This window comes from Rhodobacter aestuarii (assembly GCF_900156655.1).
Lineage (GTDB): Bacteria > Pseudomonadota > Alphaproteobacteria > Rhodobacterales > Rhodobacteraceae > Rhodobacter > Rhodobacter aestuarii.
Window position 1 is genome coordinate 55,589 of the sequence record NZ_FTOG01000007.1, and the last position, 54,348, is coordinate 109,936.

General features: G+C 60.8%; 59 protein-coding genes and 2 pseudogenes (2 of these 61 only partly in view). 26 read left to right on the forward strand and 35 right to left on the reverse strand.

The annotated features are described in order from the left end of the window. From BW967_RS10885 to BW967_RS10910, 6 genes are all read right to left on the reverse strand, one after another. A protein-coding gene (locus BW967_RS10885; protein WP_076485108.1) for a type II and III secretion system protein family protein crosses the window boundary here: on the reverse strand, nt 1-621 show its 5' portion. It extends 801 nt beyond the left edge of the window; the window shows 621 of its 1,422 coding nt (coding positions 1-621); the start codon lies at nt 619-621; the stop codon falls past the left edge of the window. Between the two features lie 194 nt (nt 622-815). Continuing rightward, on the reverse strand, nt 816-1,685 hold the full coding sequence (gene cpaB / locus BW967_RS10890; protein WP_076485109.1) for a Flp pilus assembly protein CpaB: 870 nt from the start codon (nt 1,683-1,685) through the stop codon (nt 816-818). A gap of 103 nt (nt 1,686-1,788) precedes the next feature. Continuing rightward, a complete protein-coding gene (locus BW967_RS10895) occupies nt 1,789-1,992 on the reverse strand; it encodes a hypothetical protein (protein ID WP_245826534.1) in 204 nt (67 codons plus the stop codon). Nucleotides 1,993-2,165: 173 nt separating this feature from the next. After that, complete coding sequence (locus tag BW967_RS10900) at nt 2,166-2,360, reverse strand: hypothetical protein (RefSeq protein WP_076485110.1); 195 nt, start codon at nt 2,358-2,360, stop codon at nt 2,166-2,168. A 262-nt stretch (nt 2,361-2,622) separates the two neighbouring features. Beyond that, nucleotides 2,623-2,817 carry a hypothetical protein gene (locus tag BW967_RS10905; protein WP_076485111.1) on the reverse strand — a complete coding sequence of 65 codons (195 nt, stop codon included), beginning with the start codon at nt 2,815-2,817 and terminating at the stop codon, nt 2,623-2,625. A 261-nt stretch (nt 2,818-3,078) separates the two neighbouring features. After that, nucleotides 3,079-3,273, reverse strand: coding sequence for a hypothetical protein (locus BW967_RS10910; RefSeq protein ID WP_076485111.1), 195 nt, complete (start codon nt 3,271-3,273; stop codon nt 3,079-3,081). A gap of 358 nt (nt 3,274-3,631) precedes the next feature. On the opposite strand from BW967_RS10910, the gene BW967_RS10915 reads away from it, so the two are divergent. After that, on the forward strand, nt 3,632-4,516 hold the full coding sequence (locus BW967_RS10915) for a lytic transglycosylase domain-containing protein (protein ID WP_076485112.1): 885 nt from the start codon (nt 3,632-3,634) through the stop codon (nt 4,514-4,516). A 2-nt stretch (nt 4,517-4,518) separates the two neighbouring features. Continuing rightward, the gene (locus tag BW967_RS10920; protein WP_076485113.1) at nt 4,519-5,952 is read left to right on the forward strand and encodes a UbiA family prenyltransferase; all 1,434 of its coding nucleotides are present in this window, start codon (nt 4,519-4,521) and stop codon (nt 5,950-5,952) included. Between the two features lie 113 nt (nt 5,953-6,065). Here BW967_RS10920 and BW967_RS10925 read toward each other — a convergent pair whose 3' ends face one another. The 4 genes and pseudogenes from BW967_RS10925 to BW967_RS10935 form a co-directional block, all read right to left on the reverse strand. Beyond that, on the reverse strand, nt 6,066-8,942 hold the full coding sequence (locus BW967_RS10925; RefSeq protein ID WP_076485114.1) for a valine--tRNA ligase: 2,877 nt from the start codon (nt 8,940-8,942) through the stop codon (nt 6,066-6,068). A gap of 90 nt (nt 8,943-9,032) precedes the next feature. Beyond that, nucleotides 9,033-9,578, reverse strand: a complete 546-nt coding sequence (locus BW967_RS10930) for a VOC family protein (protein ID WP_245826535.1) — start codon at nt 9,576-9,578, stop codon at nt 9,033-9,035. A gap of 169 nt (nt 9,579-9,747) precedes the next feature. Next, a pseudogene (locus BW967_RS19100) lies at nt 9,748-9,810 on the reverse strand (hypothetical protein); the annotation flags it as partial. A gap of 67 nt (nt 9,811-9,877) precedes the next feature. Further along, complete coding sequence (locus tag BW967_RS10935) at nt 9,878-10,309, reverse strand: Lrp/AsnC family transcriptional regulator (RefSeq protein ID WP_076485115.1); 432 nt, start codon at nt 10,307-10,309, stop codon at nt 9,878-9,880. 227 nt (nt 10,310-10,536) lie between these two features. Here BW967_RS10935 and BW967_RS10940 point away from each other — a divergent pair, with 227 nt between their 5' ends. Further along, nucleotides 10,537-11,682: a type III PLP-dependent enzyme gene (locus BW967_RS10940; RefSeq protein ID WP_076485116.1), complete on the forward strand. Its 1,146-nt coding sequence runs from the start codon at nt 10,537-10,539 to the stop codon at nt 11,680-11,682. A gap of 215 nt (nt 11,683-11,897) precedes the next feature. Further along, nucleotides 11,898-12,908, forward strand: a complete 1,011-nt coding sequence (locus BW967_RS10945) for a DUF2235 domain-containing protein (RefSeq protein ID WP_245826536.1) — start codon at nt 11,898-11,900, stop codon at nt 12,906-12,908. Here the strand turns inward: BW967_RS10945 and BW967_RS10950 are convergent. Further along, nucleotides 12,860-13,351: a PaaI family thioesterase gene (locus tag BW967_RS10950; RefSeq protein WP_076485117.1), complete on the reverse strand. Its 492-nt coding sequence runs from the start codon at nt 13,349-13,351 to the stop codon at nt 12,860-12,862. The two genes, BW967_RS10945 and BW967_RS10950, sit on opposite strands and share 49 nt — an antisense overlap. A 92-nt stretch (nt 13,352-13,443) precedes the next feature. Continuing rightward, nucleotides 13,444-14,310: a methylenetetrahydrofolate reductase [NAD(P)H] gene (gene metF / locus BW967_RS10955; protein WP_076485118.1), complete on the reverse strand. Its 867-nt coding sequence runs from the start codon at nt 14,308-14,310 to the stop codon at nt 13,444-13,446. An 89-nt stretch (nt 14,311-14,399) separates the two neighbouring features. On the opposite strand from metF, the gene BW967_RS10960 reads away from it, so the two are divergent. The 4 genes from BW967_RS10960 to BW967_RS10975 all read left to right on the forward strand — a co-directional run bounded on the left by BW967_RS10960 (nt 14,400) and on the right by BW967_RS10975 (nt 18,183). Beyond that, nucleotides 14,400-15,305, forward strand: a complete 906-nt coding sequence (locus BW967_RS10960; protein WP_076485119.1) for a LysR family transcriptional regulator — start codon at nt 14,400-14,402, stop codon at nt 15,303-15,305. 78 nt (nt 15,306-15,383) lie between these two features. Next, nucleotides 15,384-16,580 (forward strand): MFS transporter, encoded by a 1,197-nt coding sequence (locus BW967_RS10965; RefSeq protein ID WP_076485120.1) that lies wholly within the window; start codon nt 15,384-15,386, stop codon nt 16,578-16,580. A gap of 61 nt (nt 16,581-16,641) precedes the next feature. Continuing rightward, nucleotides 16,642-17,433: an inositol monophosphatase family protein gene (locus tag BW967_RS10970; protein WP_076485121.1), complete on the forward strand. Its 792-nt coding sequence runs from the start codon at nt 16,642-16,644 to the stop codon at nt 17,431-17,433. Nucleotides 17,434-17,541: 108 nt separating this feature from the next. Further along, on the forward strand, nt 17,542-18,183 hold the full coding sequence (locus tag BW967_RS10975; RefSeq protein ID WP_076485122.1) for a hypothetical protein: 642 nt from the start codon (nt 17,542-17,544) through the stop codon (nt 18,181-18,183). Here BW967_RS10975 and BW967_RS10980 read toward each other — a convergent pair. Both BW967_RS10980 and ald read right to left on the reverse strand, forming a co-directional pair. Continuing rightward, nucleotides 18,180-18,875, reverse strand: a complete 696-nt coding sequence (locus BW967_RS10980) for a glutathione S-transferase N-terminal domain-containing protein (protein ID WP_076485123.1) — start codon at nt 18,873-18,875, stop codon at nt 18,180-18,182. The genes BW967_RS10975 and BW967_RS10980 overlap by 4 nt on opposite strands. A 93-nt stretch (nt 18,876-18,968) precedes the next feature. After that, nucleotides 18,969-20,087, reverse strand: coding sequence for an alanine dehydrogenase (ald, locus tag BW967_RS10985; RefSeq protein ID WP_076485124.1), 1,119 nt, complete (start codon nt 20,085-20,087; stop codon nt 18,969-18,971). Between the two features lie 140 nt (nt 20,088-20,227). Here ald and BW967_RS10990 point away from each other — a divergent pair, with 140 nt between their 5' ends. Further along, a complete protein-coding gene (locus BW967_RS10990) occupies nt 20,228-20,686 on the forward strand; it encodes an Lrp/AsnC family transcriptional regulator (RefSeq protein ID WP_076485125.1) in 459 nt (152 codons plus the stop codon). Between the two features lie 2 nt (nt 20,687-20,688). On the opposite strand, the gene BW967_RS10995 is transcribed toward BW967_RS10990, so the two are convergent. Beyond that, nucleotides 20,689-22,137 carry a TrkH family potassium uptake protein gene (locus tag BW967_RS10995; RefSeq protein ID WP_076485289.1) on the reverse strand — a complete coding sequence of 483 codons (1,449 nt, stop codon included), beginning with the start codon at nt 22,135-22,137 and terminating at the stop codon, nt 20,689-20,691. Between the two features lie 122 nt (nt 22,138-22,259). Between BW967_RS10995 and BW967_RS11000 the strand changes: the two genes are divergently transcribed. Beyond that, the gene (locus BW967_RS11000; protein ID WP_076485126.1) at nt 22,260-22,565 is read left to right on the forward strand and encodes a hypothetical protein; all 306 of its coding nucleotides are present in this window, start codon (nt 22,260-22,262) and stop codon (nt 22,563-22,565) included. 1 nt (nt 22,566) lies between these two features. Further along, nucleotides 22,567-24,270: a methyl-accepting chemotaxis protein gene (locus tag BW967_RS11005; RefSeq protein ID WP_076485127.1), complete on the forward strand. Its 1,704-nt coding sequence runs from the start codon at nt 22,567-22,569 to the stop codon at nt 24,268-24,270. 97 nt (nt 24,271-24,367) lie between these two features. On the opposite strand, the gene rpsU is transcribed toward BW967_RS11005, so the two are convergent. Beyond that, nucleotides 24,368-24,574, reverse strand: a complete 207-nt coding sequence (gene rpsU / locus BW967_RS11010; RefSeq protein WP_010398727.1) for a 30S ribosomal protein S21 — start codon at nt 24,572-24,574, stop codon at nt 24,368-24,370. Nucleotides 24,575-24,679: 105 nt separating this feature from the next. Here rpsU and BW967_RS11015 point away from each other — a divergent pair, with 105 nt between their 5' ends. From BW967_RS11015 to BW967_RS11025, 3 genes are read left to right on the forward strand one after another with little or no spacing between them, the layout of a single operon-like run. Continuing rightward, nucleotides 24,680-25,357, forward strand: a complete 678-nt coding sequence (locus BW967_RS11015) for a COQ9 family protein (protein WP_076485128.1) — start codon at nt 24,680-24,682, stop codon at nt 25,355-25,357. Then, entirely contained in the window at nt 25,354-26,340 is a 987-nt protein-coding gene (locus tag BW967_RS11020) for an NAD(P)H-quinone oxidoreductase (protein ID WP_076485129.1), read from the forward strand. The genes BW967_RS11015 and BW967_RS11020 overlap by 4 nt, the downstream gene beginning before the upstream one ends. 27 nt (nt 26,341-26,367) lie before the next feature. Beyond that, nucleotides 26,368-26,823, forward strand: coding sequence for a SpoIIAA family protein (locus tag BW967_RS11025; RefSeq protein ID WP_076485130.1), 456 nt, complete (start codon nt 26,368-26,370; stop codon nt 26,821-26,823). Between the two features lie 3 nt (nt 26,824-26,826). Here the strand turns inward: BW967_RS11025 and BW967_RS11030 are convergent, their stop codons facing one another. Continuing rightward, a complete protein-coding gene (locus BW967_RS11030; protein ID WP_076485131.1) occupies nt 26,827-27,462 on the reverse strand; it encodes a ribonuclease T2 family protein in 636 nt (211 codons plus the stop codon). 133 nt (nt 27,463-27,595) lie between these two features. Here BW967_RS11030 and BW967_RS11035 point away from each other — a divergent pair, with 133 nt between their 5' ends. Then, a complete protein-coding gene (locus BW967_RS11035) occupies nt 27,596-28,378 on the forward strand; it encodes a DUF1013 domain-containing protein (protein ID WP_076485132.1) in 783 nt (260 codons plus the stop codon). A 126-nt stretch (nt 28,379-28,504) separates the two neighbouring features. Here BW967_RS11035 and efp read toward each other — a convergent pair whose 3' ends face one another. Further along, complete coding sequence (gene efp / locus BW967_RS11040; protein ID WP_076485133.1) at nt 28,505-29,074, reverse strand: elongation factor P; 570 nt, start codon at nt 29,072-29,074, stop codon at nt 28,505-28,507. Nucleotides 29,075-29,169: 95 nt separating this feature from the next. On the opposite strand from efp, the gene epmA reads away from it, so the two are divergent. Beyond that, nucleotides 29,170-30,219: an EF-P lysine aminoacylase EpmA gene (epmA, locus tag BW967_RS11045; RefSeq protein ID WP_076485134.1), complete on the forward strand. Its 1,050-nt coding sequence runs from the start codon at nt 29,170-29,172 to the stop codon at nt 30,217-30,219. On the opposite strand, the gene BW967_RS11050 is transcribed toward epmA, so the two are convergent. From BW967_RS11050 to BW967_RS11065, 4 genes are all read right to left on the reverse strand, one after another. Beyond that, entirely contained in the window at nt 30,207-30,575 is a 369-nt protein-coding gene (locus tag BW967_RS11050; RefSeq protein ID WP_076485135.1) for a DUF2237 family protein, read from the reverse strand. The genes epmA and BW967_RS11050 overlap by 13 nt on opposite strands. A gap of 10 nt (nt 30,576-30,585) precedes the next feature. Beyond that, on the reverse strand, nt 30,586-31,749 hold the full coding sequence (locus tag BW967_RS11055) for a serine hydrolase domain-containing protein (protein ID WP_076485136.1): 1,164 nt from the start codon (nt 31,747-31,749) through the stop codon (nt 30,586-30,588). 106 nt (nt 31,750-31,855) lie between these two features. Continuing rightward, entirely contained in the window at nt 31,856-32,350 is a 495-nt protein-coding gene (locus BW967_RS11060; protein ID WP_097081109.1) for a MarR family winged helix-turn-helix transcriptional regulator, read from the reverse strand. Nucleotides 32,351-32,484: 134 nt separating this feature from the next. Then, nucleotides 32,485-32,757, reverse strand: a complete 273-nt coding sequence (locus BW967_RS11065) for an FAD assembly factor SdhE (protein ID WP_076485138.1) — start codon at nt 32,755-32,757, stop codon at nt 32,485-32,487. Nucleotides 32,758-32,899: 142 nt separating this feature from the next. Between BW967_RS11065 and BW967_RS11070 the strand changes: the two genes are divergently transcribed. Next, the gene (locus BW967_RS11070; protein WP_076485139.1) at nt 32,900-34,102 is read left to right on the forward strand and encodes a pyridoxal phosphate-dependent aminotransferase; all 1,203 of its coding nucleotides are present in this window, start codon (nt 32,900-32,902) and stop codon (nt 34,100-34,102) included. A 27-nt stretch (nt 34,103-34,129) separates the two neighbouring features. Continuing rightward, on the forward strand, nt 34,130-34,549 hold the full coding sequence (locus BW967_RS11075) for a hypothetical protein (protein ID WP_076485140.1): 420 nt from the start codon (nt 34,130-34,132) through the stop codon (nt 34,547-34,549). A gap of 9 nt (nt 34,550-34,558) precedes the next feature. Here BW967_RS11075 and BW967_RS11080 read toward each other — a convergent pair whose 3' ends face one another. From BW967_RS11080 to ppk2, 5 genes are all read right to left on the reverse strand, one after another. After that, nucleotides 34,559-35,944 (reverse strand): MATE family efflux transporter, encoded by a 1,386-nt coding sequence (locus BW967_RS11080; RefSeq protein ID WP_076485141.1) that lies wholly within the window; start codon nt 35,942-35,944, stop codon nt 34,559-34,561. Nucleotides 35,945-35,985: 41 nt separating this feature from the next. Continuing rightward, a complete protein-coding gene (locus tag BW967_RS11085; protein ID WP_076485142.1) occupies nt 35,986-36,576 on the reverse strand; it encodes a cytochrome b/b6 domain-containing protein in 591 nt (196 codons plus the stop codon). A gap of 64 nt (nt 36,577-36,640) precedes the next feature. Next, a complete protein-coding gene (locus tag BW967_RS11090) occupies nt 36,641-37,090 on the reverse strand; it encodes a c-type cytochrome (protein WP_076485143.1) in 450 nt (149 codons plus the stop codon). A 148-nt stretch (nt 37,091-37,238) separates the two neighbouring features. Then, on the reverse strand, nt 37,239-37,841 hold the full coding sequence (locus BW967_RS11095; protein WP_076485144.1) for a class I SAM-dependent methyltransferase: 603 nt from the start codon (nt 37,839-37,841) through the stop codon (nt 37,239-37,241). A 62-nt stretch (nt 37,842-37,903) separates the two neighbouring features. Next, complete coding sequence (gene ppk2 / locus BW967_RS11100) at nt 37,904-38,995, reverse strand: polyphosphate kinase 2 (protein WP_373455184.1); 1,092 nt, start codon at nt 38,993-38,995, stop codon at nt 37,904-37,906. Nucleotides 38,996-39,146: 151 nt separating this feature from the next. Between ppk2 and BW967_RS11105 the strand changes: the two genes are divergently transcribed. Beyond that, nucleotides 39,147-39,818 carry a glutathione S-transferase family protein gene (locus BW967_RS11105; RefSeq protein ID WP_076485291.1) on the forward strand — a complete coding sequence of 224 codons (672 nt, stop codon included), beginning with the start codon at nt 39,147-39,149 and terminating at the stop codon, nt 39,816-39,818. A 21-nt stretch (nt 39,819-39,839) separates the two neighbouring features. Here BW967_RS11105 and BW967_RS11110 read toward each other — a convergent pair whose 3' ends face one another. Both BW967_RS11110 and BW967_RS11115 read right to left on the reverse strand, forming a co-directional pair. Beyond that, a complete protein-coding gene (locus tag BW967_RS11110; protein WP_076485145.1) occupies nt 39,840-40,514 on the reverse strand; it encodes an anti-sigma factor in 675 nt (224 codons plus the stop codon). After that, entirely contained in the window at nt 40,507-41,055 is a 549-nt protein-coding gene (locus tag BW967_RS11115; RefSeq protein WP_076485146.1) for a sigma-70 family RNA polymerase sigma factor, read from the reverse strand. The genes BW967_RS11110 and BW967_RS11115 overlap by 8 nt, the downstream gene beginning before the upstream one ends. A gap of 137 nt (nt 41,056-41,192) precedes the next feature. Here BW967_RS11115 and BW967_RS11120 point away from each other — a divergent pair, with 137 nt between their 5' ends. From BW967_RS11120 to BW967_RS11140, 5 genes are read left to right on the forward strand one after another with little or no spacing between them, the layout of a single operon-like run. After that, complete coding sequence (locus BW967_RS11120; RefSeq protein ID WP_245826537.1) at nt 41,193-42,488, forward strand: NAD(P)/FAD-dependent oxidoreductase; 1,296 nt, start codon at nt 41,193-41,195, stop codon at nt 42,486-42,488. Continuing rightward, nucleotides 42,485-43,189: a hypothetical protein gene (locus tag BW967_RS11125; protein WP_076485147.1), complete on the forward strand. Its 705-nt coding sequence runs from the start codon at nt 42,485-42,487 to the stop codon at nt 43,187-43,189. The genes BW967_RS11120 and BW967_RS11125 overlap by 4 nt, the downstream gene beginning before the upstream one ends. Continuing rightward, nucleotides 43,186-43,737 (forward strand): glutathione peroxidase, encoded by a 552-nt coding sequence (locus tag BW967_RS11130; protein WP_076485148.1) that lies wholly within the window; start codon nt 43,186-43,188, stop codon nt 43,735-43,737. Before BW967_RS11125 ends, BW967_RS11130 begins: the two co-directional genes overlap by 4 nt. Before the next feature lie 4 nt (nt 43,738-43,741). Then, entirely contained in the window at nt 43,742-43,891 is a 150-nt protein-coding gene (locus BW967_RS11135) for a DUF2256 domain-containing protein (RefSeq protein WP_175610450.1), read from the forward strand. After that, nucleotides 43,888-45,459, forward strand: coding sequence for a cryptochrome/photolyase family protein (locus BW967_RS11140; RefSeq protein WP_076485150.1), 1,572 nt, complete (start codon nt 43,888-43,890; stop codon nt 45,457-45,459). Before BW967_RS11135 ends, BW967_RS11140 begins: the two co-directional genes overlap by 4 nt. Nucleotides 45,460-45,462: 3 nt before the next feature. On the opposite strand, the gene BW967_RS11145 is transcribed toward BW967_RS11140, so the two are convergent. The 5 genes from BW967_RS11145 to BW967_RS11165 all read right to left on the reverse strand — a co-directional run bounded on the left by BW967_RS11145 (nt 45,463) and on the right by BW967_RS11165 (nt 51,301). Continuing rightward, nucleotides 45,463-46,368, reverse strand: coding sequence for an ABC transporter permease (locus BW967_RS11145; protein ID WP_083952166.1), 906 nt, complete (start codon nt 46,366-46,368; stop codon nt 45,463-45,465). Continuing rightward, nucleotides 46,361-47,368: an ABC transporter permease gene (locus tag BW967_RS11150; RefSeq protein WP_076485152.1), complete on the reverse strand. Its 1,008-nt coding sequence runs from the start codon at nt 47,366-47,368 to the stop codon at nt 46,361-46,363. The genes BW967_RS11145 and BW967_RS11150 overlap by 8 nt, the downstream gene beginning before the upstream one ends. A 124-nt stretch (nt 47,369-47,492) precedes the next feature. Beyond that, nucleotides 47,493-49,196, reverse strand: coding sequence for a peptide ABC transporter substrate-binding protein (locus tag BW967_RS11155; RefSeq protein ID WP_076485153.1), 1,704 nt, complete (start codon nt 49,194-49,196; stop codon nt 47,493-47,495). Between the two features lies 1 nt (nt 49,197). Beyond that, nucleotides 49,198-50,277, reverse strand: a complete 1,080-nt coding sequence (locus BW967_RS11160; RefSeq protein WP_076485154.1) for an ABC transporter ATP-binding protein — start codon at nt 50,275-50,277, stop codon at nt 49,198-49,200. Further along, on the reverse strand, nt 50,270-51,301 hold the full coding sequence (locus tag BW967_RS11165) for an ABC transporter ATP-binding protein (RefSeq protein ID WP_076485155.1): 1,032 nt from the start codon (nt 51,299-51,301) through the stop codon (nt 50,270-50,272). The genes BW967_RS11160 and BW967_RS11165 overlap by 8 nt, the downstream gene beginning before the upstream one ends. Before the next feature lie 247 nt (nt 51,302-51,548). Here BW967_RS11165 and BW967_RS11170 point away from each other — a divergent pair. Next, a pseudogene (locus BW967_RS11170) lies at nt 51,549-52,887 on the forward strand (NAD(P)/FAD-dependent oxidoreductase). An 84-nt stretch (nt 52,888-52,971) separates the two neighbouring features. Then, a complete protein-coding gene (locus BW967_RS11175; protein WP_076485156.1) occupies nt 52,972-54,138 on the forward strand; it encodes a M20 aminoacylase family protein in 1,167 nt (388 codons plus the stop codon). A 50-nt stretch (nt 54,139-54,188) separates the two neighbouring features. Here the strand turns inward: BW967_RS11175 and BW967_RS11180 are convergent, their stop codons facing one another. After that, nucleotides 54,189-54,348, reverse strand: partial view of a universal stress protein gene (locus BW967_RS11180; RefSeq protein WP_076485157.1) — the end only. 248 nt of this gene lie beyond the right edge of the window; 160 of the gene's 408 nt are visible here — the last part of the coding sequence; its start codon lies beyond the right edge, outside the window; it ends in the stop codon at nt 54,189-54,191.

Genomic DNA, 54,348 nt, shown 5'->3' on the forward strand with positions numbered 1-54,348 from the left:
CGCGGCGGAGCCCCCGCCAACGGTGCCGCGCATCGCGAGCGAGGAAGAGAGGTTCTTGGAAACCGAACGCTGCATTTCTGCAAAGCGGACTTTCAGCATCACCTGCTGCGTGCCGCCCACCGTCATCAGATTGGAAACCCGATCCGGAGCGTAGCGATGAGCGAGATCGAGAGCACGGTCGAGTTTCGCGCTCGAGGAAACCGTGCCCGACAAAACGATGCCATCATTGGCGGTCCGCACTTCGATGTTTTCGCCCGGCAAAATCTGGCGCAGTCGCTCTTTGAATTCGCCAATGTCGGGGGTGACTTGCACCTCCACGTTTGACAAAAGCGCGCCATCGGCCCCAAGGATCGTCATCGTCGTGCGGCCAGGCACCTTGCCCAGCACATAAATCGTCTGATCCGAAAGCGTTGTCACATCGGCAATGCCGGGGTTCGCAATCGACAGTTCAGAGAAGGGCTCGTCGCTTTCAACCACGACGGCCCGGTTCATCGGAACGTTCAATGGCGTGCTTGATGTGCCCGAAACAACACGCAGGGTCTCCGCCTGAAGCGGCATGAAAGCCGAGGAGCCAAGCGCGACGCCAAGCGCGCAAGCCCAAAGAAAACGCTTCATTTTCATTGTGATCCTGCCTCTCCGATCACGTTCTGCCACCCGGATCTTACGCCCGGTCAAGGGGCTGTTTCGCCCCAGTTCGCATCAATCTGCCTGAATGTTCAAAATTTTGCAAGAATCAACCGCTTGGACGGACTTTTTCATGCAAAGGCCGTGTGGGCATGCCACACGGCCATAGAGGGTTTCGCTTTCGGACACCGTCAATCCTTGCAAGGAATTTCGGTTTCGATCACCTCGGTGCCGCGCCGCGTTTTGATGGTGCAGACCCGGGCTGCCTCCACTTGAACCGCTTCTTGGACCTGAATGCCGAGAAGTTTGTTGCGGTCAATTTCGATGGTTCCGAGATCAGCGGTGTTCTGCATCCCAACAAGCGAAAGCGTCAGGCGACCCGTCGATTTCGCAAGTGTCAGCGCGGCGACTTGCTCGGGCGTAACCTCTGCGGTGACCGTGCGCGCCACTTGCGTTTCTTCACTGCGGTCCGCATCGGCGCTTTGGTCAATCGCGATCAGTTTAAGGTTGGTGTCGATCAGCTTGGTCACAGGCTGGTCGTTCACCGAGCCAGACCAATAAACATCGACCCGGTCGCCCGGACGCAGGAAGCCGGAGACGCCCGAAGAGACGTCCACCTCAATGGTGAAGGCGCGCATGTTGGGGGCGAGGTTGGCGGTGATCCCGGCATCGACACCCGGAGGTGTGATTTTCTGTGCGAGAATGGGCTCATACATTTCATAGGAGCGTAGTGCCGCACGCGGCCGAGTTTCGCCGTCAAAGAAGGCAGCGATCTGTGCTTCGGGCGAATCTTGCGGGGCGCTCACCTTATGGAAGACACCTTGGGGCAAACGGTCCGCCTGCATTTTCACAACGCCCAAATCCGCCATTGTGAAGCGTTCCCCATATTTCAGCGGGCGCCGCAAGACGACGACATCTGCCAGCTGCGGCGCATTGGCCTGCGCGGCAGCCAGATAGTCACGCTCCGCTTGAAACCGGGACATCTGTTGCTGGGCCATGTAGATCGCAACCCCACCAAGGGCCACGCCAAGCGCCAGAAACAGAGCAAAAACCATCCGCATCGTGTCACCTGATCCTTTCTGTGCCAAATATCGGCCTTGTACGCGCGCCATACTCTACCCGAAATCGGGCAATTTCGTGGCTGGCGCGCGCGGGTCTCTTTGATCAGAACGTGGTCACGACCTCTTGGGAACCAATGTAGGAAGCGATCATCTGTGCGATCGAGCCTGAATTGTTCCAGATCACCAGGCCAACAATCATGCCCAGGGACACGACCGCGGCGGTCAGTACGACCCAATCTACGGTGACGGCGCCGTCTTCGGCGTGAATACTCTTCAAAAGTCTTGTTTTACAAATACACGGTTTCACGGCTGTTTCCCTGTATGCATCGGCTACTTCAACCGGGATACCCAAACAACACGGCGCAAATTGGGCGCTTGTTGGTAAATTTAACGACTCAGCGCAGGGCGAAGGTGCTGAGCGTGCAAATGCAAAAGGCCGCCCAGTTGGGGCGGCCTTCGTAAATCTTTATCCGATTAGGATCAGAACGTGGTCTTCACCGAGGCGGTCGACAGGTAGCTGCCGATGGCCGAGCTCAGGGTGCCGGTTTGTTGACGCACGAGGGTGAGGGCAGCGGCGCCGAGGCCCACAACGGCGGCGGTCAGCACGACCCAGTCAACGGTCACGGCGCCATCTTCTTCGGTGCGGATTTTGCGGGCGAATTTGAAGAATTTCATCGGATCTATCCTTGGGTTCGGTTTGGCTCTGGTTGGCCGCGGTGCCGCTTGGGCACCTCGTTTGGCCCTGCATCGCGGTATGAGACTGTTTTGCCGGCGAAACGTGACGTGATTTGGGCAGCTTCGGTATTTCTTCGCGGCAGAGCCAAAAAAATGAAAATTGGGTAAATAGCCGTTTTGAGCCGTTTCGGTGCGCAAGATCGGCGGTAAAGCGAAAGGCCGCCCCGAAGGGCGGCCTTAGCAAATCTCTGTCTGATTAGGATCAGAACGTGGTTTGCACCGAGGCGGTCGACAGGTAGCTGCCGATGGCCGAGCTCAGCGTGCCGGTTTGTTGACGCACGAGGGTGAGGGCGGCAGCGCCGAGGCCCACAACGGCGGCGGTCAGCACGACCCAGTCAACGGTCACGGCGCCATCTTCTTCGGTGCGGATTTTGCGGGCAAATTTGAAGAATTTCATCGGATTTTCCTTGGGTTCGGTTTCGCTCTGGTTGGCCGCGGTGCCACTTGGGCACCTTGCTTGGCCCTGCATCGCGGTATGGGAGTGTTTTGCCTGCGAAACGTGACGTGATTTGGGCAGCTTCGGTATTTCTTCGGGGCAGAGCCAACAAAGTCAAAGGCCCGAAAATCGCGGCTTCTGGGGCGCACGATGCGCAAGATCGGCGGCAAAGCGAAAGGCCGCCCCGAAGGGCGGCCTCAGCAAATCTCTGTCTGATTATGATCAGAACGTGGTTTGCACCGAGGCGGTCGACAGGTAGCTGCCGATGGCCGAGCTCAGGGTGCCGGTTTGTTGACGCACGAGGGTGAGGGCGGCAGCGCCAAGGCCCACAACGGCGGCGGTCAGCACGACCCAGTCAACGGTCACGGCGCCATCTTCTTCGGTGCGGATTTTGCGGGCAAATTTGAAGAATTTCATTGGATCTCTCCTTGGGGTCTGGTTGCTCCGCGGTGCTGCCACCTCTGACCTTGGCCGTCTGCCTCGCGGGATGCCCCTGTTTTCGGGGGCAAACGTGGCGCGATTGGGGCGTGTGCGGGGAATATTTGCGGAAAAATTAACTTTCAGCCAAAAGTGCTCTGGTGTTTGAAAACCCACGATTTTTTAGCGCTTACAAGCCAATTCACGCGTGCTTGTGGGCAACACTATTCTTGGAAGCACATCAGCCTTGGGCGCAAGCCGCGGCTTTTTCTTGGAAAAAATGCAGATTTCGCGGATAACCGAGGCAACGGGCGCAGACCCGACGAGCAGAAACCAGATAACAGAAGTGAGGGCGCAGATGCGCCGGATATGGGCAATCAGTCTTGCGGCTGGCGTGAGTCTTGGGCTCGCGCCGTCATTGGGGCCGGTATGGGCAGAGACCGGGCCGACCGTGCATCACTTCACGCCCAAACGTGTATTGCCGCCGAAAAAGGGGCAGACGCGCTTCCTGACGATTCAAATCGACCCAGAGGAACAGCGCCGTCAGCTGGCCGCGCAGGCCGCTAAGCCGTTTGAGCCGCTCACCGCGACGCCACCGCCCGAAACATCTGTTGCGCCCAGCAGCGGGGGGGGGCGCGCGAAGGATGGCGCCTCGGCCCGCTATGCCTGGTATTGGGATCAGGTGTCCCCCACGCTTGGGGACCGCGCCGGGCGGTTCACAAAAGCGATTTCTGCACTTGGTATGGGGCCGGGGGGGCAAAACGTCTCTGCGCCGCGGCTTGATCACTTGCAGACCATTGCGCTGAACCATGGCCGCGAGATTTTGGCGGCGACGATCGGCACCGAGGTTTCGCCCGCTTTGGTGCTGGCCGTCATTTCCACGGAATCGGGGGGCCGGGCGGATGCCGTCTCCCATTCCGGTGCGGTGGGGCTGATGCAATTGATCCCCGCCACGGCGGATCGGTTTTCTGTCACCGACAGCACCGACCCGGCGCAAAACATTAAAGGCGGGGTCGCCTATTTGAACTGGCTGATGAAGGAATTCGACCGCGATCCGCTGATGGTGATTGCGGCCTATAATGCGGGTGAAAACGCTGTCAAAGGGGCAGGGGGCGTGCCGCCCTATGCCGAGACGCGCGATTATGTGCCCAAGGTTCTGGCGGCTTGGCAGGTGGCGCGTGGCCTGTGCCTGAGCCCGCCCGAACTTGTGACCGATGGCTGCGTCTTCGCACTGAAAGGGTAGAGATGACGGAACTGAAACCGCTGGTGCTGGATGTCGATGGCACCTTCCTGAACACGGACCTTTTGTACGAAGGCTTTTGGGCGGGGCTGGGGCGCGACCCGTTCACCACCTTGCGCATTGCGGCGACAAACCTCTCGAACCCGGCGCAGCTTAAGGCCGAACTCGCCGCTGCTGTGCTCTTGCGCTCCGATCTCATGCCGGTGAACCCGGCCGTGCTAGAGGTTGCGAAAGCCGCGCAGGCCGAGGGGCGGGAGGTCTGCTTGGCCTCCGCCTCGCATCGCACCCTTGTGGAGCCCTTGGCCGCGCAGCATGGTCTCTCAGAACGCGTCTTCGCGACCGAGGGGCGGGTGAACCTGAAAGGGGCCGCTAAGGCGGGGGCCTTGACCCATGCCTTTGGCGAGAAGGGCTTCCTTTATGCCGGTAATGAAGCCACCGATATGGCGGTTTGGGAGCACGCGGAAACGGCGATTGTTGTCGGCAAAGTCCCCGAAGCCGAAGCCCTGAGCACGCGCGGCGTGGGCGTGGTCAATATCGCCGGGGGCTGGGCGCCAAAGGCGCTCTGGAAAGCGATCCGCCCGCATCAATGGGTCAAGAACGTGCTGCTTTTGCTGCCGCTCATTGCATCGCACCGGTTTGACCTTGTGACCTTGGTGCCAATTCTGTTCGGGATGCTGGCCTTTTCCTTTGCGGCCTCGTCGATCTACATCATCAACGACCTGCTCGACCTAGAGGCCGACCGGCTGCACCCCACGAAATGCCGCCGCCCGTTTGCAAGCGGGGCTGTCCCCATCAGGGTGGGGATGCTCGCTTTCGTCGGCTTGGCGCTGGGCGCGCTTGGCATCGCGGCGGCGCTCAACCCCGGTTTCCTCGGCATCGTCGCGCTTTATATGCTCACCTCGCTTGCCTATTCGCTCAAACTCAAGCGGATGCGTTGGGTTGATATTGCGACGCTGGCCAGCCTTTACACGATCCGCGTGGTGGCGGGCGCGGCGGCGGGGCAGGTGGATGTCTCGGTCTATATGCTGATCTTCATCTTCCCGGTCTTCGTCGCCTTGGGCTGCGTGAAGCGGCTCACCGAACTCACCTTGGCCAAGAATGACGAGCGCCTGCCGGGGCGCGGCTATGGAAGGCCCGACCGGGGCGATTTGCTCAATGTCGCGGGGCTTGGCGTCTTTGGGGCGCTGTTGATCTTCTTTCTCTATTCGATCTCTGACCAAGGGCAGATGCTCTATCCCGACACATGGCTGATGTGGGTGGCCATGCTGCCGATGGGTTGGTGGCTTATTCGCATGGTGGCGCTCGGCTGGTTTGGCAAACAAGATTACGACCCGATTGTCTTCGCACTGAAAGACAAATTCGGGCTTGGCATCTTGATGATGACGCTGAGCCTCATGTTCTGGGCTGCGGGCCTTTGGGCCGAATGGTTCGGCGCATAGCCGCCAGCAAAAAGGGCGCGCTTTCAGACAACTGAAAACGCGCCCTTCGACGTGCTTCAAATATCCCGAGCGGGAATTGCCGTAGGCAAGGGGGGCAGCGCCCCCCTTTTCCTTTAGCCAAGCTCGGCCAGGCGCGCGATGGCGGCGCTGATCTTCGCCGCCTCTTCTTCGCGCGCGGCCAGATTGGCGCGGGCTTCCTCGATCACCTCTTCCGCCGCATTCGCGATGAATTTCGGGTTCGCGAAGCGGCCTTTCAGGCCAGCGGCCTCTTTTTCGACCTTGGCGAGCGATTTTTGCAGCCGCGCTTTTTCCGCCGCCACATCAATCACCCCTTCGAGCGGCAGGCCAAACAACGCCCCCGGTGCCGGGATCGAGATCGAGCCTTTCGCCACCACGCCTTCGGTGATGCTTTCAAGCCGCGCAAGGCGCAACACCAGCGCCTCGTTGCGCTCCAGCGCCTCGCGGGCGGCGACATCGGCTTCGGCCAAGGTCATCGGCAGTTTCATCGCCACCGGCACGCCCAGTTGCGCACGCGAAGACCGGATTTCCTCGATCAGGCCGATCACCCAGTTCATCTCCCGGTCGGCGGCGTCATCAACCAGTTCCGCGCCATAGCTCGGCCAGTCGCCATGAACGAGCATTTTTGCCCGCTCGCCGGTCAGGCCCCACAGCTCTTCGGTGATAAACGGCATGATCGGGTGCAGCAGCGTGTAGCACTGATCGAGCACCCAACGCATGGTGGCGCGGGTTTCCTCGGCCTCGTCACTGTCAAAGAGCGGCTTGGCAAATTCCACATACCAGTCGCAGACCTTGCCCCAGACAAAGGCATAAAGTGCATTGGCCGCATCGTTGAAGCGATAGCTTTCAAAGGCCGCATCGACGGTTTCACGCACTTTCGCGGTTTCGCCGATGATCCATTTGTTCACCGTATGGCTGGGCTGGGGCACACCGACCACCGCCGGGCCTTCAAACACGCCATTCATTTCCGCAAAGCGGGTCGCGTTCCAAAGCTTGGTGCCAAAGTTGCGATAGCCCGCGATCCGGTCTTTCGAGAGTTTCAGCACCCCCCCGATGGCCGCCATCGAGGCATTGGTGAAGCGCAGCGCATCCGCGCCGTATTCATCAATGATTTCGAGCGGGTCGATCACATTGCCCGCCGTTTTCGACATCTTCTTGCCCTTCTCGTCACGGACAAGCTGGTGCAGGTAAACGGTGTGGAACGGGATTTTCCCCGTCACCGCTAGCTGCATCATCATCATCCGGGCGACCCAGAAGAACAGGATGTCAAAGCCCGTCACCAGCACATCGGTCGGGAAGTATTTCGCCATTTCCGGCGTATCTTCCGGCCAGCCCAGCGTGCCGATCGGCCAGAGGCCCGAGGAGAACCACGTGTCGAGCACGTCGGGGTCGCGGGTCAGCACCTTGCCGGGGGCCATCGCCTGCGCTTCGGCTTCAGACGGGGCGCAATAGTGGTTGCCCTCTTCGTCATACCACACCGGAATCTGATGCCCCCACCAAAGCTGGCGCGAGATGCACCACGGCTCGATGTTTTCAAGCCAGTGGTAATAGGTCTTCTCGCCCGCCTCGGGCATGATTTTGGTGGTGCCATTGCGCACAGCGTCGAGCGCCGGGCCCACGACCTTTTCGGCATCCACATACCATTGGTCGGTCAGCATCGGCTCGATCACGACCTTGGAGCGGTCGCCAAAGGGCTGCATGATCGGCTTGTTCTCAACGTAAGGAACCAGCGTCTCGACCTCATTGCCCTCGTCATCTTTGACCGTGGCTTTGGTCATCACCGCCAGACCTTCGGCGTTGATTTGCGCCACAACGGCTTTGCGCGCCTCCATCCGGTCCAGTCCGCGCAGTTCCTCGGGGATCAGGTTGAGCGTATCAATCTCGGCCTCGGTGAACGCCGCCCCTTTCGAGATTTCCATCGCCCGTTTGGCGCACTCTTCATAGCTCGCCCCATCGGCGCGCATCGCGCCTTTGGTATCCATCAGCCGATACATCGGCAGATTGCCGCGCTTGGCGACCTGATAGTCGTTGAAGTCATGGGCGCCAGTGATCTTCACCGCACCCGAGCCAAAGGTCGGATCGGGGTATTCGTCGGTGATGATCGGGATCAGGCGGCGGTGTTCCTTCGGGCCGACCGGAATTTCACACAGCATCCCCACAATCGGCGCATAACGTTCATCAGACGGATGCACCGCCACCGCGCCATCGCCCAGCATGGTTTCAGGGCGCGTCGTGGCGATGGAAATATAATCGCGCGTCTCGCGCAGGGTTACATTCCCGTCTTCGTCTTTCTCGACATATTCATAGGTCGCGCCATTCGCGAGCGGGTATTTGAAGTGCCACATATGGCCGGCAACTTCGATATTCTCGACCTCAAGATCCGAAATTGCGGTTTCAAAATGGGGATCCCAGTTCACCAGCCGCTTGCCGCGGTAGATGAGGCCCTTGTTATACATATCGACAAAGACCTTGATCACCGCATCGTGGAAGTTACCTTCCTCGCCTGCCGGGGCGTTTTCGGCGCCCGACATGGTGAAAGCGTTGCGCGACCAGTCACACGATGAGCCAAGGCGCTTAAGCTGGTTGATGATGGTGGAGCCGTATTTGCCCTTCCACTCCCAGACCTTTTCCAAGAATGCATCGCGGCCCAGTTCAGCGCGCGAAGGTTGCCCGGTTTTCGCCAGTTCCTTTTCCACCATCAATTGGGTGGCAATGCCCGCATGGTCTTGGCCCGGCTGCCACAGCGTGTCGAAGCCGCGCATCCGGTGCCAGCGGATCAAGATATCTTGCACCGTGTTGTTGAAGGCATGACCGACATGAAGCGCGCCCGTTACGTTGGGCGGCGGGATCATGATGCAGAAGGTTTCCGGGCGCGAGGCATTGGCGCCCGCTTTGAAAGCGCCCGCCTCTTCCCATTTCGCATAAAGCCGCGGCTCGGCGGCGCGCGCGTCAAAGGTCTTTTCCATCGTCATCGGTCTGTCCTTTCAGGGCTTGACGCTCTTTAGCGCGCGCACCTTCTAAGGAAAAGCCTCCGAGACGGTTTGCCCCAAGGATTAGCTGCTTTACCGACTGCGGGCCACCAGCGCGAAGATCGCGCCTTGGGGGTCTTTGACCGTCGCGGTGAAGGCCGTGCCGGGCACCTCTATCGGGCCGCGCAGCACCGCGCTACCAAGTCGGGTGACCTGTTCAAGCGCGGGGCGGAGCGCAGGCACGCTAAAATAGGGCAGCCAATGCGGCGGCGGTGTGCAATCGCCCGCGCCAAGGCCCATCGCGCCGCCAATGCGGGTGCCCTCATGCGCGAAAACAAAATAGGTGCCTGCGCGGCCTGCGGGAAATTGCATATTGCGCCGCCAGCCAAAGAGCTTGCGGTAAAACTCCAACCCTTCAACCGGGTCCGGGCAGGTAAGGTCAAGCCATGTGCCATGCCCGGGGTTGCGTTGATCCCATGCGCTACTGGGGCTTGGCGGGTCCATTGGTTCGAGTTGCATGATGCCGATCATTGCGCCTTGTGGGTCGCCCAAAATCGCGAAGCGCCCGGTGCCGGGAATGTCGGTCGGCTCTTTCCAGACCTTGCCGCCCAAATCTGCGCAAAGCTGGGCGGTCGCCACAATTCTCGACCGAAATATAGATCATCCAATTGGGCGGCGTGCCCGGTGGGCAAACGTCCAGCGGCAGGCCGCCTGCGACCATATCTTTGCCCGCACTGGCCAAACGGTAATCTAGGCCCTCCATCCCCGCGCTGGTCCAGTTCCATCCTAAAATCGGGCCATAAAACGCCTGCGCGGCATCCAGATCGGCCACTGAAAGCTCAAACCAACAAGGAAGACCGTGAAAGGACATGGCATTCTCCTGAAAACAGAACGCCAACCTAGCACGATTCGCGGCACGCCTTTACGACAGCTTTGGCTCAGACGGCGCGGTCGAGTTTGGTGCTGAGATGGATCAGGCTTTCGGAGCTTTTGATCCCCTGCATTTCGCCGATTTGGTCGAGCACCTCATCAAGCTGCATGGTCGAATTGGAGGCGACTTGCAGCAAAAGGTCGATCCGGCCTGAGGTGGTGGAAATGCGCTCCACCTCTGGAATGGCGCGCAGCCGGGTCAAAATGGCGGCCTGAGCGCGCGGCTCAATCATCAGCAAAACGGTGGCGCGCAATCGCCCCGCGCGCGCGGCTTCACCCAGCTTGACGGTGTAGCCCGCGATCACCCCGGTGACCTCAAGCCGCTCAATCCGCGCCTGAATCGTGGAGCGTGCCACCTTCAACTTGCGCGCCAAAGTGGCCACCGAAATCCGCGCATCGCCGGACAGAAGCCCCAGAATTGCCTTGTCGAGTTCGTCCATTTTGCAACACCAGCAGATTGACCGGAATTTTCGTCATTATAACGACGATACGCGCCATTTCTATTCTTTTGATCGGTGAAAATGTGCATCATATCGCGCAGACTGAGAAGACAGGGAAAGGGCGGCTCATACGCACCTGGCCTGGTTGGTTGAAACGCTGTAAGCGTCTCCCGACCCGTAAAGCCGGGGCAAGAGGTGGCTGCAATTCTGTTGGCGAGGAGAAGCCGATGGGACTGTCGAAGACTATCTGGGCGAACCCGTCCGAAATCATCCGCACGAAACAGCCCGATCACCCGGTGCTCGTGTTTTCCCCTGAGATCCTACAAACGACCGCGCGCCGGTTTTTGCGCGGTTTTCCGGGGCTGGTCACCTATGCGGTGAAATCGAACCCCGATGAGATGGTGATCGAAAACCTTGTGACGGCGGGCATTCGCGGGTTTGACGTGGCCTCGCCCGCCGAGATCGACATGATCCGCCGTATCGCGCCGGGGGCTGCGCTGCATTACCACAATCCGGTGCGTGGCCGCGATGAGATCGCTCATGCGGTGCGCGCTGGGGTGAAAACTTGGTCGGTCGATTCGCGGTCTGAGTTGGAAAAACTGATCGAGATGGTTCCCGCCGAGGGCTGCGAGATTTCGGTTCGCTTCAAGCTTCCGGTGCAAGGTGCGGCCTATAATTTTGGCGCGAAGTTCGGCGCCACCGCGGAGATGGCGGCGGACCTGCTTGCCCGTGCGGCTGAAGCGGGGTTCACCCCCTCGCTGACCTTCCACCCGGGCACGCAATGTACCGATCCGATGGCATGGGATGCCTATATCCGCACGGCTGCCGAGATTTGCCGCAGCGCGGGTGTGCAGGCGCATCGGCTCAACGTTGGTGGCGGTTTCCCGAACCATCGTACCCCCGGCCCGGCACCTAAGCTTGAAGATATCTTCGCACTGATCGACCGCGTGGCAACCGAAGCCTTTGGCGACGCCCGTCCCGCGCTTGTGTGCGAACCCGGTCGTGGTCTGGTGGGCGATGCTTTCACCCATATCACCCGCGTCAAAGCTTTGCGCGATGATCTGCATGTCTTCTTGAATGACGGGATCTATGGCGGGCTCGCGGAACTGCCGCTGGTGGGGAATATCGAGCGCGTCGATGTGGTCTCGCCGATGGGCGTGATGCGCTCGGGCGACACGATTGAACGCATCGTCTTCGGCCCGACCTGCGATTCGGTGGATCGCCTGCCGAGCGAACTGCCCCTGCCGACCACGCTCGAAGAAGGCGATTTCCTCCTATTTCACGGGATGGGGGCCTATTCCTCGGCCACCAACACCCGGTTCAACGGGTTTGGTCAGATGGAAATCGTCACCGCTTTGTCTTTGCGTGGTTGACGAAAAGGCCACACCTTTGGGTTGCGCGTGACACTTTGCCGCGATCGTAATTGAGAGTTAACGGCCTTGCCCTACAGTGAAGGAGGCGAGGTCGTTTTCCTTTTGCGAGTGGTGTCATGGTTGCCCTGTTCCAACGCCTTGTCGGACGCACGCGGCATGAAGACCGTGCCGCGTGCGCACCGACCATCAGCCCCCGGCGCCCTGCGCGGGGCCCTGTGGATCATGTTGTTCTTTTGGATGGAACGCTTGGGTCGCTGAACCCGATGCGGCGCACCTCGATTGGGATTCTTTACCTCTACCTACGCGGGAGCCTGCCGCGCGCCTCGCTTTATTATGGGCGGGGGCTGCGCTATCGCGCTTGGCGCGACCTTAAAGACGTTTGGCTTGGCTGGGGCGTCGAGGCGCAGATCATGCGGGCCTATGGCTGGCTGGCAATGCGCTACCGTCCCGGCGACCGGATTTTTTTGCTGGGCTATTCGCGCGGCGCTTTCGCGGCGCGTTCGCTGGCTGGGCTGATCGACAAGGTGGGCCTTCTGAAGGCAAGCGCGGCGACGGAACGCAACGTGCTGCAAGCTTGGCGCCACTACATGGCGGGCGTTGGTTCTGACGCTTTTCGTGAGAGAAACTGCCATCGTACAACGCGCATCGAGATGGTGGGGGTCTTCGATACCGTGGCAGCGCTTGGCCCGCGTTTTCCATTTCGCACCGCAAGCAGCGCGGCGCGGGTCGATTTCCACGACCACGATCTAGGCCCCTCGGTTCGGCATGGTTTTCAGGCCTTGGCGCTGCATGAAACCCGGCAAGTCTTGGCGCCCCTTATGTGGAATCGCGAAGAAACGGGCGCGCATCGGATCGAGCAGGTTTGGTTTCGGGGCTGCCACGCCGATATTGGCGGACAATTGGCCGGGGAGGAGCGCGCGCGCCCGCTTGCCAATATTCCGCTGGTTTGGATGATGGAGCGCGCCGAGGGGCTTGGGTTGGAACTGCCCTTCAACTGGCGGGCCAATTTCCCTCGGGATGCCGCTGCGCCCTCGGTGGGCAGTTGGGGCGGTTGGGGGAAAACCTCGCTTTTGCGCGCGCCGCGGGTGGTGCATCGCTGTGCGTCCGAACGGATTCACGAAACCGCCTTGGCGGCGCGGCGCGAATGGTGGCTGAAAATCCTGCCGCTGCCAAAGCGTCAGCCCGGTGCCGCCATGACCAGACAAGTGGCCGTGCCAAGGGCATAGGTCTTGCCATCCTTGGCGCCGCGAATTTCGCCCCGTGCGACGCCGGTCGAACGCCCAATATGTTCCAGCCGCCCCACGGCCACCACTTCGGTGCCCAAGGGAATGGCGCGTAGCATATTCATTTTGAGTTCCAGCGTCGTTTGTACCTGACCGGGCTGAAGGCCGGTGATCACCGCGCACGTCAGGCAGGTATCCAGCAAAACGCCATACCAGCCACCATGCACGCCGCCAAAAGCGTTGGTGTGGTCGTGGTGCGGCATGCCGGTCAGTTCTACCAGCCCGGGGTCGACCTTGCTGATCCAGTAATTACAGCCACGCGCAAAGGTGGTGGAGGGCACCTCGCCCGCCATCATCTTGCGCACATAGTCGAGCCCCGACATTTGCCCCACTTCGGACAGAGGCAAGAAGTCTGCGGCGGTTTCAGCGAATTTCTGCGTGGTCATGGTGGCTCCCCTTTGATTTAGCCTGAACCGGGGCAGCCAAACGGAAAAGGGGGCCGAGGCCCCCTTTGAAAGTTTCGTTACGTCAGGTGCTTTCAGGCGACGTTTTCGAGCACGACACCGGGGTTGATGCGCAGCGCGTGGCACACTTCGCGGGTCATTTCGGGGCGGTTGAGCGTGTAGAAATGCAGCTCATCCACACCACCAGCAACCAAATTGTCGCAAAGCTCGGTGCACAGCGCGGTCGCCAGAAGCTGTTCGCGCCCATCACGGGTGGCGGTTTCAAACGCCTCTTCCACCCAAGCGGGGATCGAGGTGCCACAGCGCTTGGCAAAACCCTTCGCGCCTTTCCACGATTGGATCGGCAAAATGCCCGGAATGATCGGTGCGGTGATCCCTTCTTTCACGCAGGCATCGCGGAAGCGGAAGAAGGTCTCTGCCTCAAAGAAGAACTGAGTGATCGCCGAGGTCGCGCCCGCGTCGATTTTGCGCTTGAGCCAGCGCACATCGGCCATCGGGTCGGTGGCTTCCGGATGCGGCTCGGGATAGGCGCCGCAACGAATGTTGAAGCGGCCATCTTTCGCCAGCCATTCGATCAGCTCGACCGACGAGGCAAAGCCCTCGGGATGCGGGGTGAACCGATCTGCGCCTTTCGGCGGGTCGCCGCGCAGCGCGACGATCTCGGTCACGCCAACCTCGGCATAGGAATCGATGATCTCTTGGGTTTCGGCTTTCGTCGCGTCGACGCAGGTCAAATGCGCGGCGACATTGAGCCCATAATGCTCGTGGATCGTTTCCACCGCATCATGGGTCAATTTGCGGGTCGTGCCGCCAGCCCCGTAGGTGACCGAGGCAAACGTCGGGTTGAGAGGCGCCAGAACCTGCACCGTTTCCCACAGGCGGAACGACGCATCGAGGGTCTGCGGCGGGAAGAATTCAAAGCTGACTTTGGGCGTGGGCATGTGACTGTCCTTTCGTTATCCCCTTGTCTCATATTCGAGCATGTGAAACAAACTCATAAAGTTCAAGATGGTCTTGAGGTTGGTTCATAATGCACTTGGAGTTCCGTCACCTGCGCACGATCAAAGCGATCCATGACGCGGGTGGATTGGCTAAAGCGGCAGATATTTTGCACATCACGCAAAGCGCGCTTAGCCATCAGGTGAAGGGGCTCGAAGAACAAGCGGGGGTCGAGCTTTTTGCCCGCCGTTCCAAACCGTTGCGCCTATCGGCGGCGGGGCTGAAATTGCTTCGGCTTGCCGAACGCATCCTGCCTGAAATTGAGGCAACCGAGGCGGAATTTGCCGCGATCCGACAAGGCCGTGTGGGGCGGCTTCACATCGCGATTGAGTGCCACGCCTGTTATGATTGGCTGTTTCCAGTGCTTGAGGCTTTTCGTCGCGCCTGGCCCGATATCGACATCGACATCCGTCCGGGACTCGCTTTCAACGCACTGCCCGCGCTGGCCCGCGAAGAGGTGGATCTGGTGATTTCATCAGACCCGGAGAAGCTCGAGGGCATCACCTTCAACCCGCTTTTCGACTATTCGCCCACCTTCATTGCGGCGGCGCATTCGCCGCTGGCCGAAAAGCCCTTTGTGGTGGCGGAAGACTTTGTCGATCAGACGCTGATCACCTATCCGATCGACCGCGCCCGGTCGGATGTGTTTTCGCTTCTGTTGACGCCCGCGCGAGTGACGCCCAAAGCGCACCGCCAAGTCGAACTTACGGCGGTGATCTTGATGTTGGTCGCCTCGGGTCGTGGCGTGGCGGTGCTGCCCGACTGGGTGCTGCGCGAGGTGAAATACCAACCCGATTACATTACCAAACCGGTGACGGAAAACGGCTTGACCAAGCGCCTCTATGCCGCGACCCGCGCCGAGGATATTGCGGAACCCTATATGGCGCATTTCCTGCGGCTCGCGCGGACAGAACCGGTCAAGCTGCAACGCGCCTGATGTAACGGGCACAATCTTGCGCGTGACGGGGGAGCCGGGGCGCGGTTAAATCGCGCCTTCACATCCCGCAAGGCTCCGATGACCGCTATACCCCAGCCGCGCGCCGCCAGCGCGACCGTCTTCCCGATTCTTTTCGCGATTTCCGCCTGCCACATGCTCAATGATGTGATGCAGTCGATGCTGTCGTCGATCTACCCGATCCTGAAGGCAGATTTTGCGCTGGATTACTGGCAGATCGGGCTTTTGACGCTGGCTTTTCAGGGCACGGCCTCGCTGTTGCAGCCCGCGATTGGCATTTTTACCGATGCCCGCCCGCAGCCGTGGTCTTTGCCTGTGGCGTCGGTCTCCACATTTGTTGGCGTGATGGGGCTCGCTTTCGCGCCCTCTTATGCGGCGCTGATTTTGGGGGCGATGTTCGTGGGCTTTGGCTCGGCGATCTTTCACCCCGAATCAAGCCGGGTGGCGCGCATTGCTTCCGGTGGGCGGTTCGGTTTGGCGCAATCTGTGTTTCAGGTGGGCGGTAACTTTGGCACGGCGATCGGGCCGCTTCTGGCCGCCTTCATCGTGTTGCCTTTCGGGCGGCCCTCGGTCGCGCTTTTTGGTGCGCTGGCGGTGATTGCGGGCATGATCCTCGTCCGCGTGAGCCGCTGGTATGCCGCGCATCTGAATGACCGCAAGCGCAAGCCCGTTGATAAAACCCTGCCCCTGCCGCGCAACCGCACGATTGCCGCGATCACCGTTCTGGTGATTCTGGTTTTCTCGAAAAACGTCTACATGGCCTCGCTTGGCTCTTATTACACCTTCTATCTGATCGAGAGTTTTGGTGTGGACACGCGGACTGCACAGCTGATGCTGTTCCTCTTCTTGGGCGCTGTCGCGGCGGGCACGGTGCTGGGCGGGCCAGTGGCAGACCGTTGGGGGCCGATGACGGTGATCTGGATTTCGATCTTGGGCGTTCTGCCCTTCACGCTGGCGCTGCCGCATGTGGGGCTCGCGGGGTCGGCGATCCTCAGCGTGCTGATCGGGCTTATTCTCGCCTCGGCCTTTTCCGCCATTGTTGTCTTTGCGCAGGAACTTTTGCCCGGCCGGGTGGGCATGGTGGCGGGCATCTTCTTTGGGCTGAGCTTTGGCCTTGGCGGGATTGCCGCCGCGGCCTTGGGCCTGATGGCAGACCATTACGGCATTCGCACCGTGTATCTGATTTGCTCTGCCCTGCCTGCGCTGGGGATCTTGACGATCTTCTTGCCCAAACGCATCGAATTCCTTGCCCGCTGACCCTCTTGGAATCTTTACCTCTGCCGTGTAAGGCAAGCGCTTGAACGCAAGGAGCCCCCCGATGCAAGGCAGTGCCAACCTCAACCTGATGATCAAGGCCGCGCGCAAAGCGGGTCGCTCGCTGGTGAAAGACTTCCGCGAGGTGGAAAACCTGCAAGTCTCGGCCAAAGGTCCGGGGGACTTCGTGTCGAAAGCCGACCGCGAAGCGGAGCGGATCATCAAAGAAGAACTGCGCGGTGCGCGCCCGTCTTATGGCTGGCTTGGCGAGGAAACCGGCGCGGAAGATGGCGAAGATCCGACCCGGCGTTGGATCGTTGATCCACTGGATGGCACCACCAACTTTCTGCACGGCCTTCCGCATTGGGCGGTGTCGATCGCCTTGGAACATAAGGGCGAAGTGGTTGCGGGCGTGGTGTTCGATGCTGCGAAAGATGAGCTTTACTACGCCGAAAAAGGCCTTGGTGCCTTTATGAACGAAAGCCGTCTGCGGGTTTCCGGGCGTCGCCACATGATTGAGGCGATTTTTGCCACCGGCGTGCCCTTTGGCGGCCGCTCCACCCTGCCGGCGACGTTGCAAGATCTTGCGCGTCTGATGCCGGTTTGTGCGGGTGTGCGCCGTTGGGGCGCTGCGGCGCTTGATCTCGCCTATGTCGCCTCGGGCCGGTATGACGGCTATTGGGAGCGTGGCATCAATGCGTGGGACATGGCCGCGGGGCTGATTCTGGTCAAAGAAGCGGGCGGATTCGTCGGCCCGGTGCGCGAAGGCCGCGATATCTTCGAATCCGGTGCCGTGATCGCGGGCAACGCCGAACTTTACGAGCCTCTGTGCAAGATCTTGCGCGAAGCTGCCTGAACAAGGCGCGGCCATAACGTGAACGAGGGGCGAACAAAGCCGTTTCTCGTTCACCACTTGTTAGCCACATTATGACAGGCTGCCTGCATCACCAGAAGGGGATGCACCATGCTATTCAATGCTGCTTGGACGCTCGCGGGAACCGCTTTTTCGTCATTAACCACCAAAGAGCCGCTGTTCGCGCTGGAATCTGCGCTGGAAGAGATTGGCCGCGCCGCGCGTGACATTGCCTTCGTGGAAACCGCAGATGTGATCGCGCTGGGGCGCATCAAGGCGCTGCGCGACATGATCACCGCGTGTCAGGATGAAGCCGAGATTGAAACCGATCAGACGGTGGCGATGGAACTTGCGGCGGCCGTTGATGGGCTGACCGAGGATTTGGCCTCTCATGAGGAAACCTTGCCGCTGGAACGCGCCTTTCGGGCCGATCAGCGCGATCAGGCGCTTGCCCGGATCGAGGCGGCGCAAGGCAAGCTGCGCGATTTCATTGAAACCAAAGGGCAAGAGGCACAGGTTTTTGACCCGGCCTTGACCCGCGAAGAGGTGGTGGAACTGGCGCAAGCCGCGCTTGCACGCAGCCCCGAACAGATTGTCGCCGCCGCAAGGCTTGAGGCAGAGGCGCGCTTCGCGGGCGCCCCGATTCCGATGCCAGAGCGCGCAACCTTTCATTTTACCCAGCCCGAAGGGTGGACAGCTTGGCTGGCCACCCGCATCGCCGAACGTGTCGGGCGCGATATGCCCGCCGATTAATCCCGCTTCGGGCTGACAAGGCCGCGCTGTACGGCGGGACGGGCCAAAAACCGCTCCAGATAGGCCGGGATGTTTGCCAAGGCGTCCCAGCCAACCAGATCGGTGGCTTTGTATCCGTCGCGCAGCGCGCGCAACCACGGCGCAATCGCCATATCGGCAATCGTATAGTCGCCGCAAATCCACTCTTTCCCAGCCAACGCGCCATCCAGCACCTTGAGCAGGCGCTCGGCCTCGGCGCGGTAGCGTTCTTTCGGGCGCGGGTCTTCGATTTCTTTGCCTGCATAAGCGTGGAAGAAGCCAAGCTGGCCGAGCATCGGCCCAAGGCCGCCCATCTGCCACATCAGCCATTGCAGCACCTCATAGCGCTGCGCTTGCGGCAGGAATTTCCCCGTTTTCTCGGCCAGATAGATTAAGATCGCGCCGCTTTCAAAAAGCGGCATCGGCGCGCCATTTGGCCCATCGGGGTCAATGATCGCGGGGATCTTGTTATTGGGGTTGAGAGACAGAAATTCCGGCGTCATCTGGTCATTGGTGTCGAATTTCACCAGATGCGGCTCATAGGCCAGCCCGCATTCTTCCAGCATGATCGAGACTTTCACCCCATTGGGCGTGGTCAGCGAATAAAGCTGGATCACGTCCGGGTTGGTGGCGGGCCAGCGCTGCGTGATCGGGAATTGCGTCAGATCGGTCATAATGCCTCCATTTTGCGCGAGCCTGCCCGAATTCGCCCATCGAATAAAGCGAACCAGCGCACAGCCCCTGTTCGGGGCTGCGCGCCCATCGGGTCAAAGCGTGAGCGCCTCTGAAGGGGGCAGATAGGGCAGGCCCTGCTCCTCGGCAACCGGGGCGCAGGTGATTTGGCCTGCGTGGACATTGAGCCCCGCCATAAGATGCGGGTCATCCGCGCAAGCCTGCCGCCAGCCCTTATTGGCCAGCGCCAGCAAGAACGGGAGTGTTGCATTGCCAAGCGCTTGCGTGGCGGTGCGAGCTACTGCGCCGGGCATATTGGCGACGCAATAATGCACGATCCCATCGACTTCAAAGATCGGGTCGTGGTGCGTGGTGGGGTGTGATGTTTCAAAACACCCGCCTTGGTCAATCGCCACATCTACCAGCACGGCGCCGGGCTGCATGGTGGACAGCATCGCGCGCGTCACCAACTTGGGCGCGGCAGCCCCCGGCACCAAAACGGCCCCAATCACCAGATCGGCTTCCGCCACCAATTCGGCGGTCAGCGCGGCAGAGGCATAGCCGGTGCGGAAATCGCGCCCATAAACCTCATCCAAGTGCCGTAACCGGGGAAGAGAACGGTCCAGAACGGTGACCTCTGCCCCCATACCGGCCGCGACGCGGGCCGCTTGCGTGCCGACCACGCCGCCACCAATCACCAGCACTTTGGCAGGCAAAACACCCGGCACGCCGCCCATGAGCACGCCGCGTCCGCCATTGGCTTTTTGCAGCGCCCAAGCCCCCACTTGCGGCGCGAGCTTCCCCGCAACCTCGGACATCGGCGCCAAAAGCGGCAAGCCGCCCATCCGGTCGGTCACGGTTTCATAGGCAATGCACGTGGCGCCAGAGGCGACCAGATCAGCCGTCTGCGCTGGGTCGGGGGCGAGATGCAGATAGGTGAACAGAACTTGGCCCGGTGACAGAAGCGCCCTTTCTTGGGGCTGCGGTTCCTTCACCTTCACCACCATCTCTGCCCCGCCCCAAACGCTCGCGGCATCGGCGGCAATCACCGCCCCGGCGGCGGTGTAATCCGCATCGCTATAGCCTGCCCCAAGCCCCGCGTCGGTTTCCACCAACACCGTGTGCCCATGCGCCACCGCCTCATGCACGGCATGGGGCGTCATGCCGACGCGAAATTCCTGCGGTTTGATTTCCTTCACGCAACCGATTTTCATGGCCTCTCCTCCCGTATCAGCTTTGTTTTAGTGTGCGCTTGGTTGCGGGAAAGGTTTGGTCAAATTTGCTTGCGAAACGGGCCTGATCGCGCGCATATCTGCGGGAAACCTGCCTAACCTTCGTGGAAAGTTGCGCCCTTATGAGCCTCGACGCTACAGATCGCCGGATTTTGACCGTATTGCAAAAGCAGGGTCGCATTTCCAACGCCGAGTTGAGCGAGCGGGTGAACCTGTCGGCTTCGGCCTGCCACCGACGGGTGCAGCGACTTGAGGAAGATGGCTATATCAAAGATTATGTCGCGCTCTTGGATAGTCGTCGTTTGGGGTGCCCGACCACGGTTTTTGTTGAGATCACGCTCTCTGGGCAGGCCGATGAGGTGCTGGAAGCCTTTGAGCGTGAGGTGAAGAAAATCCCCGATGTGCTCGAATGCCATCTGATGGCGGGGTCTGCGGATTACCTTCTGAAGGTCGTAGCCGAAGATACCGAAGATTTTGCCCGCATCCACCGCTCCAAACTGGCGCGCTTACCGGGGGTGCAGGGGATGCAAAGTTCGTTCGCTTTGCGCACCGTGTTCAAGACAACGGCTTTGCCGATTTAAGCTTAGTCGCGCCAGAAGCGCGGCAACACCAGCACCAAGATCGCCAAAAGCCCCAGCCGCCCAAGCAGCATCGACAGGCTCATCAGCCAGGTCGCAAGGTCATTGTAATCGGCCATCGTTCCGGTGGCGGCGACGGTGGGGCCAATGCCAAAGCCGATATTCCCAATCGCCCCCCAGCTGGCAAACAGCGCGGAGGAAAAGTCTACCCCCGTCATCGAAATCAGCACCGCAACGATGCCTTGGGTCAGAATGTATCCGGTGACGTGCAGGATCAGCGGGCCCATCGTGGCCTCGTCCAGCGGTTTGCCATCATAGCGCGGAAGCACCACGCGGTTGGGCGAGTGCAATTGCCGGATTGCGGTTTTGATCGCTTCCAGAACCACCTGCACCCGGAACACCGACAGCGAACCAGAGGTGGAGCCGGTACAGCCGCCCGACATGCCCACCAAGAACACCAGCACCAGCACAAAGGCGCCCCAAGCCTCGACCGAGGCGACGCCAAAACCTGTGCCGGTCAGGATCGAAACAAAGTTGAACGCCGTTTCGCGGAAGATCTGCTCGAAGGGAAGGTCTTCGTGGGCGTAGCGCCAAAGAACAGCCAGCAGCGTGTAGTAAAGAGACCATCGCAAGAAGGCGCGTACCTGTGAGTCGCGCCAAATCGGGGAAAGCTGCCCTTGAACGATCTGCACGAAGCGGATCAGCGGCAACCCGGCAAGCAACATGAAGATGATCGAGGCGTAATGCGTCGCTATTGGATAATGCGCAAAGCTTTGGTCTGAGGTTGCAAAGCCGCCAGTCGACATTGTCGTCATCGCATTGGCAATCGCGTCGAAGGTCTGCATGCCGCAGGCGACATAGGCCAGCGCACAGGCGATTGTCAGCACAGAATAAACCTGCAACAGCGCCAAGGCGATATCGGTGGCGCGAGGCAGCACCTTGCCGAAAGTGTCGAACCCCTCCGTCTGAAAAAAGCGCATCCCGCCGATCCGCATCACCGGCAAAAAGATCATCGCGACAAAGGCGATGCCAAGCCCACCGGCCCATTGCAGCATTGCCCGCCACAACAACACCGAGCGCGGCATCTCATCCAGATATTGGAACACGGTGTAACCGGTCGTGGTGAGCCCTGATGCAGCCTCGAAATAGGCATCTGTCAGGCTGACATCCGGCGCGCCATGGACGAAGGGGAGGGCGGCAAAAGCCGGGGCCAGCAGCCAGATCGCGGCGGTCAGCATATAGGCTTGGCGCAGCGATAGCGGCTGTGGAGTATCGGTCCGGCTGGCGATGGACAAAAGCGCGCCAAAGAGCAGCGTCTCGACCGAGGATTGCAGCATCGCCATCCAGTTCGGGTCGGCGAGCAGGTAGTCATAACCGGCGGGCAGCAGCATCGCTGCGCCCAGAGCCAGCAGAATGTGGCCGAAAATATAGAAGACGGGTCCGAAATCGGTCATCGGCACGAGCGATGCGCGGGCACGCGCGGGGACGCAACTCACGAAATCGTGAGCGAAGCCTTCTGCGCGCGCGAAAACCTCGCGTTAAGCCCTTGGCGCTAGGGTCGCGCGAGGAGATATCGATGCGACTCGAGCTTTTGGTCATAGCCTTCTCGGTTGTTGTGGGTCCGGTCGCGGCCCTTCTCGGCGCCGGGGCAACCGGCGCCGGACCATGGGTCATCGTTGTGCCCCCTTGGAAAGATGCGGAACTTTTGGCTGAGCGCGCGCAAGCGCGGCTGATCGGCCCCGTAGCTGCGCCAATGGGGCATTTGGTGGCGCCGCTCAATGGCCAAACCGCCGCGACGGGCGCGGTGACACGGCTTGCTGCCGCGGGGGCTTGGGCCGTTGTCGATGCGGAAACGATCTTGGAATTGTGTGGAGTGGAATAACATGACGACGGCCAGCACAGATGCGGGGGCCACCGCACAACGATTGAAATTTTATCTTGTGGCCATTGTGGCCTGCGCCGTGTTGGTGACGGGCGTGGCCATTTGGGTCGGAACGGCGACCATTCCTGCCACCGCCATTGCGTGGGTTTTTGTGGGGGTGACGGTGCTCGGCTATCTGCGGGGCGACACCACCAGTGGGCGCACCTTGGTGGCGCAGGGCCTTGTGGGTCAGGCCATTGCCTTTACAGCGGCGCTTGCGGGCCACCCGTGGCAGATTGACAGCCATATGGTCTATTTCGCGGTGATGGCCGCCTTGGTCGCGATGGTCGACATTCGACCGCTGATTTTCGCGGCAGCCACGATCGCGCTGCATCACCTGTCGCTTTCGGTGTTTGTGCCGCGGTTGGTCTATCCGAGCGTTGAGCTTTTGGTGAATATCGAGCGGACGGCCTTTCATGGTGTGGTTGTTGTGGTGGAAACCGCTGTGCTTGTGGTGACGGTGCTGCATCGCAAGAAGATGGAAGCTTCGATCTCGGCGCAATTGGTCGATCTGCAAGCGCTTTCGGCGCAGGCTGAGGCTGCGCAACGGACCGCAGAAGAATCCGCGCAAAATGCTGAATTGCGCCAGCATGAGGCAGAAGAAGCGCTGGCCGAGGCCGAGGAAATGCGCCGCCAATCCGAAGAAACCGCGCGCAACGCGGCCGAAGCGAATACCCGTGCTTTGGAAGCCTCTGAGCGGTTGGCATCGGAGCGCAGTGAACATGCGCAGCATTCCGAAGAGGTCGTGGCGCAATTGCAAAACGCGCTTCGGATGCTTTCGCAAGGCGATCTTTCGGTGCGGCTCGCGCGGCTGGATGCCAACGAATACGGCACGCTGAGCGAAGACTTCAATCTTGCGGTTGAGCAACTCGCCGCCGCGATCGGTGTGGCTTTGGGCTGCGCTGAAGAGATCACCGCCCAAATCGGCGAGATCAATGGTGCGTCTGAGGAACTGTCTGAGCGCACCGAGAAACAGGCCCATGCGCTGGCCAATACCGCTGCGGCGATGAACGAGCTTTCAAGCTCTGTGGGCTCTGCCGCCCAAATGGCGGGCTCTGCCGCCGATGCCGCGCAAAGTGCCGAGAAATTGGCGCGCGGCAGCACCGAGCTTGGCAGCGCCTCGATCCATGCGATGGGCGAGATCGAGCAAAGCTCGCATCAAATCGCCTCGATCACCTCGGTCATCGACGACATCGCCTTCCAAACCAACCTTCTGGCGCTCAACGCCGGGGTGGAAGCCGCGCGTGCAGGCGAGGCGGGGCGTGGCTTTGCCGTTGTGGCCTCGGAGGTGCGCGACTTGGCGCAACGCTCCTCGGCTTCGGCGCGTGAAATCTCGACCCTGATCCAATCGTCGGAGCGGCAGGTGAAAACTGGGGTGGAACTGGTGAACCAGATGGTTTCCACGCTCGATGAAATCACCAAAGCGGTGGAAAACATCTCTTCCCGCGTAGGCGAAATTGCCCGCTCCGCCGAGGAACAATCGCGCGCGCTGACAGACATCAACGGCTCGGTCGAGCAGCTCGATTCGGTAACGCAGCAAAACGTGGCGATGTTTGAAGAAACCACCGCCGCGAGCCGCGTGCTGAATGGGATGGCCGCACAATTGCGTGATGCCACCGCCCATTTCCGGCTTGAGGCGCAAGCGGCGCAGCATCGCGCCGCCTGATCCGCGCCACAGTTTTGAAAAAGCAAAACCCCCGACGGCGATGCCTCGGGGGTTTACTCTGCGGGCGAACCCGCCAGCGTATTCAAACGCCTGTGTCTTAGAGCGCGCCTTCGCGCTGGGCCTTCTTACGTGCCAGTTTACGGGCACGGCGGATGGCTTCGGCTTTCTCGCGCGCTTTCTTCACGGACGGTTTCTCGAAATGCTGCTTAAGCTTCATTTCACGGAAAACCCCCTCGCGCTGAAGTTTTTTCTTCAGGGCACGAAGCGCTTGTTCGACGTTGTTGTCGCGAACGCTGACCTGCATGTGGTGTCACCACCTTCCTAAGTTTGAGTTGCATCGCTTTGCAGGAAGCGGCCATATAGCAAAGGGAAAGGCATTTGTCTACTCTTGCCGCACTAGGGAAAAGCGATGAAAAACGACCATTTGGAAGTGTCGCGCCTACGCGCTGACCTGCTTGACGCGATTGAACCGCATGTGCCCTTTGATGGCTGGTCGGAACCGGCTTTCCAATCGGCAATTTCGGACCTTGGAGTTGATCCGGCGCTGGCGCGCTTGGCTTGCCCGCGCGGGGCTGTTGATCTGGCGGCGGAATATCACCGTGCCGCCGACCGCGCCTTGGCCAAGGCCTTGGCAGAGGCCAATTTTGAAGGGATGCGCTTTCGCGATAAGGTCGCGACCGCTGTTCGGATGCGCTTTGACCTTGTCGACCGTGATCTGGTGAGCCGGGGCGCTTCGGTCTTTGCCTTGCCGCAAAACGGGGTGATGGGCGCGAAGCTTGTTTGGGAAACGGCGGATCTCATTTGGCGCGCGCTCGGCGACACGAGCGAAGATTACAACTGGTATTCGAAACGCCTAACGCTGTCGGGGGTGATTTCTTCGACCACGCTGTTTTGGATTGGCGATGACAGCGAAGGCCATGCCGAAAGCTGGGCGTTCTTGGATCACCGGATCGAAAACGTTCTGGCGCTTGATAAGGTCAAATCCGGCCTGATGAAGGTGCCGGGGCTGAAAAACGTTCTCGAAAACCTGCGCCCGCCGTGCCGCATGGCCGCGCCCGGTCGCTACACGGGCGAGGAACCGGCATGAGTGTGCCGCAGCAAATGCAATGTATCGAAATCGCGGCGCCCGGTGGGCCCGAGGTTTTGAAGCTTTCCAGCCGCGCTGTTCCGGTGCCGGGGCCGGGAGAATTGCTGATTGAGGTCGCTTGGGCAGGCGTAAACCGCCCCGATGCGCTGCAACGGGCAGGCGCCTATAAAGCGCCGCCAAGTGCATCAGACCTGCCGGGGCTGGAATGTTCGGGCATCGTCGCGGCCGTCGGCCCCGAGGTGACGGGCTGGCAAGTGGGTGATGCGGTATGCGCGCTTTTGCCCGGTGGCGGCTATGCCGAATATGCAACCTGCCCGGCGGTGCATGCCCTGCCGATTCCGCATGGGGTGAGCCTGCGCGATGCGGCTTGTTTGCCCGAGACTTGCTTCACCGTGTGGTCCACCGTGGTGATGCGCGGCGGGTTGAAGGCGGGGGAACGGTTTTTGGTGCATGGCGGCTCGTCCGGGATTGGCACCACGGCGATCCAAATTGCCACCGCGCTTGGTGCGCGGGTCTGGGCCACGGCGGGCAGCGCTGAGAAATGCGCCGCCTGTGATGCCCTTGGCGCCACGGCCATCAATTACCGCGAGGCCGATTTTGTGGAGGTATTGCGCGCTGAGGGCGGCGCGAACCTTGTGCTTGATATGGTCGGCGGCAGCTACATTGCCCGCAATATCAAGGCCATGGCGGATGATGCACGGATGGTCTTCATCGCGTTTTTGGAAAGCCCCAAGGCCGAGTTGAACTTTGCCCAGATCATGCTGCGCCGCCTGACCATCGCCGGGGCCACGCTGCGCCCGCAATCTGATGCCGCCAAGGCCGAGATTGCGCGGCAATTGCAAGCCGAGGTGTGGCCGATGGTGGAGGCCGGCAAGCTCAAAGTGGTGCATGACAGCACTTATCCGCTTGCGGAGGCGGCGGCGGCCCATGCGCGGATGGAGACGAACGCCCATATCGGAAAGATCGTTTTGAAGGTTCGCTAGAGCCTTCTCCAACCGAGGGAGGAGAAAATGACCAAAGGACGTTTTACCCTGCTCGACGGGTTTCCCGCCGATGTTCTGGCGGTGGAGGCGCATGGGCGGATCGACCATGATGCCTATGTAGAAGATCTGATCCCCGCGGTAGAAGAACGCCTTACCGCTGCCGGGCGGCTCAAATTGCTTTACGCGCTGGGGGCGGATTTCGAGGGGTTCACCGCAGGCGCGATGTTTGAAGATGGCAAGGTTGGGCTGTTGCATCTGGCCGATTTTGCCCGCATCGCGGTGGTGAGTGATGTCGCTTGGATTTCGGCGGGCGTGCGTCTTTTCGCGCCGCTGATCCGTTGCCCGGTGCGCACTTTCCCGCGTGCCGAAATGGCTGAGGCACGGGTTTGGATTAGTGCCGATCCGGAGCGGGCAGGTGGGCCCGAAGTGGCCGCGGATCAAAAGCTTATGATGCTCGAAGATCGCGAGCCGCCTGCCAGCTAAGTTTTAGCGCACCCGTTCCATCAGCGCGTCTGTCATCCGGCAGTCGCGCGCCACATCCGTGCCGCAAGCGCGGGGAGTAAGGTCTTTGCTCAGGCAAATCCGCACCTCGTCGATGCGGCCCTGATCGCAGGTCACGGTCACCATATCGGGGCGAAGGTTTGGATTGGCCTCCAAAAACGCCTCTTCCACCACTTTCGCGGGCAAGCGCACATCTTTGTTGAGCTGTTGAAACACCCACGGGACGGTGATGCTTTCATAGGCCGCGCGGGCCTGCGCAAAGTAGTCGGTCGCGGAAAGCCCTGCGCAGCGGCCATGTTTCTTCCATTGGTACCAAGCCGCGCCGTCAGACCCCATAATGTCTTCCATCGCCGCCGTTTGCGCGCGCGAGGGGTTGCGCGCCGTGGTGCGGCAATAGCTGGGCCAGCCGCTTTCATATTGCGGCCAAAGCCCGTGCAAAACGAAATGCGCATCATTGGTCGGGTCGCATTGCGCGGCATCGCGGCCCGCGCCCTCGGTCGCACACCAGCCCGGCGCCCAACTGAGCGAAAGAACGTAATAGTCAAAATCGCCCGCTTGCTCGCCTTCGGCCCAAGCAGGCATGGCCAAAAGCGCGGCGCATGCAATCGCTAAAACGCGCATTTTCTCTTTCCTCCGCGCGGTTTCGGGCCTATATAGGCCGACAATTCCCCACCAGAAATGGACCGCGGCCGGGGGGAAGCCCAGGCCGCAGCCGGTTTCACGGCTCGGGTAAGATTTGTAAAGGATGGCCCCGATGACGAACAAGCCCCTGATGGCAAAGGCCACGGCCGTTTGGCTGGTGGACAATACCACGCTCAGCTTCAAGCAGATCGCTGATTTCTGCGGCATGCATGAACTTGAGGTGCAAGGGATCGCCGATGGTGATGTGGCGGCGGGCGTGAAGGGCCAAGACCCGGTTGCCGGCAACCAACTCGACGCGAAAGAGATCGAAAAGGGCGAGAAAGATCCGCTCTATAAGCTGCGTCTCAAGTTTAACGCGGCGGCTGTGGGCGAAGACAAGCGCCGTGGACCGCGCTACACGCCGCTGTCGAAACGCCAAGACCGCCCGAACGCGATCCTGTGGCTGGTGAAATTCCACCCTGAATTGGCCGATGCGCAAATCGCGCGTCTGGTGGGCACGACCAAGCCGACCATCGCCTCAATCCGCGAGCGGACGCACTGGAACATCGCCAATATGACCGCGATCGATCCGGTGGCTTTGGGCCTGTGCCGACAGTCGGAGCTTGACAGCGAAGTACAAAAAGCCGCCAAGAAACGCGCGGCCGAAGGCGTGATGAGCGATGACGAGCGCCGGAAATTGGTCTCGACCGAGCAAAGCCTTGGCATGGATACCGAGCCGCGCCTGCCCGGTGCGATTGCGGAGCTTGAAGGCTTCACCCTTGGCAGCGGGTCGTCGAATGCCGATGACGAGCCGAAAGAAGACCCGAAAGACTTCTCGGATGCGGATAGCTTCTTCAACCTGCCGCATGGCGATGATGAAGAGGATGACGAGGAAGACAGCGGCCCGATCCGCTAAGCTGCCTCAAACGGTAAGTTTGGAGCCCTTCCGCAATGCGGGAGGGCTTTTCTTTTGCCCGCATGACTTGCCCAACAAAAAAGGCGCCCCGAAAGGAGCGCCTTTTCTAAAGCCTAGAGGGGCCAATCAGTCTTTGGCGCGCTCAACATAGGAGTTGTCTGCGGTGTTGATGATGATCCGGGTGCCCACACCGATATGCGGCGGCACCATCACGCGAATGCCCCCGGTGCATTGCGCGGGCTTGTAGCTCGACGAGGCGGTTTGGCCTTTGACCACCGGCTCGGTCTCTTCCACTTCGACCGTCACTTTTTGCGGCAGTTCGATCGACAGCGCCACGCCTTCATGCAGCAGCAGCCAAACGCGGATGCCGTCGCGCAGGTGCACTTTGGCATCGCCGATCACGTCTTCACCCACGGTGAGCTGTTCGTAGTTTTGCGGGTTCATGAAGTGATAGCCTTCGCCATCTTCATAGAGGAAATCGAATTCCTCTTCATCGACGTGGGCTTTTTCGACCGAGTCCACGGTGCGCCAGCGCTCTTGCACCTTCACGCCATCCGAGATGCGGCGCATCTCGACTTGGGTCACCGAGTTGCCCTTGCCGGGGTGAATGTTTTCGGCGTTGATAACGACGTGCAGCACGCCGTTGAGGTCGATCACGTTGCCCTTACGGATCGAGGAAGCGATCACTTTAGCCATTGTCACGGTCCTATATGTCAAAAGCAGGCTCTGGCGCCCGGATGGCGAAGCGCCTAAACCAATACGAGCCCTATTTCCAGTAAAAAGCCCTGACCATGTCTTCGACCCCTTGGTGGCACCCTGACCGTCATGCCGACCGCAGGCCCGCGCTTATGGCGCGGGCGCGTATTCAAGCGGCGCTGCGCCGCTGGCTGGAGGGGGAAGGGTTCCTTGAGGTGGACCCGGTCGCGCTTCAGATCAGCCCCGGCAATGAGGCGCATCTGCACGGTTTTGCGACCACGGCGATTGGCAATGACGGCGCCCCGGTTGAGATGTTCCTGCATACCTCGCCTGAATTTGCGATGAAAAAGCTGCTTGCCGCTGGGGAGCGCCGCATCGCCGCCTTTGCCCATGTGTGGCGCAACCGCGAGCGCGGCGCGTTGCACAGCCCAGAATTCACCATGCTCGAATGGTATCGCGTCGGCGAAGATTACACGGGGCTGATGCAAGATTGCGCCGCGATGCTGCGTCTTGCGGCAGAGGCGGCGGGCAGCACGCTTTTGCGCTATAAGGGGATTGAGTGCGACCCGTTTGCGGAGCCTGAGCGGCTTTCGGTCGCGGAGGCGTTTGAGCGTTATGCAGGGCTTGATCTTCTCGCTACTTGCGGCTGTGGCGGCATCACCGATGCTGAGGGGCTGCGCGATCAATGCCTTGCGGCGGGCATTGAGGTGGGCGATGCCGATACGTGGTCGCTGATGGTCTCCAAGGTGCTGGTGGCGCAGGTGGAACCGCATCTAGGTCACGGGCGTGCGACGATCTTAGACCGTTACCCCTTGGCAGAGGCTGCCTTGGCCCGCCCGGCCCCCGATGATCCGCGCGTGGCGGAACGGTTTGAGCTTTACGCCTGCGGGGTGGAACTGGCCAATGGCTTTGGCGAATTGACCGATGCAGAGGTTCAGCGCGCGCGCTTCATGGCAGAGATGGATGAAAAGCAACAGCTTTACGGCGAGCGCTACCCGATTGATGAGGATTTCTTGGCCGCTCTTGCGCATATGCCGGCCGCCTCGGGCATTGCGCTGGGGTTTGACCGACTCGTGATGCTCGCCACCTCGGCGCCGCGCATTGATGATGTGATCTGGACGCCGGTCTCGGATCAGATCGCGTAGACCTGCAACACCTCAAGCGGCACGACTTCGAGTGTGCGTTGATGCGTGCATTCCAGCACGACTTGCGGCGCGCAGCCCTCGTCATGCGCCTCAAGGAACCGGCCCGCGCAGAGGCACCAGCGCTCGCCGGGTTTGAGGCCGGGAAAGGCGAAATCGGGGCGCGGGGTGGTGAGGTCATTGCCGATATAGCTCGACCACGCCAAAAACTCGGCGGTCAGTACCACGCAGACCGTGTGCAGCCCGTGGTCTTCCCAGCAGGTGTTGCACGCGCCATCGCGGAAGAAACCGGTCATCGGCGAGACCGAACAGGGCTGCAAGGCGCTGCCCAGAACATTGACCGATTTATCCTTTTCCATCGTCTCTCCCTCAGTGCGCAGCCTGCGCGATGCGTCGAAAGAGCGCAAGGTTTTCATCGGTCACGCCTTCGGTATCAAAGCCTCGGTCGGCGGCGTTGACCGCAATCACCATCCGCGCGGCGGGGTTGACGTAGATATATTGGCCGTAAATGCCTTGGGCCATGAAATCATTGCCGAAGCGGGCATTGTCTTTGGGCACCCACCATTGGAAGCCATAGCCTGCGCCATCGGCGGCTTGATGCGATGTTGAGGTGCTGACCCAAGTCTCTGGTACGATTTGGGCCCCGTTCCAAAAGCCCTTTTGCAAGAACATCTGGCCAATGCGGGCATAGTCGCGGGTGCGCATATTCAGCCCACCCAAAACAAAACCCGTCCCCTCGCCATCAACCAGCATTTCAGGCGCGGCTTCCAGCCCCATCGGCGCGATGATCCGCTCGGCCATTAAATCCACCGGGTCGCGCCCCGTGGCACCGGCAATCACCATGCCCAGCACATGCGTATCAATCGAAACATAATGCATATGACTGCCCGGCGGATGCGCGCGGGTGTGGAGTGAGGCCGCGAAATCATCCATCGAGCCACCAAGCGCCAGCACCCGGCCCATGCGATTGATGTCGCTGTTAAAATCCATGTAATCCTCGTTGAACCCCACGCCCGAGGACATGGTCAGCACATCGCGGATGGTCGCGCCGTCATAGGCAGAGCCTTTCAGCGCGGGCACGAAACGGACCACCTGAGCATCGAGATCAGGGATCGTGCCATCTTCGTGCAAGGTGCCAAACAGCGCCGACAGAACCGATTTCGCCATCGACCAAGAGATCCGCAGGTCTTCTGGCCCGGTGCCTTGGTGATAGCTTTCATGCACGATGCGACCGTCGCGCAAAATGACGAGCGCGGTCACGGCGCGTGCTTTCAGCCAATCCGCCATTTCTGGGGGGAGCGGCATTTCCGGGCCGGGGGGCAAGGCCGAAATCGGGCCGGGGCCGCGGTCGAGCACTCGGTAATGGAACAGCCGATCCATATGCGAGAAATTCGTGACGATGCGTTCTTCTGAGAACAGCGAATTCACCGCCAAAAGACGGGTGATCTCTTCATGCTTGAGCGCGGCAAGGCCTGCAACCAGCACCAAGACCACCACCAAAGCGCGCAGGAATATCCGCAAAAACCGCCGCATCTGTGCCCCCCTCGCCGCAAAGGCGGCTGGACGCACGAAACCATGCCCTGCACACAAGAACAAGCGGCGGCACATGTGCCGCCGCGTCAGTCGCTTGTGCGAAAGATCAGTAGATGTAGCGGATTTGATCCGACCAATAGCGCTCCATGCGGCGCAGGGTGCGGTTCATTTCATCCATCGCGTCGAGCGTGATGACATTGCGGTCATCCATGCCCTTGGCGTGGCGCTCAAACAGAGCGGTAACGGCCGTGCGCAGGTCCACCCCTTTGGGCGTCAGCTTTACGCGCACCGAGCGGCGGTCAATCTCGCAGCGCTGGTGGTGCATATAGCCCGTTTCCACCAGCTTCTTCAGGTTGTAGCTCACATTCGAGCCCTGATAGTAGCCGCGCGTTTTGAGTTCGCCTGCGGTCACCTCATTCTCGCCGATGTTGAACAACAACAGCGCTTGAACGGGGTTGATCTCGAGAATACCGAGCCGCTCGAATTCATCCTTGATCACATCCAGCAATAGCCTGTGCAGCCGCTCGACCAGCGAGAGGCTGTCGAGGTAGCAGGCCATCATTCCGGGGGCGGCGCCTTCTTCCGCATTGGGCGCTTTCATCGGGGTTTGAAACGTCATTCCTTACTCCGCCATCCTCGCTTCCTTGAGAGGCAAATTGACGGAAAAACCCCAAGATAGGGTTAAGGGGTTCTGACTATGATGCCTTTCACAACGAATTTGCGAAGATTGTACGACTAATTTTTGCCGTGCCGTTCGCGGGCAAAGGTGCCGATAACACCCAGAATTTCAACATATTGGGGCGGACACGGCATCGCCCCCGAAATCCAGGGATAAAGATCTTGGTCATTTTCTTCGAGCAGCTGATCATAAAGATCGAGCATCTCAGGATTTAGACCTTCCAGTTCAGAATCAGCCCAAGGGCCGAGAATCAGGTCCATTTCGCGGATACCGCGGCGCCAACTGCGCATCCGCATCCGCCGCAATCTCGCGTCCCGTGTTTCGCTCATGGCTGGCCTCCGTTCGAAAATGCGTTGCCTCTGCCTTGCACTTGCATCCTGCCCCGTCAAGCGCAACCGCCCTTGTTTCAACCGCTTGAACGGTGTCTCGGCCAAGCGTAGAGAGGGGCGATTTGAATCTGGAGCCCCGAACATGGCCTTTCTGTCTGACACGCTTGCGCGCGTGAAACCCTCGCCCACCATTGCCGTCACCAACAAGGCGCGCGAATTGAAAGAGGCGGGGCGCGACGTGATCGGCCTTGGCGCGGGTGAACCGGATTTTGACACGCCCGAGAACATCAAACAGGCGGCGATTGCGGCGATTGCTGCAGGCGAAACCAAATACACCGCGGTTGATGGCATTCCCGCGTTGAAAAAGGCGATCTGCGCCAAGTTCGAACGTGAAAATGGGCTGCGCTATACGCCCGCGCAAATCACCGTCGGCTCGGGCGGCAAGCAGGTGCTTTATAATGCGCTTGTGGCCACGCTGAACCCCGGCGATGAAGTAATCATCCCCGCGCCTTATTGGGTGAGCTACCCGGATATGGTGCTTTTGGCGGGTGGCACCCCTGTCTTTGTCGAAGGCAAGATGGAGGCGGGCTATAAGATCAGTGCCGCCGATCTGGAGGCCGCGATTACGCCGAAGACCAAATGGTTTATCTTCAACTCGCCCTCCAACCCCTCGGGAGCCGCCTATACCCGTGACGAGCTCAAAGCGCTCACCGATGTGCTGATGCGGCACCCGCATGTTTGGGTGATGTCGGATGATATGTATGAACACCTTGTGTTTGGCGATTTTACCTTCACCACGCCCGCGCAGGTGGAGCCGGGCCTTTATGACCGCACGTTGACCTGCAACGGGGTGTCCAAAGCCTATGCGATGACCGGCTGGCGCATTGGCTATGCGGGTGGCCCGGTGGAGTTGATCAAGGCGATCGGCAAGGTGCAGTCGCAATCGACCTCGAACCCCTGTTCGATCAGCCAACATGCGGCGGTGGAAGCGCTTAATGGTCCGCAGGAGTATATCGCGCAAAGCCGTGTGGCCTTTGAGCGGCGTCGCGATCTGGTGGTGGCCGCGCTCAACGCTTGCCCCGGCATCACCTGCCCCACGCCCGAAGGCGCGTTTTACGTCTATCCTTCAATAGCGGGGCTGATTGGTAAAACCTCCAAGGGCGGCGTTGCAATCACCGATGACGAGGCCTTTGCCTCGGCGCTTCTGGAAGAAACCGGGGTTGCGGTTGTCTTTGGGGCGGCCTTCGGCCTTTCGCCCGCGTTTCGCATCAGCTACGCTACCTCGGACGCAGCGCTGAGCGAGGCTTGCGCGCGCATCAAAGCCTTCTGCGAAGGGCTGCACTAAGGCTGCAAGGCCTGCGGGGAGAATTGAATGGCTGGCGATCTGCCGGAGTACTACTTCCGGATTCGTGAAAATGGCGCGGCGGTGTTCAAGGTTGATACCGAGAACCGCCAACGTCGCATCGAGATGGATCAGATCGCCGTCGTCAATATCAAGAACGGTGAAATCAAGCCGCAAGGCGAGCGTAAACTCTCGGCCGATGATCTGCGCGAGATCGAAGGCTGGATGGCAAAGCGGCTCGCCCTGCTGGCGCAGCGCGATATCGATGATATTTTGCGCGCCGTTGATTACCTGAACCTGACCACGCAATGGGTGCAATCGAAAGCCACCGATGAGCAGTTGGAAGAGGTGACGGATTCTTTGCTGCTTGCCATGCATGATCTGCGCTCGGTCTTGGTGCGCAAAAAAGCCGAGCGGATGTTGAAATCCATCCCTGAAAGCGAGCGCTAAGCGTAGCCTTTATGCCGTGGCCACCAGCCACGGGCCGCGCCAGAAGCGACGGATCAAGGTGACCCCCACACAAGCAAGGCCAATCACAAGGCCAAGCCAAAGCCCTACGCCGCCCAACCCGAGTGGGAAGGCGAGCACATAGCTTGCCGGAATGCCAATCAGCCAATAGCTGACCGTGGCCACGACCATCGGCACCCGCGTGTCATGCACCCCGCGCAACAGTCCCAAAGCCATCACCTGCGCAGCGTCAAAAAGCTGAAACAGCGCAGCCACCGCAAGTAGTTTTGCCCCAAAGGCCAAAATCGCGGGGGCGGCAGGGTCTGCATTGTCGATAAAGAGCCCCACCAATTGCTGTGGAAACCCAAGGAAGGCCGCAATCGTCAGAGCTGCCATGGCGAAAGAGAGGATCAGCGCGGCCTTTGCCACGGCGCGCAGCCGGTCGGTATCCGAGGCGCCATAGGCGTGGCCCACCCGCACCGTCGCCGCATTCGAGAGCCCCATGTGGATCATGAACGTGAGCGAGGCGAGTTCTAGTGCGATCCCATGCGCGGCCAGTTCATGCGTGCCGATCCAGCCCATCATCAGCGCCGAGGCTTGAAACAGTCCCGCTTCGGAAAGGTGTGTCAGCCCCGCAGGCAAGCCAAGCCGGATCAGCACAAAAAGCGCCTGCCAATCGGGCCGCCAAAACCGCCCGAACAGATCGACCGACCGCAACTTCGGATGCTTGGCGGCATAAAGCGCCAACAGGCCCGCCGTGCTGATCTGCACCATCACAGAGGCGAGCGCCGCCCCCCGCACGCCCATTTCTGGCGCGCCAAAATGGCCAAAGATGAAGGCCCAGTTGGCCATCACATTGACCACTACACCCCAAAACGTGGCCCACATCACCGCTTGGGCACGCTCTTGCGCGCTCAGATACGCGCGCAACGCCGCCACCACGAGCGCGGGCACCATGCCCCACATCGCGACCGACAGATATTGCTGTGCGAGCGCGGAAAGATGTGGGTCTTGCCCGAGGGCGAGCAAAATCGGCTCCGCTGCCGCCATGATCGGCATCACAGCGCAGCCATAGCCAATGGCGATCCAAAGCCCCATCCGCGCATCGCGGCGCAATTGCACCGGGTCATCGCGGCCAATGGCGGCGGAGATCCGCCCCATCAGCACATAGGAAAACCCCGAGCCGAGGATGAAGAGGAAAAAGAAGAAAGACGAGCCGAGCACCACAGCGGCGAGTTCGGGCACGCCATACCAGCCCAGCATGATCGTATCGGAGACATGCAGCAGCATCTGCGCGATATTGGAGCCCACCATCGGCAGGCCCAACCACAAAAGCGCACGCATATTGACGGCAAGGCCGGACGACCGCACCGCCGGAGATTTGACTGTCTGGTTCATGAACGGACGCTATCTTAGGGGAAGAACCGCGTCCAGATGGCTCAACCGCGGCGACGACCGGTAATCATCGGGGTCACAAGGTCTTCGCGTTTCCAGACCTTGTAGAAATAGATCGCGCCCACATGCAGGGCGATCAGGGCCAACAGCACCCAGCCCAGTTTGTGGTGCCAGCCAAGCGCCATACGCGGCCAGCCATCGGGCAGGTAGGGGGCAAGCGGGCCAATGTTCAGATAGTCATCCGGGTCTGTGCAAAGCCCGGTCAGCACTTGCAAGAACAAGACCACCATCATCGCAACAACCGACCAGCCGCCCAAGGGGTTATGCCCTTCGGCATGGCTTGGCTTGCGCGAAGGCAGGGTCAGCAAATAGCGCACCACCGAAATAGGCCCGCGCACAAAATTGCCGAAACGGGCGTTCTTTGTGCCCACAAAGCCCCAAATCAGCCGGATCGCCAAAAGCGCCAAGACCGCATAGCCAAGGTAGAAATGCAGCGTCATTTCCAGCGGCCCGAAATGGCCCAGCACAAAGGCCCCGGCCACGCACAAAAGCAAGGTCCAGTGGAACACCCGCACCAGCGGGTCCCAGATCATCGGCGGTTTGGTGGCGGTCGTCGCGGTGGTGTCGGCGGGCATCTGTGTCTCGGTCGGCTATCGGTTGAAAGAAAAGGGCGGGAGTTTCCTCCCGCCCGGCTGTGCCTTATTCCGGCACGCGGTAATCGTCGTGGCAGGCTTTGCAGGTGCCGCCGAGCGTTTTGAGCGCAGCGCCAAAGGCGGCAGCTTCGCCGGTGTCGGCAGCGGCGATCAGCTCGGCGCCCGCAACATGCATGGCTTTGGCTTTGGCGCCGAAGTCGTCCATATTCTCCCAGATCGAAGCTTTGGCTTCGCTTTCGCCCGGGAAGTCATCGGCCGAGGTGCCCGGCGCAAAGAGCGGGCCGGCATCGGTTTCGAGGATCGCGGCAAGTTTCGCGGCTTCGGCCTTGGCGGCATCCGCGTCGTAGGATTTGGCAACGCCCGACATGGCCTTCATGGCACCGCCGAGCGATTTGAAATAGGCGTGACGCGCTTTCACGGTTTCCATGCCGTCGGCATAAGCCGCCGTGCCCAGAACCAGTGCCGCGACCGGAAGCGTAAGAAGAATTTTCCGCATGTAACATCTCCTGTGGGAAGGCGAGGTTTTACCTCACGTGGGTGTTCTACGAACGAACTGTGTCATTCCGTCTAGGAAATAGGGATTAAATTGTCTGTGACAGCGTCACATGCGTAAGTTGTGCTGCGGCATCATCGCGCAGGGGGGCTTAGGCCTTTGGTTTGCGTGCGATGAAGTCAATCAGCGCGGCGCGGCCCGAATGCCCCGGCCCTTCGTCAAGATGCGCATCGTAATCCGCCTGATGCAGCCACTCCCAATCTGGGTAGGAATCGCGCAGCAAATCCAGTGTCCAAAGATGGTCCTCCGCCTTCGGGCCGCCCGAGGAATTTTTCAGCTGCCGGACCGAAAAACCGTTCAAAAACAAAAGCCCGCCGGGTTTGAGTGCTTGCGCCATGCCACGGAAAATGGCCCCGCGCAGGGCGGGCGGGGCAAACTGGATGAAGACCCCAAAAACGGCGTCATAGGCCCCCACGGGCCAGATATAGCGCGACAGGTCTGCATGTTCTGAGGTGATCGTCACCCCACGTTCTGCGGCCAGCTTGTGCGCCTTGCTGAGGGCGGGTGCGGACCCATCTAACGCATGAACGCACAACCCCTGTGCGGCGAGCCACACTGCATTTCGGCCCTCGCCTTCCGCAACAGAAAGCACATGCGCCCCCCGTGTGAGCCGCCAAGCCTGTGCGGTCACAAAAGCCGCAGGCTCGGTGCCATAGTGGAAATGCTCCCCCGAAAATCGCTCGTCCCAGCTCATGACCTTGCCCCCGCGTCAGTTGCGGCAAATGTGCCGCAACCACGCAAGGATGCAAGCAAGACTTAAGACGAGGTGGTTCCGGGCTTCGCTTTCTTCGGTCGTGAGGCCCGGCGGCGGGTTTCAGGATGCTGCGCCGCCCCCAAGATATGTTCGGCCGAATGCACCACATGGCTTGCATGCCCGACGATCAGCGGATCGGGCGGCGTTACGATCGACAGATCCTTGTCTGGGTAATCAAGCGAGCTGAGGAAGTGGCGCATACAGTTGAGCCGCGCGCGCTTTTTGTCGTTCGATTTCACAATCACCCAAGGCGCATCGGCGGTGTCGGTGTAAAAGAACATCGCCTCTTTCGCCTCGGTGTAATCTTCCCATTTGTCCAAAGAGGCCATGTCGATCGGGCTTAGCTTCCAGCGCTTGAGCGGGTCAGTCGCGCGCTCAGAAAACCGACGGCGCTGTTCGGCTTGGGTGACCGAGAACCAGTATTTGAAAAGCCGAATGCCCGAGCGCACCAGCATCCGCTCAAACTCCGGGGCTTGGCGCATAAACTCTAGGTATTCAGTGGGGCTGCAAAAGCCCATCACCCGTTCCACCCCGGCGCGGTTGTACCAACTGCGGTCGTAAAACACCATTTCCCCGGCTGTGGGCAGCCATTGGATGTAGCGTTGGAAATACCACTGACCGCGTTCTTCATCGGAGGGTTTGTTCAATGCCACAACCCGCGCAAACCGTGGGTTCAGATGCTCTGTATAGCGTTTGATCGTGCCGCCCTTGCCCGCCGCATCGCGGCCCTCGAACAAGATCACGAATTTCTCGCCCGTCTCCTGCGCCCAGCGTTGCACCTTCAAAAGCTCCGCTTGCAGCTTCGCTTTTTCCTTTTCGTAATCCGCGCGCGCCATGCGGTGGGCATAAGGGTATTTGCCGCTTTCAAAGCCCGCCTTTACCGCTTGAATATGGACCGAGGGGAAGGCCTGCGGGCCGTTCAATGCGCCTTCGCCCGGTGCGGGCTCTGCCTCGGTGGGCATCGCTTTGCCTTCTTTCGGCGCTTTGATTTTGGGCTCTTTTTCGGTGCTTTGTGGCGTCGCTTCGGGGCCGACCTCCCCTTGCCCGGCCTCAGACGTGGCCTGCACCGTCTCCCTGCTGATGTGATCTTCCATACGCAACCCTCCCGACGTTGATCGGTTTTCGCTAGCATAAAGGGGGGAAAACCGCCTTGATGTGGGTCAGGAAGCGATCCGTAAGGCTTTGCCGCTTTGGGCTTTCCTTTGGGGGGCCACAAGCGCAGTCTGGCGCAAAGGGAGGCAGATCATGGTCACGCTTTATGGGGTCTATCGCTCGCGGGCGAGCCGCAACATCTGGGCATTGATGGAGTTGGAACTGGCGTGGTCGCTCAAACCCGTCATCCAAGCTTATCGGCTGGAGGCGCAGGGGATCGACCCATTGCACCCCGAGGCACCGTTTAACACCCGCACGGCAGAATTTTTGCGGCTCTCCCCCGCCGGGGCGATTCCGGTGATGGAGGATGCCGGGCTGGTGCTGAGCGAGTCGCTTGCGATCAACCTTTATCTGGCGCGCAAAGCGGGGGGGCCTTTTGCCCCCAAAGACGCCCGCGAAGAGGCGCTGATGGTGCAATGGGCACTTTACGGGGCGACGGCAATTGAAACGCCCGCGCTCGAAATTTCCTTCGCCTATGCGCGCGGCGAGGCGGCAAGCGAAACGGGCGAGGCGCGGATCACCACCGCGGTGGCGCAACTGCAACGCCCGCTCAAAGCGCTAGAGGCGCATCTTTCCTCGCATAGCCATATGGTCGGCGGGCGCTTCACCGTGGCTGATATCAATATGGCCGAGATACTGCGCTATGCGCAGCCGCATGATGCGTTGATGGGGCAATTCCCGCGCGTGAAAGGCTGGCTGGAACTTTGCCAATCCCGCGCGGCCTTCCGCGAGATGTGGGAGACACGTAACGCCGAACCGGCATAAGAAACCCGTCTGGGGGCGCTTTTAAATCCGGCGCAACTCGGCCTTGGCCACCAGCGGGCCCGTGGCCACGCCTGCGGGCGCGCCGCCGCGCGGTTCCTCGGTGATGGCAAGGGTCGCATTGGCGATCACTTGGCGCAGATCGGCCGGGATCGGCATCGCCGCTTGGCCGCGCCGGGGCATCACGCCGAGCGAGACAGGCGCGGCATCCCCGGCAATCAGCCACAATTCAAAGTCGCGCTCGGGCGCGGGGGCGGCGCCGCCCATCGACACGCGCATCTCGCCGGTCTTTTCATTGTAAAGCGCCGCAAGCCGCACCGCGCCATCTTCTGACACCATGTCAGAGACCCACATCCGCCCCTGCGCAGGCATCAGCGGTTCGCCAAGCCACAAAATCGCACCAAGGAAGGCCGCCGAAATGGCCGAGGCACCCGCAAGCCAACGCCAAAGCCCCGAAGGCGCCCGCTCCGGCACGCCCAAAGCCCGTGCCTCAATCTCTGCCCAGACCCGGCGTGGCGGCGAAACGGGCATCACCTCTTCGGCAAGCGGGTCGAGATGTGCTTCCCAGCGCGCCACCTCGCGTGCGAAATCGGCATCACTCGCGATGCGCCGCGTCACCGCTTGACGCTCGGAAAGCGGCAGCGTGCCCAGCACATATTCGCCCGCAAGCGCAATATCATCGGGTGGCAGGTCACGCATCGCCCAAACACTCCCGCAACGAAATCAGCGACCGGCGCAGCCAAGACCGCATGGTGTTGAGCGGCACCTCAAACCGTTCGGCAAGTTCAAGATAGCTTTCGCCTTCCACATAGGCGCGGCGCACGGCCTCGGCCCGCACGCCCTCAAGCTTGCCCATGCAATCCTCGATCCGCCGCCCGTCGGAGGCGCGGATCGCCTCGGCCTCAGGCGTCGGCTCTAGGCTTGGCAGAGCCTCCAGCACCTCGGCCTCAACACCCCCGGTTTTGCGGGCGCGCAGCCGATCAATGCACAGATTGCGCGCAACGGTGTTGAGCCACGCGGCGGGGCTGGCCACCTCGGGCACGTAACGGTCGGCGTTCATCCAGACTTTCACGAAAACATCCTGCAAAGCATCCTCCGCCTCAGCGCGGTCTTGCAAGAGACGCAGGCAGATGCCGAAAAGTTTCGCCCCATGTGCAGAATAAAGCGCAGAAAATGCCGCCCGGTCGCGCAGGGCGGTGCGCGCCAGCAAAGCGCCAAGGTCTGTGCTCTGTGCCGTCATCGGTTCAGGCCTTTTCCTGCGAAACCTTTCGCAGGTGAAATTTTCTAGAATTGATGCAACCTTTAGGCCGCTTCATGCGTATTGCAAGGATGGACAGTGTGCCGCAAGCACACCAGATGCGACACAAAGGGCGAAACATGCGCATTGCAGTGATCGGGGCGGGCATTTCGGGGCTGGGGGCGGCGTGGCTCCTGCGCGGCCACGAGGTGGTGGTGTTCGAGGCGGGCAAACGCATTGGCGGCCACGCCCGCACCATCGAGGTGAAAGGCGTGCCGGTCGATACCGGCTTTTTGGTCTGCAACCGTAAGACCTACCCGCTGTTCACTGGCTTGCTGGACACGCTGGGGGTGGAACTTCAGCCCGCGCCGATGAGTTTCTCTGCTAGCTTTGGCAATGGCGCTTACGAATATGGCACCGGGCGAATGCGCGATTTGTTCGGCCAGCCGCAGCGGCTTTTTGATCGCTCGCATTGGCAGATGATCCGCGACATTCGCCGCTTCATGGCCGAGGCGCAGCATCTGCCGGGCAAAGGCGGGGTGATTGGTGAGGTGATCGCCGAAATGGGCCTGAGCCGTGAATTTCGCGACAGGTTTTTGATGCCGATGTCCGGGGCGATCTGGTCCACCCCGCCGCGCTTCATGCTCGACTTTCCTGCCGATCGGTTTTTGCGTTTCTTTGAAAGCCACGGGCTGATGGGCCACGGCCCGCGCCCCGAATGGCTAACGGTGAAGGGCGGCGCCTCGATTTATGTCGAGGCTTTGGCCCGCGCGACTGTGGCTGAAATTCGCAAATCCAGCCCGGTGAAAGCGGTGCGCCGCGTCAGCGGTGGTGTCATGGTCGCGACGGCTGCGGGCGAAGAGCGCTTTGATCAGGTGATTATTGCTGCCCATGCGCCCCAAGCTTTGGAGATGCTGGCAATCCCCGATGCCGACGAGGCCGAGATTTTGGGCGCCTTTCAGGTCGAGGCAAACCGGATGGTGCTGCATTCGGATGAAAGCTTCATGCCGCGCCGGCGCAACCTTTGGGCCTCGTGGAACCATGTGACTGCCGCTCCCCCCGGCGGGCTGCGCAACCGCCCGATTTCGATGAGCTATTGGCTGAACCGTCTGCAAGGCGTGCAAAGCGATGCGCCCTTGATCATGACGCTGAACCCCGAACATGAGCCACATTCGCTCCACCATGAAGTGACCTTCTCGCATCCGCAATTTGACAGCGCCGCTCTTGGCGCGCTGGAGCGGATGGGCGAAATTCAGGGCCGGGGTGGCATTTGGTATGCGGGGGCCTGGACGCGCTACGGCTTCCATGAAGATGGGCTCTTGTCGGCTTTGCGCGTTGCGCAGGCTTTGGGGCGCGATTGGCCGCTTGGCAATGACCCTTGGGCCAATGAACGGCCCGCTTGGTCGCGGGCGTCTCGCCAAGGCTTGGCCGCATGAAGTTCTTCCTTGCCCCTTTGACATTGGTGCTGGCGGTGGCTTTTGCCGCCGCCCCGGTGCTGACGGAGGGGTTTAAGGGCTTCACGCCGGGGCAATTCCCGGTGCCCGCCGATCATTGGCCGGTTGCGCCGGTCGGTTGGGCTTTTTCTATCTGGGGAGCGATCTATCTTTGGTTGGTGGCCGGGGCCACCTGGGGGTTGGTGCGCGCCCGCACCGCCCCCGCCTGGCAGGCGATGCGCGGCCCCCTGAGCCTGAGCCTTGCGATTGGCGTGCCGTGGATTTGGGTCGCCAATTGGCAACCCGCCGCGGCGGCGGTGATGTTGGTGTTCATGGCCACCACCGCCTTGGCCGCCCTGATCCGCGCACCGCGTGGGCTTTGGGCGGCAGGACCGGTGGGGCTTTATGCGGGCTGGCTTTGCGCGGCCACCGCCGTGGCCACCGGGATTGTTTTGGCTGGTCAGGGCGTCTTGTCGGCGCAAGTTGCCTCTGCCCTCACGCTCAGCGCGCTTTTGGTGGTGGGCCTTGCCATGACATGGCGCCGCCCAGATGTGCCAAGCTACGCGCTGGCCGTTGGCTGGGCGCTGATGGGCGTGATCGTGGCCAATTTGAAAGTGGAGAACCTGCCCATTGTGGCGCTGTGCGCGGCGGGCCTTGCTGCGCTGGCGGGCCTTTGGCTGACACGCAGAAGGGAGATGAGATGAAATTCAAAACCATGGCTTTGGCCCTGTTCACTGGCTTTGGTGCGTTGGGCGCGAGTGGCAACGCGACCTCTGCCGCCGAACCGCCCAGCTTCACCTTTGCCTCGATTGAGGGCGACACGATTGATACGGCAGACTTCCGGGGGCACCCGGTCTTGGTGGTCAATACCGCGTCGCTGTGCGGCTTCACCCCGCAACTAGAGGGGCTGCAAAAGCTGCACGAAGAATATGGGCCGAAAGGCTTGGTGGTGTTGGCCGTACCGTCGGACGACTTCAAGCAGGAACTCGACAGTGCCAAGGAAGTGTCAGAGTTTTGCACGCTCACCTATGGGATCACCCTGCCGATGGCCGATATCACCCATGTGACGGGCGATGACGCGCATCCGTTTTACAAATGGGTGCGGGAGCAGACCGGCTTTGCCCCGCGTTGGAACTTCAACAAGGTACTGATCGACGGGCAAGGCAATGTCGTCGACACGTGGGGGTCAATGACGAAGCCGGAATCGGGCGATATTCGCCGCGCGTTTGAGCCGCTTTTGCCGGGCGCTTGAGCCCGTGGCAAAGATGCGCCGCAAGGGCGATCTGCCGCAAAAGATCTGCGCGGCTTGTGGCCGCCCCTTTGTATGGCGCAAGAAATGGGCACGCGATTGGGAAGCGGTGCGCTTTTGCTCTGACCGCTGCCGGGGAGAGGCGAAGCGCAAATGACGGGCCGGTTGATTTTTGTTTTGGGGGACCAGCTTTCGCGCGGTCTGTCTGCGCTTGCTGATATAGACCCGTGCCATGATGTGGTGCTGATGGTCGAGGTGCGCGAAGAGGGCACCTATGTTCCGCATCACAAGCAAAAGATCGCGTTCCTCCTTTCGGCGATGCGCCACTTTGCTGACGATCTGCGCGCGGAAGGGATACGGGTGGATTATGTCCGCTTGGATGAGCCGGAAAACACCCACAGCTTCACCGGAGAACTGGCCCGCGCCGTTACCCGCCACAAGCCACAATCGGTGGTGCTGACTGGGCCGGGGGAATGGCGCGTGGGCGAAATGATCCTGACGTGGCCAGAGGTCTTGGGCGTGCCGGTTGAGGTCCGCGAAGATGACCGCTTCTTTTGCGCGATCAGCGATTTCGCGGAACTCTCCTCACGCGGCAAAACCAAGCGGATGGAGAACTTCTATCGCGAGATGCGCAGGCGCACCGGCTTTTTGATGGAAGCGGGCAAGCCTGTCGGCGGTAAGTGGAATTACGATGCCGAAAACCGCAAGGCCCTGCCCAAAGGCCATAAGCTGCCCAAGCGGCGGCGGTTTACCCCCGATGCCACGACGCGCGAAGTGATGGCGCTGGTGGAGGATCAATTCCCCGATCATTTCGGCGACCTTGACCGCTTCGCTTGGCCCGTCACGCGGGCCGAGGCGCTGCAAGCGCTTGATGATTTCATCACCCACGCCCTACCCCAGTTTGGCGATTGGCAAGATGCGATGAAGACCGGGGAAGATTTCCTCTACCACGCGCTTTTGTCGCCCGCACTAAACGCGGGGCTTTTGACGGCCTCTGAGGTCTGCGAGGCGGCAGAGGGGGCCTATACCGCTGGCAAGGTGCCGCTCAACGCCGCCGAGGGGTTCATTCGCCAAATCCTTGGCTGGCGGGAGTTTGTGCGCGGCCTTTATTGGACCGAGATGCCCGACTATGGGCAGACGAATTTCCTCAATGCTACGCGGCCCCTGCCGTGGTTCTATTGGTCTGGCCAAACCAAGATGCACTGCATGGCCGAGGTGGTCCGGGGCACTCGCCAAAACGCCTATGCCCACCATATCCAGCGGCTGATGGTGACGGGCAATTTCGCGCTTTTGGCAGGCATTGCCCCCGCCGAGATCGAGGCGTGGTATCTGGCGGTTTACGCCGATGCCTTCGATTGGGTCGAACTGCCCAACACGCATGGGATGGTGGCCCATGCTGATGGCGGGCGGATTGGCTCCAAACCCTATGCGGTCTCAGCCGCCTATATCGGGCGCATGTCGGATTATTGCCGTGGGTGCCGTTATGACGCCAAGGCCCGCACCGGCGCGAATGCCTGCCCGTTTAACTATCTTTATTGGAACTTCCTGATCACGCATCGCGACAAGTTCGGGGCAAACCCGCGCATGGCCTTGCCCTACAAGGCGCTGGACCGGTTCGATTATGGCGAGCAAGCCGCGATCCATGCGGCGGCAGAAGACTTCCTTGCCAAAATGAATACGCCGGAGGGCGAGCCTCCGGCGCAGCTGTCTTTGGGCGATTGGTAAGCCTTAGCGGCCCCGGATCCGCGGGTCGAGCGCGTCGCGCAGACCATCACCAATGTAGTTGACCGAAAGCACCGTGAGCGAGATCGCGATACCCGGCAGCACCACCCGCATCGGGTAAAGCTGGATCTGGTCCACCGCATCAAACAAGAGACGGCCCCAAGTGGGGAAGTCCGGCGGGAAGCCAAGGCCAAGGAAGGAGAGCGCCGATTCCGTGATGATCGCCGTGGCGATCCCGAGCGTGGCCGAGACCATGATGGGCGACATCACGTTGGGCAGGATGTGGCGCAGCACCATACGCCGCGCGGGCGTGCCAATCGAACGCGCGGCCAGAACGAATTCCCGTTCTTTGATCGCAAGCACCTCGCCGCGCACGATCCGCGCTGTTTGCATCCATGACGTTGCGCCAATTGCGGTGACGATCAGCAAGAAGATGCCGCCTTCCGGCCCGAAGCGCTGCGAAAGCGGTTCGCGGAAGAGCGTCACCATCAACAGTAGCAGCGGCAGCAGCGGCAGCGCCAGAAAAAGGTCGGTGAGCCGCATCAGCGGGCTTTCCAGCTTTTTGAAATAGCCCGCCAGAACCCCGATTGTGGTGCCAAGCGACACGGCCAGCGCCATCGCGGTCAGCCCCACAGAGAGCGACACCTTGCCCCCGGCCATCATCCGCGCCAGCAGATCGCGGCCCAATTGGTCGGTGCCCAAGGGGTGCGCCATCGAGAAGCCCTTGTTGCGGGCGCGCAGGTCCACATAGGTGGGCGCCATATCCCACAGCCACGGGCCGATGGTGATGCCAAGCAAGATGGTGATGAAGATCGTCAGCCCGACCAGCGCGCCCTTGTGGGTTTTGAACTGGTCCCAGACATCCCACCATTGGTTGCGGGGCGGGCGGATAGCGGTTGTGGTCTCAGTCATAGCGGATCCGCGGGTCAAGGATGCCGTAAAGCAGATCGGCAATCAGGTTAAAGGTCACGATCAGCGTGGCAAAGATGAAGGTCAGCGTCATCACCATCGGCAGGTCATTGGCGTGGATCGACAAGATCAGCTGTTGGCCGAGCCCGTTCACCTTGAACACCTGTTCGGTGATGATGGCCCCGCCAAAGATTTGCGGCACACCCAGCGCGATGACCGTGATGACGGGGATAAGCGAGTTGCGCAGCACATGGACCAGCACCACGACCTTTTCGGTCAGGCCCTTGGCGCGGGCGGTGCGGACGTAATCTTGCCCAAGGTTATCGAGCATCGACGAGCGCATGAACCGCGAGATTTGCGCGGCGTTGTAAAGCGCCAGCACGGTGACTGGCATCACCATTTGGCGAAGTTGCTCTTTGAAGCTGGCCCAATCGGTTACCTGAAGCGTGGTGTCATAGACCGAGGGAAACCATTTCAGCTTCACCGCAAAGATGATGATCAGCGCCACACCCGTAAAGAAGGTCGGCACAGAAAAGCCCACCATCGAGATGAAGGTGCCGAGGTTGTCGAACCACGAATACTGCCGATAGGCCGAGATAATCCCAATTGGCACCGCGATCAGCACGCCGACCACATAGGCCGAGCCGACAACGGTCAGCGTTTGCGGCAGGCGCTCGGCGATGATGTCCATCACCGGCTGGCGCGATTGGAACGAGATCACCCGCTGCGCGCCCTGCGCCAGATCGGTGCCAAAAAGCGTGTCGATCAGGTGCATCGGCTCAATGAAGAACATCTGCTTAAGCCAGAGGAAGTAACGCACATACCACGCGGCATCGAGCCCGAGCGCGGTGCGCATCTTGGCCTTCACCTCTGGCGGAACCGTCAGCGGCACTTGGCCGAGCGGGTCGCCGGGGGCGGCTTCAAGCAGGAGGAAGATCACCAAAGAGATGATCAGAAGCGTCGGGATCGCGATCAGCAATCGTCGCAGGGTGTACTGGAACATCGGCGCCTCGGGGCTTCTCTTTTTACATTTTCGAGGAATGGGAAGGGGCGCTTAGCCATTGGCTTGCGCCCCCGCCTGGGTCAGACCGGCCAAACCGATCTGACCGCAGATTTCAAGGAACGGCTTACTTGATGCGGAACCAGTCCGACGCGTTCCAGATTTCGCTGTCCCAAGTGTTGAGAACAACGCCACCGAGCGTGTTGGAATGCGCCGACAGACGGCCACGGTCCACGATCGGCACGATCACATAGCTGTCTTTGGTCAGCATGTCGTTGAGACGTTTGGCCAGCGCCGAACGCTCTTCCATGTCGCCCGTCGCGGTGAGCTGTTTGATCAGCGCATCATATTCCGGGTCACAGAAGCGGTTGATGTTCTCACCCTGCCATTGGCTTTCCGGCTTCGGAGCTTTGTCGCAGGTGTATTGCGCCAGATAGGGCTCCGGGTCGGTGCCGTCGAAGTTGTTGGCGTACATTTCGACATCGGCATAGAATTTTTGGAACGTGTCGGGCGAGCCCGCATCGCCGCCAAAGAACACCGACGGGTCAACCGTTTTCAGTTCGACCTCAACCCCAAGCTCGTTCCACCATTGTTTGATGATCGCTTGGAAGTCCTGACGGATCGCGTTGACCGAGGTTTGGTAGACCAAGCTCAGCTTTTCGCCGTCTTTGTCGAGGATGCCGTCGCCATCGGTGTCGGTCCAACCGGCTTCGGCCAAAAGCGCTTTCGCGCCTTCCATGTCTTGGGTCAGACAGTCGGTGTTGTCGGAGGCATAAAGCTCCGGCGCCGGCACGAGGTTACAGGTCGGGCGACCCGCTTCACCATAGCCGATGTCGACCAGAATTTGACGGTCGATCGCCATCGAGAGCGCCTTGCGCACGCGGATATCCGACAGGATCGGGTGCGGATGCGCAGCGGTCGAACGCTCGCCTTCCGGCAGGTTCGGCGACGGATCGGTCATGTTCATCTCGATCCGCTCAACCAGCGTGCCGAACGCGTTGACGAACTGGCCTTTGCCCGCACCCGCAAGTTCTTCTTGCAGTTCGGGCGAGATTTGCGTGTTCCAAGCGTAGTCGAACTCGCCGGTTTCCATCACGGCGCGCGCCGCAGCGGTGGCATCGCCGCCGCCTTTCACGAGCGCGGTCGCAAAGGCCGGTTTCGCCGGGTCGCGGTAGTTCGGGTTGGCTTCCAGCATCACCGTGTCATTGGTGCGGAATTCCGTCACGCGGAACGGGCCGGTGCCGATCGGCTTGAAGTTTTCTTCGGTGCAGGTCGAGGCATTCGCGCCGGTGCAATTGGCAAATTGCGCGGCTTGCAGGATCGGCGAGGTCGCGCCGACGAAGGCCATGAACGGGTTCGGCTTCGGCTCATGGAAGCTGACTTTAACGGTCAGGTCATCTAGCGCTTCGACTTTATCAACGCCTTCGTAGCGCGCCAACTGGGCGCAGCCACCGGCCGGGTCCATGCAGTAATTCGCGGTGAAAACGGCGTCATGGGCGGTGAACGGCGTGCCATCCGACCATTTCAGGCCCGGAATGATTTTCCAGGTGATGGATTTCAGGTCTTCCGAGATACCGCCGTTTTCAAGGCTCGGGATCTCGGTCACAAGGCGCGGGATCACCTCGCCCTTCTCATTGAAGCCCGCGAGCGGCTCCAGCACGAGGCTGCCAACTTCGACGTCTTTCGTGCCCGACGACAGATAGGCGTTCATCGTCGAAACGGCTTGCGCGTAAAGGATACGCACTTCGCCATCGGTGCCGCGTTCGGCAAAGGCAGCAGGCGCGAGAATAAGGCTCGCGGCAGCGCCGAGAAGGGCGGTTTTCAACTTCATATCAAGCTTCTCCTTGTTGGAAGTTGGGGTCTTGCAGACTTGCAGATTGCTCCGGGTTGGCCCCGGAGTTTGCCGCTCCGACGGCGGCTTCTTGATAAAGATGGCAGGCCAAGAAGTGGCCGGGCGTGACCTCACCAAAGGTCGGCTCCACCTCGCGGCAAATATCCATCACCTTCGGGCAGCGGGTGCAAAAGTTGCAGCCTTTGGGCGGGTTTGCGGGGGAGGGCACATCGCCTTTGAGAATGATCCGGTTGCGCGAGGTTTCGGCATTCGGGTCCGGTTCCGGCACGGCAGACAAAAGCGCCTGCGTGTAGGGGTGCATCGGCGCGTCATAAAGATCGTCGCGGCTCGCCAGTTCAACGATCCGGCCCAGATACATCACCGCCACGCGGTCCGCGATATGGCGCACCATAGAAAGATCGTGGCTGATAAAGAGATAGGTCAAACCAAGGCTGTCTTGCAGCTCTTCCAGCAGGTTCACCACCTGCGCTTGGATCGAGACATCAAGCGCGGCAATCGGCTCGTCACAGACGATGAACTTGGGGTTCAGCGCAAGCGCGCGGGCAATACCGATCCGTTGGCGTTGACCGCCCGAAAACTCATGCGGGTAGCGGTTGGCAAAGTCACGGTTCAGCCCGACCTTGTCCATCAATTCATAAATCCGGGCGAGCTTTTGCGCGCGGTTGAGCGTGGTGTGCTCATCAAGCGGCTCGCCAATGATCCCCGCCACCGTCATGCGCGGGTTCAGGCTGGCTTGCGGGTCTTGGAACACCATCTGCATCCGCGGACGCATGGCGCGCAATTCGCCCGGAGGTGCGGCCAGCACATCTTCGCCGCCCAGCACAACGCGCCCCTCGGTCGGCTCATAAAGCCGCAAGATAGCGCGCCCGCAGGTGGATTTGCCACAACCCGATTCCCCCACAAGGCCAAGCGTCTCGCCCTCGAAGATCGTGAAAGAGATGTCATCGACCGCCTTCACATCGCCGACCTTCTTGCGGAAAAGGCCCGCGGTGATCGGGAAATACATCTTCAGCCCCTCAACTTCGAGAAGCGGAAGGCGGGTCTGGGTGCCGTCAGCCATGCGCAGCCTCCTTCACAGGCGCTTCTGCGCGCGGGGCATCGGTGTCGAAATCCCAAAAACAGGCCGCATCGTGCCCGGGGCCGACATCATAGCGGGCTGGGTTCGCCGCCGCGCAGGCGCCAAAGCGCTGGGTGCAGCGGTCGCGGAACGAACAGGCGCTCGGCGCGGCGCGCAGGATCGGCGGCTGGCCTTCGATCACATTGAGTGTGTCGGCGCGTTCGCCGCGCACAGAGGGCACGGTTTGCAGCAAGGCGCGGGTATAGGGGTGGCGCGGATGGGCGAAGACTTCCTTCACCGGCCCCTGTTCGGCGATTTGGCCGCCATACATCACCATCACCCGATCCGCGATGCCCGCAATCACGCCAAGGTCATGGGTGATCCAGATGATCGCCATGCCGAGTTTTTGGCGCAGGTCTTTCACCAGTTCGAGGATTTGCGCTTGGATCGTCACGTCGAGCGCGGTGGTCGGCTCATCGGCAATCAGCACTTTCGGGTCACAGGCGAGCGCAATGGCAATCATCACCCGCTGCCGCATCCCGCCCGAAAACTGGTGCGGATAGTCTTTCAAGCGCCGCTCGGCATCGGGGATGCCCACCAACTCCAACAGCTCCTTGGCGCGCACATTCGCTTGCGCCTTGGTCATGCCCATGTGTTTGAGCAGCGGTTCACGCAGCTGGTAGCCCACGGTAAAAACCGGGTTGAGCGAGGTCATCGGGTCTTGGAAGATAAAGCCAACACCGGGGCCACGCACGGCGCGCAATTGCGCAGGCGTGCATTTAAGCAGGTCAAGCCCGTCAAACATCACCGAGCCTTCGCGCACTTCGGCGGGCGGGCTGGGCAAAAGCCCAATCAGCGACATCATCGTGACCGATTTCCCAGACCCCGATTCCCCGACAACGCCGAGCAGTTCGCCGGGCTTTAGATCGAAAGAGACAGAATTGACGGCATGCACCTCGCCGCCGCGGGTACGAAAGATCGTCTTGAGGCCATTGACCTCCAGCACGGGCTGCGCAGCTTCGCGCATTGCGATCCCCCAGTCTTTTGTTTTTGCACCGTTTTTTGGTGATATTTGTGACGCAGATCACCATTAGGTGAATATATTTGACCGATTGTTAGAGATTTTCGCGGCAGGCGCAAGCGCTAACGGTTGGGGCAGCCTTGCAGGAAGTGCATAGCTCCTGCCCACCGTTCTTGGGTTGACCCTGCCCTTTGCGGGCGCAAGCATAGGTTCGCTCGCGCGCCCCTCCGCGCCCTTTCCGAAAGATCACTCGATGCGATTCCCGATCCAGGTCGATGACCCCGTTCGTTTTTCTGGCCCGTTGCCAGAGGCTTGCGATGTTGTGGTGATTGGCGCGGGCGTCGCTGGTGTGATGACCGCTTACTACCTTGCGCAAGCGGGGCAGAAGGTTGTGCTGTTGGAAAAGGGGCGTGTCGCAGGCGAACAATCGAGCCGGAACTGGGGATGGGTCCGCCAACAGGGGCGCGACCCGGCCGAACTGCCGATCATGATCGAATCGATGCGGTTGTGGGAGGGCTTTGCAGAACAGCTTGGCCCGGAACTGGGCTTCAAGCGCTGCGGCATCGCTTATATCGCCAACAAGCCTGCCACGATGGAAGGCTATGCGGAGTGGGTGGAATTGGCCCGTTCGCATGGGCTCGAAAGCCGTCTGCTGACCCGCTCGGAACTGTCTGACCTTATACCGCATCACGCGCTGGGTGGGCGGCGTGGTCACGCCCTCTGATGCGCGGGCTGAACCTTTTGTCGCCGTGCCGATGCTGGCGGCTTTGGCCGAACAGGCTGGCGTGACGATTGTTGAAAACTGCGCGGTGCGGGGCCTTGATTTGGCCGCTGGCAAAGTGGCTGGCGTGGTGACCGAACAAGGTCGGTTGCGCTGCGATCAAGTGTTGGTCGCGGCGGGGGCCTGGTCGTCGCTTTTCTTGCGCCACCACGGGCTCTCGCTGCCGCAACTTTCGGTGCGTGCCTCGGTTGCGCAGACCTTGCCGATGCCGGACATGCCCGAAATCTCGGGCGTGGATGATGTCTTTGCTTGGCGGCGGCGGTTGGATGGCGGCTTTACGCTCGCCGCAGGGGCCACGCATGATTTCTTCTGCGGCCCAGATGCTGTGCGCCATTTCGGCAAATATATCCCGCAAATGCGGCGCGATCTTTCGCAAACGCAAATCCACCCGCGCGCGCCCGCACCGGGCTTCCCCGATGGGTGGCTGACGCAGCGGCGCTGGTCAAATGACCAAGAAACCCCGTTTGAGCGGATGCGGATTTTGAACCCCGTGCCGAACCGCGTGCTGCTGCGTCGGGTGCAAATGGCCTTTGAACGTGCCTTGCCCGATCTTGGCCCGACTCGGCTTTTGCGCACTTGGGCGGGGATGATTGACGTGATGCCCGACACTGTGCCGGTGCTGGATGCTGCACCGATTGACGGGCTCTATGTCGCCACCGGCCTTTCGGGCCATGGCTTTGGCATTGGCCCGGGCGTGGGCCGGGTGATGGCATCGCTGATGCGTGGCGATGCGCCCGGCCATGATTTGACGCGGTTCCGCTGGTCGCGTTTTACCGATGGATCAAAAATCGACATCGGCCCCACCTTCTGAGCTTGCGGGGAACGGGTGAATGAGGAAACCTGTTCCCAGAAGACGCATTTGACGTTCCTCACCAGAAAGAAAAGTAGAACCCTCATGCCCGTTAAGAACCGTTTTGCCGAGTTGCTGCCCGAAATCACCGCATGGCGACGCGATATCCACGAAAACCCTGAACTGCTGTTCGATCTGCCGCGCACCTCGGCCAAAGTGGCGGGCCTTTTGCGCGATTTCGGCTGTGACGAGGTTGTGGAAGGTATCGCGAAAACCGGTGTTGTGGGCGTGATCAAAGGCAAAACCGACACCTCTGGCCGGGTGATTGGCCTGCGCGCCGATATGGATGCGCTGCCGATCTATGAGGCGACGGGGCTGGACTATGCCTCCAAAACGCCGGGCAAAATGCACGCCTGCGGCCACGATGGCCACACCGCCATGCTTTTGGGCGCGGCCAAATATCTGGCCGAAACCCGCAACTTTGACGGCACTGCCGTGATGCTGTTCCAACCCGCCGAAGAGGGCGGCGGCGGTGGCCGGGTCATGGTGGAAGAAGGCGTGATGGAGCGTTTTGGCATCCAAGAAGTGTACGGCATGCACAACTCGCCGGGCATCCCGCTTGGGACTTTTGCGCTGCGTCCGGGCCCGATGATGGCTGCGGCGGATCAATTCGAAGTGGTGGTGACGGGCAAGGGCGGCCATGCTGCCAAACCGCATGAAGGCATTGATACGACGCTCGTGGCCTCGCACATCGTGGTGGCTTTGCAGCAAATTTCTTCGCGCAATGTCGACCCGCTCAAACAAGTGGTGGTCTCGGTCTGCACCTTCCGCACGGAAAGCGAAGCACATAACGTGATCCCGCAAACCGTGTTGTTGCGCGGCACGGTGCGCACGCTCGAACCCGAAGTGCGTGAATATGTTGAAGGCCGTTTCAAAGCGGTGGTCGAGGGCATCGCCGCGGCGCATGGCGCGACCGTGGCGATCAAATATGACCGTGGCTATCCGGTGACGATGAACGCCCCCGAAAACACCGATTACGCGGTGGCGGTGGCCGAAGCTGTTTCGGGCTCGGTGGATACGGGCGTGGCGCCGCTGATGGGCGGCGAGGATTTCTCCTACATGCTCAACGCGCGTCCGGGGGCCTATATCTTCTTGGGCAATGGCGATACCGCCAGCCTACACCACCCGGCCTATAACTTCGATGATAACGCGATCCCGTTCGGCTCAAGCTGGTATGCGGGGATGATCGAAAGCCGGATGCCTGCTGCGTAACGCGGATACAAGCTTGCTAAAAGGGGGCCTCGCGGCCCCCTTTTTATGTTTTAGCGGAGCACCATGACCGAGCAAGGTGCGTGGCGCACCACCCGTGCGGCGGTGGAGCCAATCAGATAGTCGCCAAAGCCAGGGCGATGGCCCGCAATCACAATGCAATCGGCGCCAATTTCTTCGGCCAGATCCAAAATCTCATTGGCGGCATGGCCT

Bases quoted from the DNA above. Each gene is read 5' to 3' on its own strand.
- cpaB (WP_076485109.1), bottom strand. From the start codon at position 1,685: ATGCGGATGGTTTTTGCTCTGTTTCTGGCGCTTGGCGTGGCCCTTGGT.
- BW967_RS10900 (WP_076485110.1), bottom strand. From the start codon at position 2,360: ATGAAATTCTTCAAATTCGCCCGCAAAATCCGCACCGAAGAAGATGGC.
- BW967_RS10905 (WP_076485111.1), bottom strand. From the start codon at position 2,817: ATGAAATTCTTCAAATTTGCCCGCAAAATCCGCACCGAAGAAGATGGC.
- BW967_RS10910 (WP_076485111.1), bottom strand. From the start codon at position 3,273: ATGAAATTCTTCAAATTTGCCCGCAAAATCCGCACCGAAGAAGATGGC.
- BW967_RS10915 (WP_076485112.1), top strand. From the start codon at position 3,632: ATGCGCCGGATATGGGCAATCAGTCTTGCGGCTGGCGTGAGTCTTGGG.
- BW967_RS10920 (WP_076485113.1), top strand. From the start codon at position 4,519: ATGACGGAACTGAAACCGCTGGTGCTGGATGTCGATGGCACCTTCCTG.
- BW967_RS10925 (WP_076485114.1), bottom strand. From the start codon at position 8,942: ATGACGATGGAAAAGACCTTTGACGCGCGCGCCGCCGAGCCGCGGCTT.
- BW967_RS10935 (WP_076485115.1), bottom strand. From the start codon at position 10,309: ATGGACGAACTCGACAAGGCAATTCTGGGGCTTCTGTCCGGCGATGCG.
- BW967_RS10940 (WP_076485116.1), top strand. From the start codon at position 10,537: ATGGGACTGTCGAAGACTATCTGGGCGAACCCGTCCGAAATCATCCGC.
- BW967_RS10950 (WP_076485117.1), bottom strand. From the start codon at position 13,351: ATGACCACGCAGAAATTCGCTGAAACCGCCGCAGACTTCTTGCCTCTG.
- metF (WP_076485118.1), bottom strand. From the start codon at position 14,310: ATGCCCACGCCCAAAGTCAGCTTTGAATTCTTCCCGCCGCAGACCCTC.
- BW967_RS10960 (WP_076485119.1), top strand. From the start codon at position 14,400: ATGCACTTGGAGTTCCGTCACCTGCGCACGATCAAAGCGATCCATGAC.
- BW967_RS10965 (WP_076485120.1), top strand. From the start codon at position 15,384: ATGACCGCTATACCCCAGCCGCGCGCCGCCAGCGCGACCGTCTTCCCG.
- BW967_RS10970 (WP_076485121.1), top strand. From the start codon at position 16,642: ATGCAAGGCAGTGCCAACCTCAACCTGATGATCAAGGCCGCGCGCAAA.
- BW967_RS10975 (WP_076485122.1), top strand. From the start codon at position 17,542: ATGCTATTCAATGCTGCTTGGACGCTCGCGGGAACCGCTTTTTCGTCA.
- BW967_RS10980 (WP_076485123.1), bottom strand. From the start codon at position 18,875: ATGACCGATCTGACGCAATTCCCGATCACGCAGCGCTGGCCCGCCACC.
- ald (WP_076485124.1), bottom strand. From the start codon at position 20,087: ATGAAAATCGGTTGCGTGAAGGAAATCAAACCGCAGGAATTTCGCGTC.
- BW967_RS10990 (WP_076485125.1), top strand. From the start codon at position 20,228: ATGAGCCTCGACGCTACAGATCGCCGGATTTTGACCGTATTGCAAAAG.
- BW967_RS10995 (WP_076485289.1), bottom strand. From the start codon at position 22,137: ATGACCGATTTCGGACCCGTCTTCTATATTTTCGGCCACATTCTGCTG.
- BW967_RS11000 (WP_076485126.1), top strand. From the start codon at position 22,260: ATGCGACTCGAGCTTTTGGTCATAGCCTTCTCGGTTGTTGTGGGTCCG.
- BW967_RS11005 (WP_076485127.1), top strand. From the start codon at position 22,567: ATGACGACGGCCAGCACAGATGCGGGGGCCACCGCACAACGATTGAAA.
- rpsU (WP_010398727.1), bottom strand. From the start codon at position 24,574: ATGCAGGTCAGCGTTCGCGACAACAACGTCGAACAAGCGCTTCGTGCC.
- BW967_RS11015 (WP_076485128.1), top strand. From the start codon at position 24,680: ATGAAAAACGACCATTTGGAAGTGTCGCGCCTACGCGCTGACCTGCTT.
- BW967_RS11020 (WP_076485129.1), top strand. From the start codon at position 25,354: ATGAGTGTGCCGCAGCAAATGCAATGTATCGAAATCGCGGCGCCCGGT.
- BW967_RS11025 (WP_076485130.1), top strand. From the start codon at position 26,368: ATGACCAAAGGACGTTTTACCCTGCTCGACGGGTTTCCCGCCGATGTT.
- BW967_RS11030 (WP_076485131.1), bottom strand. From the start codon at position 27,462: ATGCGCGTTTTAGCGATTGCATGCGCCGCGCTTTTGGCCATGCCTGCT.
- BW967_RS11035 (WP_076485132.1), top strand. From the start codon at position 27,596: ATGACGAACAAGCCCCTGATGGCAAAGGCCACGGCCGTTTGGCTGGTG.
- efp (WP_076485133.1), bottom strand. From the start codon at position 29,074: ATGGCTAAAGTGATCGCTTCCTCGATCCGTAAGGGCAACGTGATCGAC.
- epmA (WP_076485134.1), top strand. From the start codon at position 29,170: ATGTCTTCGACCCCTTGGTGGCACCCTGACCGTCATGCCGACCGCAGG.
- BW967_RS11050 (WP_076485135.1), bottom strand. From the start codon at position 30,575: ATGGAAAAGGATAAATCGGTCAATGTTCTGGGCAGCGCCTTGCAGCCC.
- BW967_RS11055 (WP_076485136.1), bottom strand. From the start codon at position 31,749: ATGCGGCGGTTTTTGCGGATATTCCTGCGCGCTTTGGTGGTGGTCTTG.
- BW967_RS11060 (WP_097081109.1), bottom strand. From the start codon at position 32,350: ATGAAAGCGCCCAATGCGGAAGAAGGCGCCGCCCCCGGAATGATGGCC.
- BW967_RS11065 (WP_076485138.1), bottom strand. From the start codon at position 32,757: ATGAGCGAAACACGGGACGCGAGATTGCGGCGGATGCGGATGCGCAGT.
- BW967_RS11070 (WP_076485139.1), top strand. From the start codon at position 32,900: ATGGCCTTTCTGTCTGACACGCTTGCGCGCGTGAAACCCTCGCCCACC.
- BW967_RS11075 (WP_076485140.1), top strand. From the start codon at position 34,130: ATGGCTGGCGATCTGCCGGAGTACTACTTCCGGATTCGTGAAAATGGC.
- BW967_RS11080 (WP_076485141.1), bottom strand. From the start codon at position 35,944: ATGAACCAGACAGTCAAATCTCCGGCGGTGCGGTCGTCCGGCCTTGCC.
- BW967_RS11085 (WP_076485142.1), bottom strand. From the start codon at position 36,576: ATGCCCGCCGACACCACCGCGACGACCGCCACCAAACCGCCGATGATC.
- BW967_RS11090 (WP_076485143.1), bottom strand. From the start codon at position 37,090: ATGCGGAAAATTCTTCTTACGCTTCCGGTCGCGGCACTGGTTCTGGGC.
- BW967_RS11095 (WP_076485144.1), bottom strand. From the start codon at position 37,841: ATGAGCTGGGACGAGCGATTTTCGGGGGAGCATTTCCACTATGGCACC.
- ppk2 (WP_373455184.1), bottom strand. From the start codon at position 38,995: ATGGAAGATCACATCAGCAGGGAGACGGTGCAGGCCACGTCTGAGGCC.
- BW967_RS11105 (WP_076485291.1), top strand. From the start codon at position 39,147: ATGGTCACGCTTTATGGGGTCTATCGCTCGCGGGCGAGCCGCAACATC.
- BW967_RS11110 (WP_076485145.1), bottom strand. From the start codon at position 40,514: ATGCGTGACCTGCCACCCGATGATATTGCGCTTGCGGGCGAATATGTG.
- BW967_RS11115 (WP_076485146.1), bottom strand. From the start codon at position 41,055: ATGACGGCACAGAGCACAGACCTTGGCGCTTTGCTGGCGCGCACCGCC.
- BW967_RS11120 (WP_245826537.1), top strand. From the start codon at position 41,193: ATGCGCATTGCAGTGATCGGGGCGGGCATTTCGGGGCTGGGGGCGGCG.
- BW967_RS11125 (WP_076485147.1), top strand. From the start codon at position 42,485: ATGAAGTTCTTCCTTGCCCCTTTGACATTGGTGCTGGCGGTGGCTTTT.
- BW967_RS11130 (WP_076485148.1), top strand. From the start codon at position 43,186: ATGAAATTCAAAACCATGGCTTTGGCCCTGTTCACTGGCTTTGGTGCG.
- BW967_RS11140 (WP_076485150.1), top strand. From the start codon at position 43,888: ATGACGGGCCGGTTGATTTTTGTTTTGGGGGACCAGCTTTCGCGCGGT.
- BW967_RS11145 (WP_083952166.1), bottom strand. From the start codon at position 46,368: ATGACTGAGACCACAACCGCTATCCGCCCGCCCCGCAACCAATGGTGG.
- BW967_RS11150 (WP_076485152.1), bottom strand. From the start codon at position 47,368: ATGTTCCAGTACACCCTGCGACGATTGCTGATCGCGATCCCGACGCTT.
- BW967_RS11155 (WP_076485153.1), bottom strand. From the start codon at position 49,196: ATGAAGTTGAAAACCGCCCTTCTCGGCGCTGCCGCGAGCCTTATTCTC.
- BW967_RS11160 (WP_076485154.1), bottom strand. From the start codon at position 50,277: ATGGCTGACGGCACCCAGACCCGCCTTCCGCTTCTCGAAGTTGAGGGG.
- BW967_RS11165 (WP_076485155.1), bottom strand. From the start codon at position 51,301: ATGCGCGAAGCTGCGCAGCCCGTGCTGGAGGTCAATGGCCTCAAGACG.
- BW967_RS11175 (WP_076485156.1), top strand. From the start codon at position 52,972: ATGCCCGTTAAGAACCGTTTTGCCGAGTTGCTGCCCGAAATCACCGCA.